This is a genomic window from Tsuneonella litorea, from assembly GCF_025154015.1.
In the GTDB taxonomy this organism is placed as follows: Bacteria; Pseudomonadota; Alphaproteobacteria; order Sphingomonadales; family Sphingomonadaceae; genus Tsuneonella; species Tsuneonella litorea.
This window is the reverse complement of the sequence record NZ_JAOAMV010000001.1, coordinates 341,615-396,982: the sequence shown is the minus strand read 5'-3', so window position 1 is coordinate 396,982 and position 55,368 is coordinate 341,615. Positions and strand designations below refer to the sequence as shown.

Genomic DNA, 55,368 nt, shown 5'->3' with positions numbered 1-55,368 from the left:
CATCCTCGGCGGGTTCAAGGGCACCCGCCGCGTCGCGTTCGGCCTGACCGAGCCCGGCCACGGCTCCGACGCCACCTGGATGGAAACCCGCGCGGTGCCCGAGGCGCGCGGCGGTGTCCCCGGCTGGCGGATCGACGGCGAGAAGATGTGGATCACCGGCATGCACGTCGCCACCCATTGCGCGACGTTCGCCCGCACGGGCGGGGCCGACGGCGAGGCGCGCGGGATCACCTGCTTCCTCGTCCCCAACCCCACGCCCGGCCTGAAGATCGAGGAGTGGATGTGGACCTTCAACATGCCGACCGATCACCCGCGGCTGAGCCTGACGAACGTCTGGGTGCCCGACGCGGCGATCCTTGGCGAGGAAGGGCGCGGCCTCGCGCTGGCGCAGAGCTTCGTGCACCAGAACCGCATCCGCCAGGCGGCATCGAGCCTCGGCGCGGCGCAGTACTGCGTCGAGGAGAGCGTCAGGTACGCGCGCGAGCGCAAGCCCTTCGGCGAGGAGCTGGCGAAGAACCAGGCGATCCAGTTTCCGCTCGTCGAACTCGCCACCCAGTGCGAAATGCTGCGGCTGCTGATCTACAAGACCGCGTGGGAGATGGACAATATGCCGCACGAGGAGATCGAGCGGACGATCTCCGACCGGATCAGTATGTGTAACTACTGGGCGAACCGGCTGGTCTGCGAGGCGGCCGACCGCGCGATGCAGGTCCACGGCGGCATCGGCTATTCGCGGCACAAGCCGTTCGAGCACATCTACCGGCACCACCGCCGGTACCGGATCACCGAAGGGGCCGAGGAGATCCAGATGCGCAAGGTGGCGGCCTACCTGTTCGGCTATCTTGGCCCCAGGAAGAGCAAGTTCGGGTGAACACCTGATCACGCGGGAGTTGCACGATGGGCATCGTCGAAATTCTTGGTATCGCAGGCAGCGTCAGCCTGCTGGCGGGATGGCGGCTCTACCTGGCGATCTTCGCCACGGGACTGGCGATGCGGCTCGAGGCATTGCCGGTGCCCGAACATCTCGCCGCGCTCGACGCGCTGGCGAACCCGTGGGTCATGGGCGTGGCGGCGATCGCCGCGCTGGCCGAGTTCTTCGCCGACAAGGTCGCCTGGCTCGATAGTGCATGGGACGCGGTCCACACGTTCGTGCGGCCGGTCGGCGGGGCGTTGCTCGCGCTTGCCATCGTCGATCCGGGCGATCCGGCGTTCCAGGCGCTCGCGTTCATGCTCGGCGGCGGCGCGGCACTCGCGGCGCACGCCGGCAAGGCCGGTTCGCGCGCTGTGGTGAACGCGAGCCCCGAGCCGTTCAGCAACATTGCCGTCTCGTCGGTCGAGGACGTTGCCACCGCCGGCCTCCTGTGGGCCGCTTACGAATACCCGTACGCGGCCGTCGGGATCGCGGCCGTGCTGATCGCGCTCACCGCTTGGTTGCTGGTCATCGCGCGCCGGGCGCTCCGCAAGCTCTTCGCGCGCGGACGCCCTGCGCCGCCCGCCTAGGCCGCCGCCCGCAGCCTGCGCGCGCCGTGGCGCTCGATGAACGCCTCCACCTGCGGGGCGATCCGGTCGCGCCAGCGGCTGCCGTTGAAGATGCCGTAGTGGCCGGCGCCCTCCGCGAGGAGGTATTCCTTCTTCGACTTCGCGAGTCCGGTCGCAAGGTCGAGCGCGGCCCTGGTCTGGCCGATCCCCGAGATGTCGTCGCGTTCGCCCTCGACCGCGAGGATCGCGGTGTCGCGGATCGCGCCGAGGTCGACCCGCGCGCCGCGGTGGACGAAGGTGCCGTTGGGCAGCGAGTGTTTCTGGAACACCTCCTCGACAGTCTGCAGGTAGAATTCGGCGGTCATGTCGCAGACGCTGCGGTATTCGTCGTAGAACGCCTTGGTCGCGTCCGCGCTCGCCTCGTCGCCAACGGTGAGGTGTTTGAACATCTCGTAGTGGCTCATCATGTGGTTGCCGAGGTTCATGCTCATGAACCCGGCGAGCTGGAGGAACCCCGGATAGACCCGCCGGCCCGACCCGGCATACTGCATCGGCACGGTGGCGATCACGTTGTGCCGGAACCACTCGATCGGCCGCTCCATCGCCATGTCGTTGACCGTCGTCGGCGAGCGGCGGGTGTCGATCGGGCCGCCCATCATGGTCAGCGTGGCGGGGCGCGCGGGATGCCTGGCGGCGTTCATCACCGCGGTCGCGGCGAGCGCGGGGACCGATGGCTGGCACACCGCGATCATGTGCGTGCCCTCGCCGATGAAGGCGAGGAAATCGACCAGGTAGTCGATGTAGTCGTCAAGGTCGAAGCGGCCCGCGCGGGCCGGAACCATCTTCGCGTCGGCCCAGTCGGTGATGTAGACCTCGCACGTCTCGACCATCCGTTCGACCGTGCCGCGCAGCAGGGTCGCGTAATGGCCGCTCATCGGGGCGACGAGCAGGACCCTGGGCGCGCCTTCGGCCAATCCCTCGCGGGTGAACCGCCTGAGGTCGCCGAACGGCCGGCTTCGCACGATGGCCTCGGTCACCGCTTGCGTGGTTCCGCCGACTTCGACGCTGTCGATGTTGAAGGCCGGCTTGCCGCGCGGCTGGGTCGCGTGGGCGAACACCTCGAGCGCGCTCGCGGCATAGGGGCCAAGACCCATGTAGCCCATCGGCATCGCCGGGTTGGACATCAGTTCGGCACCGATCGAGGCCCAGGCGCTGACTCCGCCGAGCCATGCGCGCTGCAATTCGTATGCGTGGTAAAGCAAACCCGGTCGTCCCCTGCTGGAAAAACGCCTCTGGCGGGCGGTTAGGCCGGGCAACCTGCCCGTATTCGTTTCGTTGTGCAACGCACAACCCGTCGATTCGGTCCGAACGGCGCCAACCTCTGTGGATTTCCCCTTCCCGCTTGCCTATGTCCGCCGCGATGGATGCGAGCACCCCCGCCGAAACGCCCGTTGCCGACAGCGGGATCGAGGTCCCGGCCGAACGCGCCCCGAAGGCGCGCAGCATTCGCCCGCTGCTGATGATCTGGCGCCAGGCGCTGCACTATCCAACCCAGGTCGCGCTGGCCCTGGTCGCGCTGGCGATAACCGCCGCGGCGACGCTTGCGATCCCGGCCTATTTCAAGGTCCTGATTGACCGCGGCTTTTCGCAGGGCGGCGACATTGCCGGGATCGAGCACGCGGTGCGGCTGCTGTTCGGCGTCGTGGTGATCCTCGGCCTGGGGACCGCGATGCGGTTTTACTTCGTCAGCTGGCTCGGCGAACGCGTCGTCGCCGACATTCGCGAAAAGGTGCAGGCGAACCTCCTTCGGCTCGCCCCGGGCTTCTATGAAGAGAACAGCCCGAAGGAAATCTCCAGCCGGATGACCAGCGACACAACGCTGATCGAGCAGGTCGTCGGCACCACCGTCTCAGTGGCGCTGCGCAACGTGCTGATGGCGATCGGCGGCACGATCTACCTGTTCACCCTGGTTCCGACGCTGACCATGTGGATGGTCCTGATCATCCCCGCGGTGGTGATCCCGATCACCGTCTTCGGCCGGCGGCTGCGCAACGTTTCCCGGTCGAGCCAGGACCGCGTCGCCGACATTGGCGCGATGGTGACCGAGGTGCTGGGCGCGATGAAGATCGTCCAGGCGTTCAACCAGGAAGGCCGCGAGCGGGCGCGCTTCGACGCCGCGGTCGAAGCAACGTTCGCCACGGCCCGCCGGCGGATCGTGATCCGCGCGGCGATGACCGCGCTGGTTATCATGATCGTCTTCGGAGCGATCGTGCTGCTGCTCTGGCGCGGCGCGGTGGGGGTGGCGAGCGGAGAGATCTCGGGCGGCACGATCGCCGCGGTGGTCCTGACCGCGGGCCTCGTTGCGGGCGCATTCGGCGCGCTCACCGAGGTTTACGGCGACCTCCTGCGCGGCGCGGGCGCAGCCAGCCGGCTGGCCGAACTGCTGCACGAGGAGCCCGCCATCGCGGCTCCCGCGCGGCCGGAGGCGCTTCCGGTGCCGCCGCGCGGTTCGCTGAGCTTCCGCAACGTCAGCTTCCGTTATCCCACGCGCCTCGAAAGCCCGGCGCTGCGCGATTTCACGCTCGAGGTTCAGCCGGGCGAGACAGTCGCGATCGTCGGCCCCTCGGGGGCCGGCAAGTCGACCATCTTCCAGCTGGCCGAGCGGTTCTACGATCCGCAGGCGGGCACCATCCGCATCGACGGGGTGCCGCTCACCAGCGCCGATCCTGCCGAGATCCGCCAGCGGATCGCGTTCGTGCCGCAGGAAGGCGTGCTGTTCAGCGCCGATGCGCGCGACAACCTGCGCTACGGCAACTGGGACGCGACCGACGACGAGATCTGGGAGGCGGCCCGCGCGGCCAACGCCGAACGCTTCCTGCGCGAGTTGCCCGACGGTCTCGACACGTTTCTTGGCGAAAACGGCACCCAGCTGTCGGGCGGCCAGCGGCAACGCGTCGCGATTGCCCGCGCACTGCTGCGCGACGCGCCCATCCTTCTCCTCGACGAGGCGACCAGCGCGCTCGACGCGGAAAGCGAGCGCCTGGTCCAGGACGCGCTCGACCGGCTGATGAAGGACCGCACGACGCTCGTCATCGCGCACCGGCTCGCCACCGTGCGCGCGGCGGACCGGATCGTGGTGATGGACGAAGGCCGCATCGTCGAGCAGGGGAGCCACGGCGTGCTGGCGGCGGGCGGCGGGCTCTATGCCCGCCTCGCCGCGCTCCAATTCGGCGCGCACGAAGCGGCCTGAGGCGCGATCCTGTCCGGCCGCCAGTGCGGGCGTTCATCGCAGCCTAAGCCGCTGTAATCCATCAAGGCAACACCCGTGTCGACCAACGACATGGACTAGCGAGCCGCAAATCGCTTGGCGTGCGCCAGCGCGCGGAGCGACCCCGCGTCCGTGAGACTTTCCGAGGGACCTTCATGATCGACAGAATTCTCGCCGCCGGCGCCAGCGCTCTGGCGCTCGCCATCGCCGCCCCTGCCGCCGCGCAGGATGCCTCCGGCCCTGCCGCTGAGGCGGCGACGCCGACCATGAGCTTCGGCGAATGGGGCTTCGATCCCGCCGGCCTCGATGCCTCGATCGATCCCGGCGACGACTTCTTCGGCTACGCCAACCGCAAGTGGCTCGAGGCGAACCCCCTGCCACCCGAGTTCAGCCGTTTCGGCGCCTTCAACCTGCTTGCCGAAAAGTCGACCCGCGACGTCAAGGCGCTCGTCGACGAACTGGTCGCTCGCGACCCCGCGACGCTGACCTCTGACGAGCGCCGGATCGTCGACGTCTACCAGTCGTTCCTCGACGCTGCCGCGATCGACGCGGCGGGCCTCGCGCCCGCGCGGCCCTATCTCGACGCGATCGGCGGGGCCGATACCCTGGCGGGCCTCGCGACGCTGTGGGGCGGGGTAGGCTACCCGTCGCCGCTCGGCGGCTATGTCTCGGTCGATGCGAAGGAGCCGACCCGCTATTCGGTCTACGTCGGCTCGGGCGGCCTGGGCCTGCCCGACCGCGACTATTACCTCGACGACAGCGACAAGGGCCGGGCGATCCAGGCCAAGTATCGCGATTATCTCGCGTTCCTGCTCGGCCAGGCTGGCTACGCCGATGCTGCCGGAATGGCGCAGAAGGTCTACGCGTTCGAGGATCAGATCGCACGCAAGGTGTCGTGGGATCGCGCCACCCGGCGCAACCGCGACCTGACGTACAATGCCATGACGCCCGAACAGCTGTCCGCGATCGATCCCGCGTTCCCGACCGCCGCGCTTCTCGCCTCGGCCGGCCTTGCCGGGACCGATCGCTACATCGTCGGCGACCTTCCCCCCAGCGCGGAGCGGGCCGCCAGCCTGGGCCTCGGCACGACGACGCTGACCAAGATTGGCGGCGGCACGCCGGCGATGATGGCGCTTCTGCGGGCGACCCCGGTGGAGGTTCTCCAGGCGTGGACCGCCAAGGGCTTCCTAAGTGCGAACGCGGCGGTGCTTCCCGGCGCGATCGACCAGGCGCAGTTCGATTTCTACGGCAAGACGCTCAACGGCACGCCGCAGCAGCGCCCCCGCTGGAAGCGCGCGATCGCCGAGGACGAGAACCTGCTCGGCGAACTCGTCGGCGCGTCCTACGTCGAACGCTACTTCCCGCCCGCGAACAAGGCGGCGATGGTCGACCTCGTCGAAAACCTGCGCAAGTCGCTGGGTGCCAGCATCCGGGAGAACACCTGGATGGGGCCGGACACCAAGAAGGAAGCCCTCGCCAAGCTCGCCGCGTTCGACCCGAAGATCGGCTATCGCGACAATCTCGAGACTTATGAGGGCCTCGACATCGTTCCCGGAGCGGCGCTCGCCAACCGCATGGCGGCCGCGAAATGGGAATACGCCGACATGCTGTCCAAGCTCGGCGGGCCGATCGACCGTACCGAGTGGGGCATGCTGCCCCAGACGGTGAACGCCTATTACAACTCGACGAAGAACGAGATCGTGTTTCCCGCCGGCATCCTCCAGCAGCCGTTCTTCGGCCTCACCGCCGACCCGGCGGTGAATTACGGCGGGATCGGCGCGGTGATCGGTCACGAGATGGGCCACGGGTTCGACGACCAGGGCTCGAAGAGCGACGGGACCGGGATGCTGCGCAACTGGTGGAGCGATGCCGACCGCGCTGCCTTCGAGAAGCTGGCCGGCGCGCTGGTCGAGCAGTACAACGCGTTCTGCCCGCTCGACGACGGGGAAACCTGCGTCAACGGCAAGCTGACGCTGGGCGAGAACATCGGCGACCTCGGCGGCCTGTCGATCGCCTACCGCGCCTATCACATGTCGCTCGGCGGCAAGCCGGCGCCGGTGATCGACGGACTGACCGGCGACCAGCGGTTCTTCCTCGCCTGGGCGCAGGTGTGGCGCTCGCAGCAGCGCGACGACGCCGCGCGGCAGCGCCTGCGCACCGATCCGCACAGCCCCGAGCAGTACCGGGTCAACGGGATCGTTCGCAATTTCGACGAATGGTACAAGGCATTCGGGGTTACCCCCGACGATGCGCTGTACCTTGCGCCGGAGAAGCGGATACGCATCTGGTAGGCATTTTTCGGATGATGGGGCGGGCCGTGTCGCTTGACTTGGCCCGCCCTTTCTTCATGGCGCGCACATGGGTCTGACGCTTACCGCCATTCTCCTCGGCATCGTCGAGGGTCTTACCGAGTTCATCCCGGTCTCCTCGACCGGGCACCTGATCCTTGCCTCCGAGCTGTTCGGCTACGACGCCGCGGAATGGGAAACCTTCAACGTCGTCATCCAGCTCGGCGCAATCCTCGCCGTCGTCGTCCAGTACTGGCCGACCTTCTGGGACGAGGGGATGAAGCTGCTCCGGCTCGAGGCCGAGGGTATCCGCTTCCTGCGCAACATCCTGCTCGGCTTCCTGCCCTCGGCCGCGCTGGGCTTCGCGCTGCGCGGGTACATCTACGACATGCTGGAAAGTCCGACGGTCGTCGCCTGGGCGCTGATCGCCGGCGGAATCGGCATCCTCGCGATAGAGAAGGCGGTCGAGCCCGGCCCGGAGCGCAAGGTCGCCGATCTGCCGGTGCGCCAGGCGCTCGGAGTGGGCTTCGCGCAATGCCTCGCGCTCGTCCCCGGCGTCAGCCGTTCGGGCGCGACGATCATGGGCGCGCTGGCTCTCGGCGTCGGTCGCAAGACCGCGGCCGAGTTCTCGTTCTTCCTCGCGATCCCCACGATGCTCGGCGCGACCGTGCTCAGCCTGGCCGACAAGGGCGACCAGCTGGCCGGAGGTGCCGGGGTCGGCTGGACCGAAGTCGCGATCGGCTTCGCGGTCAGCTTCGTCGTCGCGCTGATCGTCATCCGGGCTTTCGTTGCCTACGTCTCGCGCCACGGCTTCGCGCCCTTCGCGTGGTACCGGATCGCGCTCGGCGGCGCGGCGCTCGCCTGGCTTGCGCTCCGCTAGTCCTTCGCGCCCTCGTTTCGTCGCATTCTGCGGAACCATCGTCGGTTTCGATGCTTCTTGGCAGGTGAAGACATTTGATTAGCGAGTTAAGTGGTGGGTTTTATTGTACTTTTGGCAGTCGGCGGCGTGCTGGCGTGGCTGGCGTCGATCCTCACGCGGGGTGACGATGCGCGTTCGATCGCGCTGAACCTGGTCGCGGGAGAGTTCGGTGCGCTGGTGTTTGGCGCCCTGGTGACCCGCGAGTCGCTGGTGCTGGGCATTTCGGCCAGCGCCCTGTTGGCCGGCATTGTCGGCGCGATCGCGATGCTCGTGCTGCTGGCCGTCACCCGACTGCGGATCGCTCGCTGACCCTGCCACAATTTTGACTTTTTTACCGGGGCCCCCCTTGATATGCAGGGGGCCCATCCAAAAAGGGGAAGACTGTAATGAAGAAGCTCATTGCCATTTCGTCGGCGCTCGCCCTCGGCCTTACCGTCGCTGCCTGTGACGGCCCGAAGGAAAACGCCATGGAAGACGCCGGCGAGCAGAACGCCGAAGCTGTCAACGAGCAGGCTGAGGCCATGGAAGACGCCGGCACGATGACCGACGAGCAGGCCGACGCGGTGACCGACGCCGCCGAAGACAAGGCCGATGCGATGGAAGAGGCCGGCGAAGCCGCTGACAACGCCACCGGCAACTGAGCTCGGTCAGTTCAGGCAGAAAGACGGTCCCGGAGCGATCCGGGGCCGTTTTTTTTGGCCCGTTTGCGGTGCTAGACGGGCTTCGCCCCGCTGCCGCGACCGCCGCGCAGGAGGTATTCCTGCGTGCCGCGATGGACCACGTTGTCGAGATCGATCACCGCGCTGTTGGCAAAGGTGAACCCCGGCGGCAGCGAGCGGTACAGACGGTCGAAATCGCGCTCGACCGTCTGGCGGAAAAGATCCTCGAAACTCTCGATCACGAAATAGGTCGGTTGCAGGTCGTCGATCACGTAGTCGGTCCGCATCACCCGATCGACGTTGAGCATGATCCGGTTGGGGCTCTCCGCCTCGGTCGCGTAGACCACCTCGGTCGGGCCGGACAGGATGCCCGCGCCGTAGGCCTTGAGGCCGCCGGCCTCCTCGATCAGCCCGAACTCGACCGTGTACCAGTAGAGTGCGCCCAGCGCCTTGAGGCGATTGTAGCGCATCGCCTTCCACCCGGCGCGGCCGTATTCCTGCATGTAGTCGGCGTAGACCGGGTCGGTCAGCATCGGCACGTGCCCGAACACGTCGTGGAAGACGTCGGGCTCCTGGATGTAGTCGAAGGTTTCGCGCGTGCGGATGAAGTTGCCCGCGGGGAAGCGGCGGTTGGCAAGGTGCCAGAAGAACACGTGATCGGGGATCAGCATCGGCACCGGCACGACCGACCACCCGGTCAGCGCGGAGAGATCCTCGCTGAGCTTGCCGAATTCGGGCACGCCGCCGCGATTGAGGTTCAGCTTCTGCAGGCCCGCCATGAACGCGCTCGCCGCGCGGCCCGGCAGGACGTCCATCTGGCGGGCGAACAGGTCGTTCCAGATCGCGTCTTCTTCGCTCGAGTACTGCGCCTGGGCCGGTTCGAGCCAGTCCTCGCCTACGTGCGCCGGCCGCTTGAGCGGCGCGGTGAACACGTCCGCCGGAAGATCCGGCAGCGCGGAGAAGTCTTCTTCAGGTTTCGCGAGCGTGGCCATTGTTTCAACCGTAACGAATAGCACCGCAGCCCGGTGCCCGCAAATGCCGGTCAGGCGGCGCGTTCGAAGATCGCGGCGATGCCCTGGCCCCCGCCGATACACATCGTTTCCAGCCCATAGCGCGCCTCGCGCCGGGCCATTTCGTGCGCCATGTCGGCAAGGATGCGCCCCCCGGTCGCACCGATCGGGTGGCCGAGGCTGATGCCAGAGCCGTTGACGTTGAGGATGTCCAGTCGGGAATCGTCCTCGGACCAGCCCCAGCCCTTGAGCACCGCGAGGACCTGCGGTGCGAACGCCTCGTTGAGCTCGACGAGATCGACCTCGTCCCAGCCCATGCCGGTGCGCGCGAACAGCCGCTCGACCGCCGGCACGGGTCCGATGCCCATCCGGCTCGGGTCGCAGCCCGCCGCCGCGTAGCCGGTGAACCACAGCATCGGTTCGAGCCCCAGTTCGTCGAGCTTGTCCTCTGCGACGACAAGGCATGCGGCGGCCGCATCGTTCTGCTGGCTGGCGTTGCCCGCGGTCACCACGCCGCCTTCGAGCGCGCGCAGCTTGCCGAGCGATTCCATGCTCGCGTCGGCGCGGAAGCCCTCGTCCCTCGCGAACAGGACCGGGTCGCCCTTCCGCTGCGGCACCTCGACGGGCACCAGTTGCGCGTCGAACCTGCCAGCCTCCCACGCGGCAGCGGCGTTGCGGTGGCTGCGCACAGCAAAGGCGTCGGCCTCCTCGCGCGTGATGCCGTAGTCGCTGGCGAGATTTTCCGCCGTTTCGATCATGCCGGTGATGACCCCGAACCGCTCGATCGGCTGGCTCATCAACCGGCCTCGGGTAAGCCGGTCCCACAGCTCGACGTTGCCCGCCTTGACCCCGCCGCGCAGCGCCGTGGTGTAGTGCTCGACGTTCGACATCGATTCGCAGCCGCCCGCGACGACCACGTCGGCATGCCCGCTCTCGACCATCATCGCCGCATTGACGACCGCCTGCAGGCCCGAACCGCAGCGCCGGTCGAGCTGGTAACCGGGTACCTCGAGCGGGAGGCCGGCGGCGAGCCAGGCCCAGTGCCCGATCGCGGGGGCCTCGGCGTTACCGTAGCCCTGGCTGAAGACAACGTCGTCGACGCGGTCGGGATCGATCCCGCTGCGCGCGACCAGCGCCTTGAGGATGACCGCGCCGAGCTGGCCCGCTTCGAGCGGGGCGAGCGTGCCGAGGAACTTGCCCACCGGCGTGCGCAGCGGGCTGACGATGGCGGCCCTGCGGCCGGTCTTGCGAATGGTCATGGGCGTTTCCTCAATCCGTTGCTGTCGCTCGTGTCGACCACGCCGCGGTCGACCAGGTCGCCGATCACGCCCGACGACAGGCCAAGCCGCTCGGCGAGCACTTCCTCGCTGTGCTCGCCGAGAAAAGCAGCAGGCCGCGGGTCGCCCGCCTGTTCGCCGCCGAGGTGCGCCATCGAGCGCGGCGCGGGGTAGGCGAACCCGCTGGGGTTGGCGGGCGAGGGGCCGAACAGCGGGTTGTCGGCGACGAGCGCGGGATCGGTCACCGCCTCGTGCATCGTGCGGTAGCGTTCGAAGGTCGCACCCGCCGCGCCCAGCGCCTGGGCGAGGTCTGCATAATCGCGCTGCCCGGCGGCGCCCTGCACGATGGCGAACAGCGCATCGCGGTGGACGAAGCGGTTGTGATCGGAGTGGGCAAACTGCACGCCGGTTTCGGCCTCGAGCACGGCGATCGGCGCGGCGATGTCGAGCGCGTCGACCATCGCCCGCCACTGCTTCGCGGTCAGCACCGCGACCATGAACCGCTTGCCGTCGCGGCTCGTGAAATCACGCCCCAGCGCGCCCCAGATCGCGTTGCCGAGGCGCGGCCGGTCGGTGCCGCGATAGAGCATCTCAGCCAGGGCACCCGAATTGGCGACGGTGCCGATCATCACGTCGCCGAGCGGCAGGCGCACCTCGCTCCCCTCGCCCGTGCGGGCGCGGTGGTGGACCGCCGCCAGCAGCGCGAAGGCTCCGTAGGCGCCGGTGATGAAGTCCCACGCGGGCAGCACCTGGTTGACGGGCGGCGCGGTCGCGGGGTCCCAGTCTTCCGGCCCGGTCATCAGCGGGTATCCGCTGGCCGCGTTGACGGTGAAGTCCATCGCCTGCCGGCCATCGTGCCAGCCCATCACGCGCACCGAGATCATGTCGGGCCGCCCCTCGCTCACCGCGGCGTGGCTGAGGAAGCTCTGCTCGGGCAGGTTGGTGACGAGCTGGCCGGTGGTCCTTGCCAGAGCGACGCACAGCTCGCGCCCCTCGGCCGACCGCAGGTCGAGCGCGACCGATTTCTTCGCGCGGTTCAGGTTCTCCCACGCGAGGCTGCGGCCCTCGGCGGTCTGCATGTAGCGATCGTAGTCGAGCCCGCCACCGATTTGGTCGACGCGGACCACCTCGGCGCCCATCTGCGCGCAATAGAGCCCGATCGTCGGCGATGCGACGAAGCTCGATACCTCGATGACCGAAAGATCGGCGAGGAGGCCGTACATCTACGCCTGCGCCGCGAAATCGCGCAGCATATGCTTGGCGATCTGCAGCTGGAGGATCTGCGTGGTTCCTTCGTAGATGCGGTAGATGCGCGCATCGCGGAAGAATCGCTCGGCGTCGTATTCTGCGAGGTAGCCGGCGCCGCCGTAGATCTGCACCACCCGGTCGACCACGCGCCCGCACATTTCCGAGGCGAAGACCTTGAACGCAGCGGCCTTGCGCAGGATGTTCTCGCCCGCGTCGGCGCGCGCGGTCACGTCGGCCATCATGCATTCGGCGGCGTAGATCTCGGTCTCGCTCTCGGCGAGCATCTGCTGGATCAGCTGGAAGTTGGCGATCGGCTCGCCGAACGCCTTGCGCTCGGTCGCGTAGCGCAGCGCGCTGTCGAGCGCGCGGCGGGCGTATCCGGTCGACGCCGCACCGACCGAAATGCGCCCGTTGTCGAGGCTTTTCATCGCGAACACGAAGCCCTTGCCGGTCTCTCCCCCGAGCAGCGCATCGCCCGGCACGTGCACGTCGTCGAGGATCACATCGGCGATATGGCTGCCGGCCTGGCCCATCTTGTGGTCGGGTGACCCGACGGTGACGCCGGGCGTGTCCATCGGCACGATGAAGGCGGACACGTGCGCGTTCTTGGGCAGGTTCTCCTTCTCGGTGCGGGCCATGATCAGGCCGACCGAGGCGTGCGGCGCGTTGGTGATGTAGCGCTTGGTCCCGTTGAGGATCCAGCCGTTGCCGCCCGGATCGGGCTTCGCGGTCGTCGCCATCGCGGCGCTGTCGCTGCCGCTGCCGGGCTCGGTCAGGCCGAAGCAGGCGATCTCGCCGGCGGCGATGCGCGGCCACCACTCGGCCTTCTGCGCGTCGGTGCCCCCGTTCTTGATCGCGGAGTTGAACATCCCGACGTTGATCGAGAAGATCGAGCGGAAGGCCGGCGCGGCATAGGCCATCGTCTTGACCACGCGCGCATACTGCGATGTGCTGAGCCCGGCACCGCCGTAGTCCTCGGGCACGGTCAGGCCGAACAGGCCCATGTCGCGCATCTCGTTGACGATCGGCTCGGGGATACGGTCGGCTTCGATCACCTCCCGCTCGGCCGGGATCAGCCGTTCGCGCACGTAGCGCTCGAGCTGGTCGATGAACTGTTCGAACAGTTCAGGGTCCATACCGGTCATTTAATTCTCTCCCGCCGACTCCGATTCTTCTGTTGCCGATGCGGCCGCGCTCGGCAAGGCCCCGGAAGGGATCGCGCTCGCCGGCAGGCGTCGCTCCTCCAGCATCGCCGCAGCCTCGTCCAGCGCCGCGGCTTCGTCCACGGTCACCCCGCCGGGGCCCGGATCGGTCGCCGCGGATCCGCAGGCGGCCAGCGCCAGCATGGCGGCGACGGGCGGAAGGCTCCTCGCGAACAACATGGTCACGCCATACTCGCCTTCTGAAAAAGGAAAAGCGGGCGAATCGCGTCGACCGCGATCCGCCCGCCTTCCATGGCGCAAGGGGCCGAGCGCCTTACTGCGCGTCGGTGGCCGCCTCGGCAGCCGCGGCGGCGGCCTGCGCGCGCGCGGCGACTTCGGCGGCATTGGCGCCGGCCTGCTCGGCGGTCGCCTGCGCGGCGTCGGTCGGTTCGGCGGCGGCGTCCTCCGAAGCGTTGGCGCTCGGGTCGGCGACGGGTTCTTCGGTCACGCCGGCCATCGCCTCGTCTGCCGGCATCTCGACCGTGTCGGCCTCGGCCGCGGTCGAGGCGTCGTCGGTGCTGCCGCAAGCGGCGAGGCCGAGCGTGAGCGGCAGGGCGATCAGGGCAATCTTCTTCATCGGTGGTCTCCTCGAATGGGTTCGGACCGCTCCTACGCGCGCCACATTCGCGCCGCAATCGCCGCTGTCCACAAGCGGTGCATTTCCTTCCGCCCACTGCCTGTGCCAAGGCGCCCGCGATGGCCACGGTCGCACCTCCTTCTCCCGGTCCGGCGCTCGCCGAGGCCCGCGGCAAGCTGCGCGAAGTGTTCGGCTTCGACGATTTCCGCGGCGTGCAGCCGCAGGTGATCGAGCGGGTGCTGGACGGCCGCTCCACGCTCGCGGTCATGCCGACGGGGGCGGGCAAGTCGCTGACCTACCAGCTTCCGGCGACGATGCTGAAGGGGACCTGCGTGGTCGTCAGCCCGCTGATCGCGCTGATGCACGACCAGCTGCGCGCGGCGCGCGCCAACGGCATCGCCGCTGCCACGCTGACGAGCGCCGACGCTGACTGGCGCGAGACGATGGACGCGTTCCGCGCGGGCCAGCTCGACCTGCTCTATGTCGCGCCCGAGCGGGCAAGCCAGCCGGCGTTCCGCGACCTGCTGTCGTCGGCGCCCATCGCGCTGTTCGCGATCGACGAGGCGCACTGCGTGAGCGAATGGGGCCACGATTTCCGCCCTGACTATCGCCAGCTTCGCCCGCTGATGGACGCGTTTGCGGGCGTGCCGCGGCTGGCGCTGACCGCGACTGCCGACGCGCACACCCGTGCCGACATCCTGACCCAGCTCGACATTCCCGAGAGCGGATTGATCGTCGCCGGGTTCGATCGGTCGAACATCCGTTATGCGATCCGCCACCGGGACAACCCGGTGCGTCAGATCGCCGACCTGATGCGGACCGAGCCGGGGCCGGGGATCGTCTACGCCCCGACCCGGGCGAAGGTCGAACAGCTGGCCGACAAGCTCGCCGCGGCTACCGGGCGCCCGGTCCGCCCTTACCACGCGGGGCTCGATCCCGCCGTGCGTGCGGGCAACCAGGCCGCGTTCGTCGAAAGCGAGGACATGGTGATCGTCGCCACGATCGCGTTCGGCATGGGGATCGACAAGCCCGACGTGCGCTTCGTCGCCCATGCCGGTCTGCCCAAGTCGATCGAGGCCTATTACCAGGAGACCGGCCGCGCGGGCCGCGACGGCGACGCCGCGCAGGCGGTCATGCTGTGGGGCGCCGACGACTTCGCCCGCGCCCGGCAGCGGATCGGCGAGGTGCCCGAAGACCGTCGCACCTCCGAGCGCACCCGGCTCGACGCGCTGGCGGGCCTCGTCGAGACCGCCGGCTGCCGCCGCGCGGTGCTGCTGCGCCACTTCGGCGAGGATCCGCCGGAACGCTGCGGCAACTGCGACAACTGCCTCGAGGCGCCCGGCGTCCTCGATGTCACCGAACTGGCGCAGAAGCTGCTCAGCGCCGCCTACCGCACTGGCCAGAGCTTTGGCTTCGGTCACCTCCAGAAAGTGCTGACCGGCGCCGGGGACGACCGCGTGATCCAGCGCGGCCACGACCGGCTGAGCGTGTTCGGGATCGTCGGCAACGACGAGGCACGGCTGCTCCAGCCGATCGCGCGGGCGCTGCAGGCGCGCGGGAGCCTCGTCGCGACCGAACACGGCGGCCTTCAGCTCGGCGGCGACGCCAAGGCGATTCTCAAGGGCGAGCGCGCGGTGGAGATCGTCGTGCCGCCGGCGCGCGCACGCTCGCGGCGGCGGGGAACCGGCGGGGAGGCCAATCCGGTGGGCGATCCCTTGTTCGAGGCGCTGCGCGAGGAGAGACGCACGATCGCGCGCGAGGCGGGGGTACCGCCATACGTGGTGTTCCACGATGCCACCTTGCGCGAGATGGCGGCGCTGAAGCCGCGGTCGCTGTCGCAGCTCGGCGCAATCGCGGGCGTGGGTGCCCGCAAGCTCGAATCCTATGGCGAGGCGTTCCTGGCGGTCATCCGGCGGCATTGACCCGCGCAAGCGCATGGCGGCCGCGGGCGGTATCCGGCGGCCGCTGCGCGTGCCGCTAGCTGGCCGCGTAGGGGAGCGAGGAGTGGTGCAGGACGATGCGCAGCTTGCCCTTGCCGTCGCGCACATACCCCCAGGTCTTGTCGACCTTGGTCAGGTTGCCCTTGTCATCCCACATCGAGACATTGCCCATCGACATCGCGCTGTTGCCGGTGATCAGGATGCCGGCGTTCTCGCTCTCGCAGCTGCGCCAGTGCTTGAGCGCGAAGCCGCCGTCGTTGGGATAGGTCGCGTCATCGCCCACGAAGTAGGAAAGCGCGCCGTCGCGCGTGGGGCGGAACGTCTGGGGGGCAGCCGCCAGCGTCGGTTTGAACAGGACCGGTCCCATTCCGTAGGCATAGGTGCTGTCGATGACCTGCCCGGCGAGAGCCTTGTCTGCGGGAAGGACCTTGGTGTCGGCCTCGGTCGAGATTGCGACCAGCGCGTTGCACCAGGCCTGCTGGGCTGCTTCGACTTCCGCGACGGTGATCGGCGCGTAGGTGGCGGCCTGTGCGGCCGGGTGGCCGCCTTCGTGGTGCTTGGCCTGGACCGGCGCCGCGGCGAGGGCGAGGCCGGCGGCAATCGGGGCCAGCAGGTACGTGGTCTTCATGAGCAGTCTCCTTTTCGTGCGTTGGTGGTGGTGAACGGTCGATCAGGGCTGGACCGGGTTGTGCGGCAGGTGCGGAGCGCTGTCCTCGCCGTGGCGGGTCTTCCACAGCGAGTAGAGCACGCCGCTCGCGATCAGCGCGGCGGTCACGGCCAGGCTCAGCACCGGGGGGAACTTGTCTCCGCCGAGAACGAAATCGGACACGAAGATCTTCGCGCCGATGAACACCAGCACGGCGGCGAGCGCGTACTTGAGGTAGTAGAAGCGGTGCACCATCGCCGCGAGCGCGAAGTAGAGCGCGCGCAGGCCTAGGATCGCCATGATGTTGCTGGTGTAGACCACGAACGTATCGGTCGTGATCGCGAAGATCGCCGGCACGCTGTCGACCGCGAAGACGAGGTCGGCGAGGTTGATGACGACCAGGGCCAGGAATAGCGGGGTCGCCGCGGTAACCAGCCTGCCGGTCTTCTCGTCGGCGACCTTGACGAAGAAGTGCTGCCCGTGAAGCGCGCGGGTCACCCGCATGTGGGTCGAGATCCAGCGGACCGCCGGGTTGCGCGCGATATCGGGTTCGTGGTCGCCGGCGAAGAACATCTTGATGCCGGTGAAAACGAGGAAAGCGGCGAAGACGTAGAGCACCCAGTACGCTTCTGCGACGAGCGCGGCGCCGCCCGCGATCATCAGGCCGCGCAGCACGATCACCGCGATGATACCCCACAGGAGCGCGCGGTACTGGTATTTCGCAGGAATCGCGAAATAGCCGAAGATCAGGCTGATCACGAAGACGTTGTCGATCGACAGCGCCTTCTCGATGAAGAAGCCCGTGTAATACTTCATGCCGAGATCGGCGCCGCGCTCGAGCCAGATCCACGCACCGAAGGCGAGCGCGATGCCGATGTAGAACACGCTGAGCTTCAGGCTTTCGCCGATGCCCATCTCGCGGTCCTCCTTGTGGAGGACGCCGAGGTCGAACGCGGTCAGCGCGACGACGAGGCCGAGAAAGGCCAGCCAGAACCACGCCGGCGTGCCGAGCCAGTCATAGAAGAGGAAATCCATCGGGCCTTGCTCCGCCTGAAGGGGCGAATGCCGGGCGCGCCACCGGAGCGCGCCCGGCGACCGGGTCAACGCGCGGGCGCGCGGCGCCGCATCGCGCGCGCGAGGCGCTCCTTTACGGCGAGCTTCAGGTTCTTCAGGCGAATGATCTCGAACGGATCGGGCAGCCCGCGCTTCTGCGCCGCGGCGATCATCTGGTCGAGTTTCTGGTGGCGTTCCATCAGCAGGTACAGCCGGTCGGACATACGTCGTCTCCCTATCGAACGAATTGCAGTTCGATCGGAGTTGCCGACACCGGTGGGCGTTGGGGAAGGGGGTGAGCCCAGGCCCGGCATCGGCAACATCCGATGCGGTCCGACATCACGCGACGCAAAAGCCAGAAGGCCGCTGCGCCGCGCCAGAGGGGCCCGGTCCCGCGAAAGCGAAATGGGGGCAATGCAGCCACTTTCAAGAACCGGTTTGCAAAATTCCGGAATCGATATAAATATGATATCACTTTCATATCGAAGGAGTGATTCGTCATGTCGGTGGAACTGAAGGGGATGACCAGAAGTCGCGAGGTGCCGGCATCGGCGTTCAACGGCTTCGTGATGCTGTTCGTCCTGCTTGCCGTGATTGCGCTGGGCGCGTGGTGGGTGGCGGGCGGCTTCCCGCCCGCGGGTGCCGACAAGGCGACCAAGCTCGCGTTCCTCGGCAGTCTGGTCGGTGCGATCATCGCCACGCTGTTCGTCGCGGTGGGGTTCTACATGATCCAGCCCAACCAGGCGGCGGTGCTCACGCTGTTCGGCGCCTACAAGGGCACCGACCGTACCGAGGGGTTGCGCTGGGTCTGGCCGTGGATCGCCAAGAAGAAGATCTCCGCCCGCGCGCACAACGTCCATTCGGACCGGGTCAAGATCAACGACCTCAAGGGCAACCCGATCGACATTGCCTGCAACGTCGTGTGGCGCGTCGCCGACACCGCGCAGGCGAGCTTCGACGTCGACGATTTCAAGGAGTTCGTGAATATTCAGATCGAGGCCGGCCTGCGCACGGTAGGCGCACGGCATCCCTACGACGACCTCGAGGAAGAGGAGACGACCCTGCGCGGCAGCCCCGACGTGGTCAATTCCGAGCTCCAGACCGAGCTCAACGAGCGGCTGCACGTCGCCGGCATCGTGGTCGACGAGGCGGGCCTAACCCACCTCGCCTATGCCCCGGAGATCGCCGGCGCGATGCTGCGCCGCCAGCAGGCCGAAGCGGTGATCGCCGCCCGCGCGAAGCTGGTGATGGGCGCGGTCAGCATGGTCGAAATGGCGCTGGCCAAGCTGTCCGAGGACGAGATCGTCGAACTCGACGACGAGCGCCGGGCGACGATGGTGTCGAACCTCATGGTCGTGCTGTGCGGCGAGCGCGAGGCGCAGCCGGTGGTCAACGCCGGAACGCTCTACCAGTAGCCGGCCATGGCCGACACGCCGCCCAGAAAGGCCTTCGCCCTTCGCCTCGACCCGGCGGTCTTCGCCGCGGTCGAGCGGCTGGCTGCGGCCGAACTGCGCAGCGCAAATGCCGAGATCGAGGTCCTGCTGCGCGAGGCGCTCAAGGCGCGCGGGATCGCCGCGGAACGGACACGGCCCGCCCGCCGCGGCCGCCCGCCAATGGAGAACTGATCGATGCTGCACGGGTTCTTCGAGGAGGGCGACTGGTTCGCTGCCAAGCGTTTCGGATACGGCGCGGGGCTCCCCATCGCCTGGCAGGGCTGGGTGGTCCTGCTCGTCTATCTCGGCATCGTGGCGGGCGCCGGACTGCTTGCCGGGGCAGACCCCGACGTCGGTCCGTTGGTGGCCGGTCTCGTCATCGCGGTCGCAACCACGGCCCTGATCCTGATCGCACGCCGCCGCACGCGGGGCGGCTGGCGCTGGCGCTGGGGCGAGCAGCCGGACAGGAATCCTTAGGAGCGCGTTAACCAGGATTCGCTATCGCGGGCCCCATGGACAGTCTCGCCCGCCCCGCCGCCGACCGGCGCACGCTCGCTCGGCCGTCCATGGCGCTCGTTCTCGCGCTCGCCGCGGTGGCGGTCTTGGCGATACCTGCCGCCGCGGTCCTCGCACAGGACAGCCCGGGCGCGCCGTTCACGGTGGTAGAGACGGGGCGCGGATATTCCACGCTGCAGCAGGCGGTGAACGCGGTGGGGAGCGGTCACGGCACGATCGCCGTGGCGCCGGGCACCTATCGCCAGTGCGCGGTACAGGAGGCCGGCGCGGTGACCTATCTCGCCTCGCAGCCGGGCAAGGCGGTCTTCGAGAACAAGACGTGCGAGGGCAAGGCCGCGCTTGTTCTGCGCGGGCGCGCGGCCCGCGTGGCCGGGCTGACGTTTCGCGGCATGGCGGTGCCGGACAAGAACGGCGCGGGCATCCGGCTCGAGCGGGGCGACCTCACCGTTGCCCAGAGCTGGTTTCTCGACAGCCAGCAGGGCATCCTGACCGCCAGCGATCCGGCGGGGACGATCGTGATCGACAAGAGCACCTTTTCCGGCCTCGGCACGTGCGAGAACGAGGCGGGCTGCGCGCATTCGATCTACGTCGGCGACTACGGCCGCCTGCGGATAACCCGCAGCCGCTTCGAACGCGGCACAGGGGGTCATTACGTCAAAACCCGCGCCGCCCGCGTAGAGATCGCGAGCTCGAGCTTCGACGATTCGCAGGGGCGCGGCACGAACTACATGATCGACCTGCCCGACGGAGCGACCGGACAGATCACCAACAACTGGTTCGTGCAAGGCGCGGACAAGGAAAATCATTCGACCTTCATCGCGGTCGCGGCCGAAAACCAGAGGCATTCGGCCGATGGCCTCGCGGTGGCGGGCAACGACGCCCGCCTGGCGCCGGGTGTGCGGCGATCGACTGCGTTCGTCGCTGACTGGTCGGATGACCGGCTGACGGTCGGGCCCAACGCGCTCGGCGTCGGCATCAAGCCCTTCGAGAAGCGCTGAAGGGGAACCCCTGCCCGATCCTGCCGGTTGTTCCTGAAAGGAGCACGGCATGGCAGGCGGTTGGACGCGCGACGGCGCGGTTCAGGACCAGATCGACGACACGGTCAGCGACGCGGTCGCCGCGGCCCGCGCCCGCACGCCGAAGGGAGCGAGTGCGGAATACTGCGACGATTGCGGCGAGCCGATCCCGCCGCGTCGGCGCGAGGCGCTGCCGGGCGTGCGGACCTGCGTCGGCTGCCAGGCGGAACGGGACGGCGCCGTGCGTCACTCCGCGATCAACCGCCGCGGGAGCAAGGATAGCCAGCTGCGTTGACGAACCGTTCGCTTGCCGCCAACCGGGCCGCATGAGTTCGGCCTTCATCCGATTGCAGCACCTTGCGCCGCAGCACGCCCTGTCGAAACTCGCGGGCCGGTTCGCCGACTCCACGACGCCCTGGATCCGCGACCCGCTGATCCGCCGGTTCATCGCCGCCTATGACGTCGACATGAGCGAGGCGGCCGAGCCGGTCGAGGCCTACCCGACCTTCAACACGTTCTTCACCCGTGCCCTCAAACCCGGCGCGCGACCGCTCGCAGATACGGAGCGCTTCGTCCTCAGCCCGGCCGACGGGGCGGTGAGCCAGATCGGCGAAATCGCCGACGGCCGGATCGTCCAGGCCAAGGGCCGCGACTATTCCGTCGCGGAATTGCTGGCGGTTGACGCCGGCGACGCCCACCGGTTCGACGGGGGGCGGTTCGTGACGATCTACCTGTCCCCGAAGGACTACCACCGGGTCCACATGCCCGCCGCCGGGACCTTGCGGCAGACGCGCTACGTGCCGGGCGACCTGTTCTCGGTGAACGGGGTGACCGCCGAGGGGGTCGAGCGGCTGTTCGCCCGCAACGAACGGCTCGCGTGCCTGTTCGATGGAGAACTCGGCCGGTTCGCCAGCGTGATGGTCGGGGCGATGATCGTCGCCGGAATCGAAACCGTCTGGAGCGGACGGGTGAAGCCGCACGGAAGGGTGATCGAGAGCCGCGATTTCACCGGACCGCGCTTCGCGGCGGGCGACGAGATGGGCCGGTTCTACCTCGGCTCGACCGTGGTGCTGCTGTTCGAGCCGGGGAATGTCGAGTGGATCGAGGGGATCGGTGCGGGAAGCACCGTGCGCATGGGACAGGCCCTTGGCCGCCGACTGTAGAGATCAGCCGAACGCGCGCGCGTAGCGCACCACGCCGCCGGTCCCGCTGCCCGCCAGAACCAGCCGTTGCAGGAACTCGCCCCCCGGACGCGGATAGACCAGCCGGATGTCGCGCTCGAAACCGAACCGCGCGTAATATGCGGGATCGCCGACCAGCACCACGCCGCGCGCGGCCCGTAGCCGCAGTTCAGCGATGCCCGTCCCGATCAGGCGCGATCCGATGCCGAGCCGTTGAAGGTCGGGACGGACGGAGACCGGGCCGAGGCCGAACCAGCCATCCTCGCCGCCCTCGATGACGACCGGCGAGAACGCGACGTGTCCCGCCACCGTGCCGTCCGTCTCCGCGACGAGCGACAGCGAAAGGTCGCCGGCGGCGCGCAGCGCGTCGATGATGCCGGATTCGCTGCCGTCGCTGTAGGGGACCCCCGCGAACGCATCCGCGGTGACCGCGCGAATCGCGGCCGCGTCACCCGGCCGCTCCGCGCGGATCGATATGGTCACCGGAGGAGGTGCCCTGCCCGGTCGCGCTTGGTGGCGAGGTAGCGCGCGTTGTGCGGGTTGTCGGGCAGCTGGTGCGGCACCCGCTCGACCACGCGCACGCCGGCATCTTCCAGTGCGACGACCTTCGCAAGATTGTTCGTCATCAGCCGGACGCTGCGCGCGCCGAGCAGGTCGAGCATTCGCGCCGCCACCGGAAAGTCGCGCGCCTCGTCGGGCAGACCGAGGCGGCGGTTCGCGTCGATCGTGTCGAACCCTTCGTCCTGCAGCCGGTAGGCGCGCAGCTTGTTGACGAGGCCGATCCCACGCCCTTCCTGCCGCAGGTAGAGCACGACGCCCCAGCCGCCCGATCGCGCTTTCTGCGAGGCCGCGTGGAGCGCCGCGTCGAGTTGGGGTCCGCAGTCGCACTTGAGGCTGCCGAGCACGTCGCCGGTGAGGCATTCAGAATGCAGCCGCACGAGCGGCGGCGTGTCCGACCGCGGATCGCCGAACACCAGCGCGACGTGTTCGCGCAGGTCGTCGGGCGTGCGGAAGGCGACGATCTCGCACGCCTCGCCCGCCGCGACCGGCAGGTGCGCCCGCGCGGCGATGACGAGGCGCGCAGGATCGGTGAACGCGGCCAGATCGGCGGGAGCGAACGGCTGTGCCTCGCCCGCGTTGGCGGGATCGACGAGAAACGCGGGCAGGATTCCCGCGATCCGCGCAAGCTCCAGGGCGGCGGCGGCCCCCTCGGCCCAATCGAGGGATTCGGCGCGAAACGGACCCTTGAGCGGGTTCGCGAGATCGAGCGCGGGATCGGCGAGCGCACGCGCGGCGGCGAGGTCAAACTTCCCGGCGCCGCGCACCAGGACCGGTGCTTCCGGGACTGCGGCCTCGCGCTGGTTGGCAAGCTTGAGCGTTTCCGCGCGCGCCGCGCCGATCAGCATCCGTTCCGCGCGCGCTCCGGGTGCGAAGGCGGTCTCTGCGGGCAGGAGCGTGGGTCCGCCGTCAAGCGCGATCGGCCACCCGTGGCGCAGCGCATCCACCGCTTGCGCCGCGCGCCGGGATGGGCTCGCGGTCAGAGGTCGAACTCCGTGACCAGCGGAACGTGGTCGCTCGGGCTGTCCCACCGGCGCGTTTCCTCGACGAACCGGTGGCCCGTCGCCTGTCTCGCCAGGTCGGGACTGGCCCACATGTGGTCGAGCCGCCGGCCCTGGTCCTTCTGCCGCCAGTAGCTGCGGTAGGACCACCACGAGTAGTTGCGCTCGGGCGCCGGGATGAACCTGCGCCCCAGGTCGACCCAGCCGTGGGCGTCCCCCAGCCGCCCAAGCGCCTCGACTTCGACCGGGGTGTGGCTGACGACCTTGAGCAGCGCCTTGTGGTCGTAGACGTCGCATTCGAGCGGCGCGACGTTGAAATCGCCGACCAGCAGCGTCGGCCGGTCGAGTGAATCCGCCCAGCGGGCCATCCGCTCGAGGAAATCGAGCTTCTGGCCGAACTTGGGGTTGGCCTCGCGATCGGGCACGTCGCCCCCGGCCGGGATGTAGACGTTCTCGACGACCAGCCCGGAGCCTTCGATCTCGACCCCGACGTGGCGCGCCTCGCCGTTGTCCTGCCAGTCGTGGCGGCTGATCTCGCGGAACGGCAAGCGGCTGACGGTGGCGACGCCGTGGTAGCCCTTCTGTCCGTGCACCGCCTGGTGGACGTAGCCGAGGTCGGCGAGCGCCTGGGCGGGGAACTGGTGTTCCTGGCACTTGATTTCCTGCAGACACAGCACGTCGGGCGCTTGCTCCGACAGCACGCGCAGGACCTGGTCGATGCGCAGGCGAACCGAATTGATGTTCCAGGTGGCGATCGAAAGCATGACAGGCGGATAGCAGCGCCCCCGCGCGTCGCAACAGCGAACGAAAAAACCCCCGCGCCGGGGGCATTGGCGCGGGGGTTCGTTTTGAGCGTTCGTCACGCTTGCGGGCAGCCTCTTGCGAGGTCGGACAACAGGGGGGAAATCCGCCTCGGGCCGTTCCGCAACACCGGCTCTACGCCCGGGTGGCTTTCACCTCGATGAACGCCGCGATTCGGCTCGTCGCATCGTGCCAACGGCAATCCGCCGAAGCGGGGCCTAGCGGCGACGGGACGAGGGCCTGGGATCCCTGAACTTGAACGCGCTGTCAGCCACCGCGACGCCGTAACGCTGGTTCGACAGGCGCACGGTGGTGCGCCCGTTCTGCGAATCGAGCGCGACCCAGTTGGTCAGCTGCAGCCCGCCGGGGGCCGACGCGTTCTTGACGAAGATCATCGTGATCACCCCGTATTCGGGGTGCTTTTTGTCCTTGACCTCGACCGCGACGACGTTGTCGCTACCCGAAGGGACCAGCTTGCCGTACCGCTTCACGTCGCGGCTGGGATCGAGCAGCGCGCCCAGCGGCGAATTGCCGATCGGCCAGCGCTGGACCTGCTTGACCTCGTAATCGACGAGATAGAGCGACTTTCCGTTCGATACGACGAGCATGTTGGCGCCCTTTTCGTATTCGAAGCGAATCTTGCCGGGCCGCTTGAGCGTCAGCTCGCCCGAAAGCGTCTGGCCCTTGCGGTCCGTCTGGGTGAAGTCGGCCTTCATCGTCGAGATGCCGCGCAATGCGGCAACCGCCTGGTCGAGCTGGCTCGACTGGGCCTCGGCGGGGACGGCGGGAAGCGTTAGCAGCGCCGCGGGCGCGCCAACCGCAAGCGCGCCGGCAATCGCGGCGCGCAGCGAGAATGCGGGAAGTTTCTTCAAGTTTCTCATGCTCCGGCAATTAGGTGCGGAGCGTTGAACCACCACTGAACCCAAGCGGTTCCGGCGGTTCAGGAAGATCACTTGATCTTGGCTTCCTTGAACTCGACGTGCTTCTTGGCAACCGGGTCATACTTGCGGAAGGTGAACTTCTCGGTGTGGTTGCGCGGGTTCTTCTTCGTGACGTAGAAGAAGCCGGTGTCGGCGGTCGAGACCAGCCGGATCTTGACGGTTGCGGGCTTCGCCATGGCGCTTGTCCTGATTCGATTGCGGCCACAGCGGGCCTTAAATACCAAGGGCGGCGCACGCGCACCGCCCGTCGGGCGCGGCCATTGGTGCAAACCGCGGCGAAAGTCAAGCGAAGTGGCGCCGCGTTACCACGCGACCTTGCCGCGGTTGGCCTTGACCTGGCCGCGCGATTTCTTCTCCCGGATGCGCGCTTCCTTGCCCACGCGGTTGAGCCGGGTCTTCGCGCGCTTTGCGGGGGCCTCGAATGCGCCCCGGATCAGCCCCTCGAGCCGTTCGCGCGCATCGGCCCGATTCGCCTCCTGCGTGCGGAACCGCCGCGCGGTGAGCACGATCTCGCCGCCTGCCGTCATCCGTCTGCCCGCCGCCGCCTTCAACCGCGCGAACACCTGCGGCTGGAGTCGCAGCGCGTAAACATCGAGCCGCAGCTGCACCGCGGTCGCGACCTTGTTGACGTTCTGCCCGCCGGGGCCGGAGGCGGCGATGAAGCTTTCCTCGGCCGCTCCAAGGGCGCGCGCCACCGCCTCGTCGGCGTCACTCATGCGCGAAGCCGAGCTGCGCGAAGTCGGGCGGCAATGGCGCGTGGGCGCGGATTGCCGGCTTGCCCTCGCGCGGGACCTCGAGGTCGATCGCGTGGAGCATCGTGCGCGGGCCGGTGTGCTTGCTGCCGTAGACCGGATCGCCCGCCAGCGCCGCGCCGAGCCCGCTGGCGGCGTGGACCCGGATCTGATGGGTCCGGCCGGTCTCGGGGCGAAACTCCACCAGCGTCAGCCCCTCGTGGGCGGTGAGCTTGCGCCAGTGCGTGACCGCAGGCTTGCCCTTGCGGGCAGGGATCATCCGCCAGCCCTTCTCGGCCGAGCTGATCTTGCTGAGCGACAGTTCGATCGACCCCTCGTCGCTGGCGAAGTCGCCCGCGACGATGCCGAGGTAGCGCTTGGCGACCGCTCGCTCCTCGAACGCGCGGTTGAACCGGGCGAGCGCCTTGGGATTGCGCGCGAGCAGCAGGCAGCCGCTGGTGTCGGTGTCGAGCCGATGCACCGCGACGGGATCGCGCTGGAAGCCGAGCCGCAACTGCGGCAGGTGATCCTCCAGCGAGCGGCCGCCCGCGCGGGGGCGCTCGATGGGCAGGCCGGCGGGCTTGTCGATCACCAGCGCCTCGCCGTCCTCGAAGAGAATCGGGATCACGGCAGCAGCCTCGCCGGCATCAGTCCGCGCACCGCATTGCCCAGCAGGAACCCCTCCGCAAGATCGTCGAGCGTCAGGTCCGATTCGCGCGCGCGGCCGCTTTCGATCAGCGACCGGCGAAGAACGCCCGGCAACAGCCCGAGCGCGGTGGGCGGGGTCAACAGCACGCCGTCACGCGCGACGAACACGTTGGCGGCCATGGCTTCGGTCACGCGGCCGTCGTCGCGCACGAACAGCGCATCGTCGGCACCCGCCTCACGGGCCGCATCGCGCCCCGCGTCGTAGAACCAGCGATCGTTCGTCTTGTGGGCAAGGCGGTGGTCGCCGGGATCGACCGGGAGCGGCAGCGCGATGCAGGTCGTCTCGGCCGGCGTTTCGCCCAGCGCCTGCGCCTCGAGCGCGGTGGCGCCGCTGCGCGCGAGGAGGAGGCGGATCTTGGCGGGAACCTCGAGCTCGAAGCACAGCGCCTGGATCGCGTTGCGCGCCGCGTGCCGGTCGAACGCGAAGCCCAGTGCCGCGGCGCTCGCCTTCATCCGTTCGAGATGGATTTCGAGCAGGTTGATCCCCGTCTCCGGATCGAACCGCATCGCTTCGATCAGGTCGAACCCGGCAGCGGAGCGGGCCGCGAAACCTGCCTTCAGAAGGCACTCGCGCCGCTCGGGCGCGCTTTGGCTGTCGGCGACGATCGCCGAGCCGACGCCGAGAACCGCGGTGCCGTGGCCGTTCTCGGTCTCGGTCAGGCGCAGGGTGCGGATCGCCACGTTGAACGCCGCGTCTCCGCCCGGACCGATCCGCCCGATCGCCCCGCAATAGGGACCGCGCGCGTCACGCTCAACCGCGTCGATCAGTTCCATCGCGCGGATCTTCGGCGCGCCGGTGATCGATCCGCACGGAAACAGCGCCCGAACGAGGTCCATCGCCCCCATGCCTTCGGCCAACCGCGCGCGGACGGTGGTGACCATCTGGTGGACCGTCGGATAGCTCTCGACCGCGAACGGCGCCTCGACCCGCACGCTTCCGGCCTCTGCGACGCGGCTGAGGTCGTTGCGCATCAGGTCGACGATCATCAGGTTTTCGGCCCGATCCTTGTCCGAATGCGCGAGTTCGTCGGCCAGCGCGCGATCCGCCCCGGGGTCGGCGGCGCGGGGACGGGTTCCCTTCATTGGCTTGGCCTTCGCCTCGCCGTCTCGCAGGCTGAAGAACAGCTCGGGCGAGAGGCTGAGGAGCCAGTGCTGCCCGTCGAACACGATCCCGCCGTACCCGCTCGCGGCGTCGCCCCTCAGCGCGGCGTAGAGCGCCAGCGGATCGCCGCGGAAGCTGCCCGCGAGCGGGAAGGTGAGGTTCGCCTGGTAGATGTCGCCCGCCCGGATCGCTTCGCGCAGCTGCTCGAATGCCTCGGTGTACCCTCCCGGAGAGAGCTGGGGATCGAGCGGGCCGAGGCTTGGCGTGCCTTCGCCGTGCTCGGCCAGCCAGCCGGGAACCTCGGCCGCGGGAACGATCCGCGCTTCGTCGAACAGGCCGAGCCATACCAGCGGGCCGCCCGCGCCGGTGCGGGGGCCGGCCAGCGCGGAAAGGCGGGGTTCGAGCGCGAGCCCGGCCTCGTAGGCGATGTAGCCCGCGAGCGTGCCCCCGGCACGCCGTGCCGCGTCGGCCCTGTCCAGCACGGCGGCGACCTCGGCAGGCCGGTGTGCGACGAACCTCTCGCTCGGGTTCTCGAACAGGTTCGCGTCCGCGGCGCCGGCGGCGCGCGCGTCGTCGAGCAATACGAAAGGGGTGCGCCCGGGCATCGGCTAAGCCTTAGCGCCTCGCGCTTTCGTGTCGAGGGCGCTTGACCGCGCGCGGAGCTGTTGCGAGACGGAAAGGGCACAGGGGGAGGAGCCAGCGAGTGGGCCAGATCTTCATCGGCCTCGCCGATAACGGCGAGAAACAGTACCTCGAACTCGGCCGCGCCAACCGCCACGGCCTGATCGCGGGGGCCACCGGCACCGGCAAGACGGTGACGCTGCAGGGCCTTGCCGAGAGCTTCTCCGCGAACGGGGTCCCGGTGTTCCTCGCCGACGTGAAGGGCGACCTTTCGGGAATCTCGATGCCCGGTTCGCCCGCCTTCAAGCACGCCGCAAAGCTCGAGGAGCGGGCGAAACAGCTCGGGATGGACGACTATGCCTATTCGGACAATCCGGCGGTGTTCTGGGACCTCTATGGCGAACAGGGCCACCCGATCCGCACGACGATCTCCGAAATGGGGCCGCTGCTGCTCGGTCGCCTGCTCGACCTCAACGAGACCCAGCAGGGCGTGCTCGACGTGGTCTTCCGGTTCGCCGACGACGAGGGACTGCTGCTGCTCGACCTCAAGGACTTCCAGGCGATGCTGGCCCACGCGGCCGAGAACGCGAGTGACCTGTCCGCGAAGTACGGCAACATCTCGAAGGCCAGCGTCGGGGTGATCCAGCGCCAGGTGCTCAGCCTCGACAGCCAGGGCGGGGCGCAGTTCTTCGGCGAGCCGGCGCTCGAGATCGCCGATTTTCTGCGCGTCGACGAAAAGGGGCGCGGGATGATCAACGTGCTCGCCGCCGACAAGCTGATGCGCAGCCCCAAGCTCTACGCAACGTTCCTTCTCTGGCTGCTTGCCGAACTGTTCGAGGTGCTGCCCGAAGTCGGCGACGCGGAAAAACCCAAGCTCGTCTTCTTCTTCGACGAGGCGCACCTCTTGTTCGACGACGTGCCATCCGCGCTCGAGGACAAGATCGAGCAGGTCGTCCGGCTCATCCGGTCGAAGGGCGTGGGCGTCTATTTCGTCACCCAGAACCCGATCGACGTGCCCGAGGAAGTCGCGGGCCAGCTCGGCAACCGGGTCCAGCACGCATTGAGGGCGTTCACCCCGCGCGACCAGAAGGCGATCAAGGCGGCGGCGGACACTTTTCGCATCAATCCGAAACTCGACGTGGCGCAGGCCATCACCGAGCTCAAGACCGGCGAGGCGCTGGTCTCGACCCTGCTCGAGGACGGGGCGCCCTCGGTGGTCCAGCGCACGCTGATCAAGCCGCCGCGCAGCCGGTTGGGACCGATCGACGCCAAGGAGCGCGCGATCATCCAGTCGGTCAGCCCGTTCGACGGCAAGTACGACGAGACGGTCGACCGCGAGAGTGCCGCCGAAGTGCTCGCCCAGAAGGCCGCCGATGCCGCCGCGACCGCCGAGGAGGTCGAGGCGACGAGCCGCGCCGAAGTCGGCAAGCGCGAGCGGCTGCACACCGGCATCTGGGGCACGATGATGTCGAAGGCGGGCAAGCGCGCCGCGGGGGCCGCACTCGGTTCGGGCGCCTCGATCGCGGCCGGGGCGATCCTGGGTAAGAAATCGCGCGCCAACCCGATGAAGACCGCCGCGAGTTCCGCCGCCGGCTCGATCGCCACCGACCTTGCCGGTCCCTACGTCGGGCGGTTCGTGCGCAACCTCATCGGCGGCCTGATGCGCTGATGGCCGATTTCTTCGATTCGCTCGGTCCCGACCACGTCGCGATGATCGAAGCCCAACCGGTCTTCTTCGTTGCCACCGCAGGGAACGAGGGGCGGATCAACCTCAGCCCGAAGGGTCTCGACGGGACGCTCAAGGTGCTGTCCCCGAACCGTATCGCCTATCTCGACCTCGGCGGTTCGGGCAACGAGACCCATGCCCACCTGGCGGCGGACGGGCGGATCACGCTGATGGTGTGCAACTTTCGCCAGCCGGCGCTGATCCTGCGGGTCTACGGCCGCGGCCGGGCGGTGCTTCCGCAGGACGCCGGATGGGCGGTACTCGCCGGGCATTTCACGCTTCTGCCGGGCACCCGGCAGATTTTCGACATCGCGGTCGAGAGCGTCCAGACGAGCTGCGGCTGGGGCGTGCCTCTGATGGAGCACGACAGGGACCGGGAGACGCTGGTCAAGTACCACGCCCAGGCCGACCCGGCGGCATGGGTGGCGAAGGCGGCCGGCCGCACGTCGAGCATCGACGGGCTGCCGACCCGGGCGACCGACCGCTACATAGCCGGCGAACCCGCGCCCGAGGGGCGGTGATCGCCGCTCGTCGGTCGGCGATGGCCGCCGGTCGATGCGGGCGCTTGCCATTCGGCTGCGCGCACCGGTAGCGGATCGCTTCCGACAATACCCCATCCCATCGAAAGAACCTGCATGCGTCTCGCGTTCACTGTCGCTCTCCTTGCCAGCACGGTCTTTGCTGCCGTTCCGGCGTTGGGGCAGGAGCAACCTGCTGAAAGCCAGGCCGTCGCGCTCGCCGACGTGCCGCGCGGGCTGCTGAGCGATGCCGCGATCCCGACGGCCTATCGCATCGACACCTCCTTCGACCCCGCGCGCGACGGTTTTTCGGGCCGGACCGAAATCGACGTCGAACTCGCGGCGCCATCGCGCTTCATCGACCTGCATGGCCGCAACCTCGACATGCTTTCGGTCGTCGCCCGCCCGGCGGGCGGCGGCGCGGACCGATGGACCGGCACCTGGCACCAGATCGACGATTCGGGGGTCGCGCGGATCGGCTTTCCCGAAGACCTGCCGGCAGGTCGCCTGACCCTCGAATTTGCCTACACCGGGCGCTACCAGAACAACGCGTCGGGTCTGTTTCACGTCAAGGTCGGCGACGAATGGTACGGCTGGAGCCAGTTCCAGTCGACCGACGCGCGGGCGGCGTTCCCCTCGTTCGACCAGCCGTCCTTCAAGGTACCGTTTACGGTCACCATCCGGACCCCTGCCGGCCAGGTCGCGGTCAGCAATGCGCCCGAGGTGTCGAGCACCCTAGAGGACGGCTGGCAGGTCCACCGGTTCGCCCCGACGCTGCCGCTTCCGACCTATCTCGTCGCGATGATGGCGGGGCCGTTCGTCACCGCCGAGAGCGTGGTCCCGCCGACGCCCGAGCGGGCGCAGCCCCTCCCGCTGCGAATCGTCACCACCCGGCCGAACGCTGGCACGATGCACTTCGCGCTGGAGAACTCGAAACCAATCGTGGCGCTCCTGGAGAACTATTTCGGCCAGGCCTTCCCGTACCCCAAGCTCGACCAGATCACCTCTCCGGTGATGCCCGGCGCGATGGAAAACGCGGGCGCCGACCTCTACGCCGACGGCATCCTGATCCTCGATGAAGATGCCGCCGTGTCGCGCAAGAAGTTGTTCGGCATGGTCGTCGCGCACGAACTCGCGCACCAGTGGTTCGGCGATCTGGTCACCCCGCGCTGGTGGGACGACATCTGGCTCAACGAGAGTTTCGCCAACTGGATGGGGTACGAGATCGGGGGGCGGTGGCGGCCCGACCTCAAGATCGGCGAAGGCGCCCTGGCCGAAGGGTTTGAAGCGATGTCGACCGACGAGCTGGCTGCGGGCCGGCCGATCCACCAGCCCATCGCGACCAACGACCAGGTCGATTCCGCCTTCGACACGATCACCTACGGCAAGGGCGGTCACGTTGTCGCGATGGTGGCCGGGTTCGTCGGGCCCGATGCGTTTCGACAGGGCGTGCGGGCCTACATGGGGGCGCACCGATACGGGACCGCGACGAGCGAGGATTTCTTCGCCGCGATGGCCTCCGCTGCGAAAGACGACCGCCTGACCCAAGCGATGCAGAGCTTTACCGACCAGCAGGGCGTTCCGCTGATCACGGTCAGCGGCGGGGACGGCAGCTATTCGATCCGCCAGAGCCGCTATGCGCCGCTGGGCGCTGAACCGACCGACACCCGGTGGGGCGTTCCGGTGTGCATGCGCCGGTCGGAGGAACGCGCGTGCACCCTGCTGGCCGACGCTGCGGGCGCCTTCGCGCTAGCCGGCAGTGGTCCGCTCATGCCCAATGCCGGCGGCACCGGCTACTACCGCTTCGAATTGCCCGGCGCGGAGTGGGATGCGCTCATCGCACAGGCCGACACGCTCGAAGCGGCGGAGGCCCTGGCGCTCGAGGACAGCCTCGACGCAAGCTTTCGCGCCGGCCGGGCAAGCCCGTCGAAGCTGATCGCCCTGGCGGAAAGGCTGGCGGCCAATCCCGATTCCTACGCCGCCGGCGCGGCCACCGATTCGCTCGCCCGGCTGTACCGCGCGGGGTTCCTCGATGACGCCGCCGAGGCGGCCTACCTGAAATGGGCAGCCGGCCTCGTGCGCAAGGACTACGAGGCGCTCGGCTTCGATCCGAAGGCAGGCGCCTATGCTGGCGCCGACCCCGAAGAGACGCAGCGGCGCCAGCGTGCGGTCGCCGGCGTGGCGATGGCGCGTGATCCCGCGCTTGAGAAGACGCTCGTTGCCGCTGTCGGCGCCTATCTCGGCGGAGAGACCGCGGCGCTCGACCCGGCGTTCTTCGGGACCGCGATGAAGGCCTATCTTGCCAAGACGGGCATCGCGGGCGCGCGGACGCTCGCGAGCGCTGCCCTGGCCTCGGAAGACCCGGTTTTCCGCCCGGCGGCGCTGTCCGCGATCGGCCGGTCGGGCGATCCCGAGGTCGCGCGCTGGATACTCGCCGGGATTGAAGATGGCCGCTTGCGCGTAAGCGAGCAATTGTCGCTGCGGCTCGCCGTCGTCCTGACGGGCAAGACGCGGGACCTCGGTTATGACTGGATGCGCGGCAATCTGGCGGCGCTGATCGACGGGAAGTCCGGCATCTTCAACCTGCGCGGCATCCCGATGGTGCTGCGCGACTACTGTTCCGTCTCTAAGGCCAACGAGATCGCGGAACTCTTTCGCGGGAACCTTGCCGGCACGCCTGCCGCGCTCGAACTCGAACGGACCATCGAGCAGGTGCGAAACTGCGGCACCCTGAAGGCGGCGCGCGCGCAAGAGGTGAACGCCGCGCTTCGCGCGCTGCAATAGCCGCCATGGCCGGCAAGCCGCCACTGCGCCGGGCACTTTTGCCGGACTGCGTGCGTTGGACCGGCACGTGCAGCTGACTTTTGCCAGTTACAACATCCACAAGGGGGTGGGGACCGACGGGAGGCGCGATCCCGATCGCGTGCTGACGGTCCTGCGCGAGATCGATGCCGACGTGATCGCGCTGCAGGAGTGCGACCTGCGCTTCGGCACGCGGGACAGCGTGATCGAGCGTGCAGCGCTCGACGACACCCCCTGGCGCCCCCTGCCGGTCGCCCGCCGCGCCACCAGCCTAGGCTGGCACGGCAACGCGATCCTGGTGCGCCGTACCTTCGAGCCGATCGAATCCCATGCGGTCGCACTGCCGATGCTCGAGCCGCGCGGGGCGGTGCGCGGCGATTTCGCCGTTTCCGGGCTGCGGATCCGGGCGGTGGGGATGCATCTCGACCTGTCGGGCCTCAGGCGGCGGGACCAGGTTCGGGCGATCCTCGACCACATCGACGGGTGCGCGGACGGGTGCCCCACGGTGCTCATGGGCGATTTCAACCAGTGGGGGGTCGCCACCGGCGCCATGCGCGAATTCGCGGATCGCTGGCAATCGCTCGCGCCGGGCCGGAGCTTTCCCAGTCGCCAGCCGATCGCCCACCTCGACCGGATCGTCGCCTCGCGCGAGTGGAAGATCGTCGAGCTTGGGGTTCACCACAGCGCACTGGCGACGCAGGCGTCGGACCATCTGCCGGTCTGGGCAACGCTCGAGTTGCCCAATTCCTGACCACGTGCCTATTTTCTGAGCATCTGCGTGTGCAGGGCGCCAAGCGCGTCCGTGCGCCCACCCTCGGCGGACCGTTAATTTTCCCGGCTGGCACGGCTCTTGCTGCACCTGCGAAGCCGGGACGGGCCCGGCCGCAATCGAGGGGGCATCGATGAAATTCATCATCGCCGTAATCAAGCCGTTCAAGCTCGACGAGGTGCGCGAGGCGCTCTCGGGCATCGGCGTCGCCGGCATGACCGTGACCGAGGTCAAGGGCTTCGGGCGCCAGAAGGGCCAGACCGAAATCTACCGCGGCGCGGAATACTCGACCAACATGCTTCCCAAGGTGAAGCTCGAGATCGCCGCCAGCGACGCGATCGCGCCGCAAGTGGTCGAAACGATCCAGCAGGTCGCCCGCACCGAAGCGATCGGTGACGGGAAGATCTTCGTCCTCGACCTCGCTTCCGCGACCCGCATCCGCACCGGCGAGTCCGGCGACACCGCGCTCTGATCCGCGCGCTCCGAAATCATGAGGGGTAATCCGATGATCCGCACACTCTTTACCGGCGCGGTCGCCACGGGGGCGTCGATGCTCGCCGCCACCGCCGCCTTCGCGCAGGACGCCGCGGCGACTGCCGCAGATGCCGCCGTCGAGGCGGCGCCCGCCGCCGCCGAAGCGGCCGCCGCGGTCGCCAATCCGGGCAACAACGCCTGGATGATGACCGCGACGCTCCTAGTCCTGCTGATGATCCTGCCGGGCCTGGCGCTGTTCTACGGCGGCCTGACCCGCAGCAAGAACATGCTTTCGACGATGACCCAGGTCGGCGGGGCGGCCTGCCTCGCGATGCTGATCTGGGTGATCTACGGCTACGGCCTCGCCTTCGGGCCCGAAGGCAACGCCTTCATCAGCTGGGGCAAGTTCTTCCTTGCCGGTGTCGATGCAGACAGCACGGCCGCCACCTTCTCGGACGAGGTCATCAGCGAATACGTCTTCATCTCGTTCCAGATGACCTTCGCCGCGATCACCGCCGCCCTGGTCCTGGGTGCGACCGTCGAGCGGCTGAAGTTCTCCGCCGCGATGCTGTTCACCGCGATCTGGCTGACCATCGTCTATTTCCCGATCGCTCACATGGTCTGGGCGGGCGGCGGCCTGCTGTTCGAGATGGGCGCGCTCGACTTCGCGGGCGGCACCGTGGTGCACATCAACGCCGGCGTTTCGGCGCTCGTCCTCGCGATGTTCCTCGGCAAGCGCCAGGGCTACCCGGCCGAGCCGATGCCGCCGCACAGCCTCACGCTGACGCTCGTGGGCGCGGGCCTGCTCTGGGTGGGCTGGTTCGGCTTCAACGCCGGGTCGGAACTCGAAGCCGACGGCACCGCGGGCCTTGCCATGATCAACACCTTCGTCGCCACCGCGGCGGGTGCGCTGGCGTGGATGCTGATGGAACGCTTCGCCGGTCACAAGGGCTCGGCCCTTGGCTTTGCCTCGGGCATCATCGCCGGCCTCGTCGCGGTTACTCCGGCCGCTGGCAACAGCGGACCGTTCGGAGCGATCGTGCTCGGCATCGTCGCTTCGGTCGTGGCCTACTTCGCGGTTTCCAAGCTGAAGTCGAAGCTCGGTTATGACGACTCGCTCGATGTGTTCGGCATCCACGGGATCGCCGGCATCGTCGGCGCGATCGGCACCGGCATCGTCTACCAGCCCGGCTTCGGCGGGCCGGGCGACGGCTCCACTGCGATGGGTGCGCAGGTGACGACCCAGATCATCGCCGTCGCTGTAGCGATCGGCTGGGCCGCTGCCGGCACCGCGCTGGCCGCGTTCATCGTCAAGCTCGTCACCGGCCTCAGGGTCAGCGCCGAGGTCGAATACGACGGCCTCGACATCGGCGAGCACGGGGAGCGCGCCTACAACTGATCACCAAGCTTGGCGTGGGCCAGGGGGTCTCCTCTCCTTCCCTCTGGCTCCGCCATCCGATGTTCCTCCTGCGAACACCGCCTTTGATGGGTCGGGAGCCAGCCGCTCCCGGCCCCTTTTTCGTTGCAGCTTGAACACACTCCCGATTCGCAGCGCATCCCCGCACCGCATTGCCGTTGCCAAACGCGCGCAATCGATCAAACTTGCGAAAAGTTAGGGGAGAAGAACAATGGCGTATCCGGCTTCCACCTTCACCAAACTGCGGGTCGGCCTGCTCGTGGGAGCGGCATCCGTGGCGACCCTGTCGCCTGCGGCCGCACAGGACCTCGGCGGCCCGGCCGATGCCCCGGCGATCATCGTCACCGGCACCCGCCAGCTCGACCGTTCGGCGGCAGACACGGTCGCGCCGGTCGACGTGGTGTCGGGTTCGGAACTGCAGAACCAGGCGCCGAACGACATCGGGGACGCGATCCGTATCTCGGTGCCGTCCTACAACGTCAGCACCCAGCCGATCTCGGACGCCGCGACACTCGTGCGGCCGGCTAACCTGCGCGGCCTGTCGCCCGACAACACACTCGTCCTCGTCAACGGCAAGCGCATGCACCGCGCTTCGGTCATCGCCTTCCTCGGCGGCGGCATCTCGGACGGTTCGCAAGGCCCCGACATATCGGTGATCCCCTCGATCGCGATCAAGCAGCTCGAAGTGCTGCGTGACGGCGCGTCCTCGCAATACGGTTCCGACGCCATTGCGGGCGTGCTCAACTTCATCCTCAAGGACAATGCCGACGGGATCGAGCTGACCGCCAAGTACGGACAGACCTACAAGGGCGACGGTGAGAACTACCTGTTCGGCGCCAACGTCGGCCTTCCGCTGGGCGATGCCGGGTTCCTCAACCTCAGTGCCGAATACGGGGAATCGAACGCGACTGACCGTTCGGTCCAGCGCGACGACGCCGCCGCGCTGATCGCCGCCGGCAATACCGCGGTCGCCAATCCCGCGCAGATCTGGGGCCAGCCCAATGTAAACGACGACTTCAAGTTCTATGCCAACGCCGGCGTCGACCTGACGGAAGACATCACCCTCTATGCGTTCGGCAACTATGCCAGCCGCAACGTCGACGGGGGATTCTTCTTCCGCAACCCGACCAACCGCGGCGGCGTCTACGCGGGGCCGATGGTCGATCCGGTGACGGGGTTCGCCTCCACCGCGCCCAACGCGGTCCCCTCTATCCTCGTCGGCGACCTGTCGATCAACACCGCGGGCGACTGTCCGGCGGGCATCCCGCTGACCCAGGGCGGCGGGCTCATTCCCAACCCGGTCGTGCTCGCGGCGGTCACCGCCAACCCTAACTGCTTCTCGTTCGTCGAGCTGTTTCCCGGCGGTTTCACGCCCCGCTTCGGCGGCGACGTCGAGGATTACTCGATCGCGACGGGCGTGCGCGGCAAGGTGCTGGGCGCGATCGACTTCGACCTCAGCTACCGGCACGGGCGCAACAAGGCGGACTTCATGATCCGCAACACTGTCAACGCCTCGCTCGGCCCCAACACCCCGACCGAATTCAACCCGGGCGGTTATTCGCAGACCGAGAACGTGTTCAACCTCAACCTCGGGTACGAGATTCCGCTCGGAACCGGCAGCGTCTACGTCGCTGCGGGCGGCGAATACCGCGACGAGGAATTCACGATTTATGCAGGCGACCTGGCTTCGTTCGAGCTGGGGCCGCTTGCCCAACCCACTGCCGCATTCCCGTTCGGTCAGGGGTTCTCGACCAGTTCGAACGGCTTTCCCGGCTTCGCCACCAATTCCGCCGGATCGAGCAAGGAAGACAACAAGGCGGCCTACCTCGACATCGAGGCCGACCTGATGGAGGCGCTCACACTGCAGGCGGCGGTGCGCTACGAAGACACCAAGAGCTTCGGCAACACCACGACGTGGAAGGTCGGCGGGCTCTACAAGCTGAGCGACGCGCTGCGGGTGCGCAGCACCTATTCGACCGGCTTCCACGTGCCGACTGCCGGCCAGGCCAACGTGATCAACGTGACCACGCAGTTTTCCAACGGGATGCTGCAGGACGAAGGCACGTTCCCGCTCTTCAGCGCGCCTGGCCTGATCGCCGCCGACTACATCGCGGCACCGGTGGCCAGCGGCGGGCTGGGCGGTACGCGCCCGACGCTGGGGCCCGAGCGGGCCGACAGCTTCACCGCGGGCGTGGCGGGCGAGATGGGCAGGGTCACCTTCACGATCGACTATTTCAACATCAAGCTGAAGGACCGGATCTCGCGCTCGTCGGCGATCGATTTCCCTGCGGCGCTCTGCTATCTCGCCAATCGTGAAGGCGTGGCGAACAACTGCACTTCCACCTTCACCCCGCCGACCGCGCAGCTGCTGACTCAGCTCGCCAACGCCAACGTGATCGACCGGGCGGACTTCACCGGGTTCGAGGACCTGACCGCGTTCACGTTCTTCAACAACGATTTCGATACGCGCACGCAGGGTGTCGACTTCGTCCTGAACTCGCGGTTCGCTCTCGTATCGGGCGGCACCACCCGCGCGACGCTGGCGATCAACTACACGAAGACCGACGTCACCAACGTGGGCGACACGCTCAACAGCACGCGCGTGCGCCAGCTCGAGGAGGGCCTGCCGCGCTGGAAGGGCTTCCTGAACCTGACGCACGAGCAGGGCCGGTTCCGCGGGCTGCTACGGGTCAACTACTTCGGCAAGTACTTCGAGGCCCATCTCGAGGACGATACGCTGCCGATCTTCGCCAAGGCGAAGATGACCGTCGACGCCGAAATCGGCTACGAGTTCATCGACAACTTCGAACTGGCGGTCGGCGCACAGAACCTGTTCGATACCTATCCGACGCTGAACCCGTGGCGCGGCATCGTGGGCGCGCAATATGGCGAACGCTCTCCGTTCGGTTTCAACGGGGGCAGCTGGTACGTGCGGGCCAGCGCGAAGTTCTGACAAGCGGGCCATTCGCCGGGGGCCATGCCCCCGGCGGGCCTTCTCATCGCAGCAGCCGCCACCCGCCGATAGCGAGGATCGCGACCCAGGCGGCGATGATCGCGACGGCCGCGCCGCGCGACACCGGCCGCTCGGCCAGGCGCGCGGCGGCTTCGCGGTACTCTGCCATGAGCGGCGCCGGTATCAGCTTCAGCGCCAGCCACACCCCTGCGGGGACGATCAGCAGATCGTCGACCAGCCCCAGCACGGGGATGAAATCGGGGATCAGGTCGATCGGGCTGAAGGCGTAGGCGGCGACCGCGCCTGCCAGAAGCTTCGCGGCAATCGGCGTGCGCGGATCGCGCGCGGCGACCCACAAAGTCAGTGCCTCGCGCTTGAGCGCTTGGAGGCGATCGCGGAGACTAGGCAGCGAGCCGCGCCTCAATGAACCCGGCACACCGCTCGCCGATCATGATGCTCGGCGCGTTGGTGTTGCCGCTGACGAGCCGGGGCATGACCGAGGCATCGGCGACCCACAGGCGGTCGACGCCGCGCACCGCGAGCGTGGGATCGACCACGCTGTCGTCGTCGCCGCCCATCCGGCAGGTTCCCACCGGGTGGTAGATGGTGTCGGCCACCTGGCGGATGCGCGCCTCGAGCGCGTCGTCGTCGTCGTAATCGATGGGGTTGCGGTCCCTTGCTCCCAGCGCCCGGAAGCTCGGGGCATCGGCGATCCGCACCATCAATCGCGAACCCTTCATCAGCAATGCCATGTCGCGCGCGTCGGACAGGAAATTGGGGTTGATCGCCGGCGCCGCCGTCGGGTCCGCGCTGTGCAGCCGGACCCAGCCGCGGCTGTACGGTCGCAGCACGCAGGCGTGGAGCGAGAAGCCGTGCTGTTTCAACCGGTCGCGCCCGTGGTTCTGGATGATCGCGCGGATGAAATGGTACTGGATGTCGGGCGCCGGAGCATCGGGTTCGATCTTCACGAACCCGCCGCTTTCGGCGAAGTTCGTGGTCAGCATCCCGGTCCGGTGCCGGCGGTGCTCGACGAAGGCCTTCGCAAGCGCCCAGAGGCCCTTGAGCGAGCCGCCGAACAGGCTCGTGTCGTCGAGCTCGTAGCTGGTCAGGAAATCGCAGTGATCCTGCAGGTCGGCGCCCACCGCCGGCCGGTCGAGTCGCACTTCGATGCCGTGACGGGAAAGCTCAGCGCCTGGGCCGATGCCCGACAGCATCAGGATCTGCGGACTGCCGAACGCCCCCGCGCTCAGCACCACGCCGCCCGACGCGCGGATCGTCTCGGTCCCATCGCCCTTGCGGATGGTCACGCCGGTGGCGCGGCCGTCCTCGATCTCGATTCGCTCGATCACCACGTCGGTGCGCACGGCAAGATTCGGGCTGCCTTCGAGCGGCTCGATGAAAGCGCGCGACGACGACCAGCGTTCGCCGTCCTTCTGGGTGACCTGGTATAGTCCGAAGCCCTCCTGGCGGGGCCCGTTGAAGTCATCGTTGCGGGGCAGCTGGAGTTCGGCGGCGGCATCGACGAAGGCTTGCGCCACGTGGCTCGGGCTGATCTGGTCGCTGACGGGCAAGGGGCCGCTCGCGCCGTGCCAGGCATCGGCGCCGCGTGCATTGTTCTCCTGCCGCTTGAAGACGGGAAGGACGTCGTCCCATGCCCAGCCCGTGCAGCCGAGCGCGGCCCAGTTCTCGTAATCCCACGGGTGGCCGCGAATGTAGACCATCCCGTTGACCGCGCTCGATCCGCCGAGTCCGCGCCCGCGCGGCTGGTAACCGATCCGGCCGCCGAGGCTGTCCATCGGCTCGGTATCGTACTTGAACATGCTCCTGTCCGGCATCATCGCCAGCAGCCCCGGGGTGCGCGTGAAGACATGCCGGTTCGCACCGCCCGCTTCGAGCAGGCAGACCCGCCGCCCTGCTTCGGCCAGCCGCCCGGCCGCCGCGCTGCCCGCGCTGCCGCCGCCGATCACGATGATGTCGAAATTGTCGCTCACGCCCGCCTCTCCTTGGAGGTGGGGGTTAGGCAGCCTCGCGCGGTGCGGCAACCGGGTTTTCGTCCGCAACCGGTTTTTCCGCGACCCGGCGCGTTTCCCAGCGGGCGCGGATCATCTCGCTCGTCTCGCGGGAACCGTCGTGGGTCCAGCCGGGTGCACGGACGAGGTAGGACAGCTTGTGCCGCCAGGGCGCGCGGGCCACGTCCTGCGCGATGCCGATCCATTCGTGGAACACCGCCCACAGGAGGTTGAAGCTGCCGAGCTGCCGGACGATGCCGTAGCGGATCCGTTCCTCGTCGGGGCGCTCTTCCTCGAACGTGCCGAACAGGCGGTCCCAGACGATGAACACGCCTGCGTAGTTGCGATCGAGGTAGCGCGGGTTGGTCGCGTGGTGGACGCGGTGGTGGCTCGGCGTGTTCATCACCGCCTCGAACCAGCGCGGCATCTTGCCGATCGCCTCGGTGTGGATCCAGAACTGATAGATCAGGTTGAAGCCGCCGCAGATGGCGATCATGACCGGGTGGAAGCCCAGCAGGACCAGCGGCAGCTTGAACGCAAAACCGAGCGTGAGGAAACCCGTCCAGGTTTGCCGCAGCGCGGTCGAAAGGTTGTAATGCTGGCTCGAGTGGTGGTTCACGTGGCTCGCCCAGAACCACCGCACGCGGTGCCCGAAGCGGTGGATCCAGTAGTAGGCGAGGTCGTCGAGCACGAAGCACAGCGCCCACGCCCACCACGCCCACGGCACCTCGAACAGGCGGAACTGCCAGGTCCACAGGAACAGCGCGAGGAACGCCCCGCCGGTCAGCAGACCCGCTACCGTGCTGCCGAGGCCGAAGGCGAGGCTGGTCAGCGTGTCCCGCGGCTCGTAGGCCTCGCGCCGCATCCTCCGGGCCCAGATCATCTCGATCAGGACCAGCAGGACGAAACCGGGTACGGCGTAATCGACGGGCGAGAAGCTGGGCATGGCTGACCGGGTTATAGGCGCCGAAGGCTCGCAGCCCAAGCCTGCGCTTGCGGGCCGAGGTCGAGCGTGATTTCTCCGAATCGGCGGTCGCTCGTGCCGACGACGAGGAAGTTGCGGTCGAGCCTGGCGTGCGCGTGCCCGTCTAGCAGCCGGGCCGCGAAATGCGCACCGTGCCGCCGGAGGAGCATGACCCGGCCCTCGCCATCGCGCGCCAGTGCGGCGAGGCCGGCGCGGTCGATCGCGATCTCCACCGGCTCGAATCCGTACAATGCCTCTTGTGCCAGTTCGCGCAGATGCGCCTCGTCGCGGATGCGGGCGTCGCCGCCCAGCCCGAGCCTGAGCGCAATCCACGCAAGCGCGAGAATCGCGATCAGCGATGCGCCCATCTGGATCAGCTTGCCGGTCATCGCCGCGGCGTTGCCACAGCCTTTGCGCCCGCGCTAGGCTGCGCGCAAAGAGGGAGCCTTCACCATATGCCGATCCGTTTCGCCGCGCTGCCAGGCGCAGCCCTGTTGCTTGCCGCCCCCGCTCTTGCCGTGGCGCCCGATCCCGTCGCGCTCGTCGCCGCGCGCGAGGCAGATACCACGCGCGTCGCACGACAGATCTGGGAGTGGGCCGAGGTCGGTTACAAGGAAGACCGGTCGAGCGCGCTGCTTGCGTCGGAGCTTTCCCGGGCCGGCTTCAAGGTGACGAAGGGCGTCGCCGGCATTCCCACCGCGTTCACCGCCGAATGGGGGACGGGCGGCCCGCTGATCGCGGTCCTCGGCGAATACGACGCCCTGCCCGGAATCAGCCAGGCCGCGGTCCCCGCCCGCGACCCGATCGCCGGCAAGCCCGCGGCGCACGCGTGCGGCCACAACCTGTTCGGTGCCGCCTCGATGACCGCGGCAATCGCGGTCAAGGAATGGCTCGAGAAGACCGGCACGCCGGGCCGGGTCCGGTTCTACGGCACTCCCGCCGAGGAAGGCGGCTCGGGCAAGGTCTACCTCGTGCGCGACGGGCTGTTCGACGACGTCGATTTCACGATCAACTGGCATCCGGGGGACGAGAACAGCGCCGCCGCCGAAACCAGCCTTGCCAACCGGTCGGCCAAGTTCCGCTTTCATGGGCGATCGGCCCATGCCGCGGGCGCTCCCGACCAGGGGCGCAGCGCGCTCGACGGGGTCGAGGCGATGAACATGATGGTCAACCTGATGCGCGAGCATACCACGATGGACTCGCGCATCCACTACGTCATCACCGAAGGGGGCAAGGCGCCGAACGTCATCCCCGACTTTGCCGAGGTCTTCTATTACGTGCGCCATTCCCGCACCGACGAGGTCGAGGCCATGTGGAGCCGGGTCGAGGCGGCGGCGAAGGGCGCCGCGATGGGAACGGGCACAAAGGTCGAATGGGAGGTGATCCACGGCAACAACCCGCTGCTCGTCAACGAGACCTTGCAGGCCATGATGGATGCCAAGCTGCGCGCGCTGGGCGGGATCGCATACAGTGCCGAGGAACGCGCGTTCGCAGAACGGATCGCGCCGACGCTGGCAAAGGCAAGGCCGATCGAATCGGCGCAGATGGTCGCGCCCTACGCCAGGACGCTCGGCTACGGCTCGACCGACGTCGGCGACGTCTCGTGGGCCACGCCGACGGTCGGCTTCAACACCGCGACCTGGGTGCCGGGCACGCCCTCGCACTCGTGGCAGTCGGCGGCGGCAAGCGGGATGTCGATCGGGTTCAAGGGCGCGCAACTGGCGGCAAAGGCGATGGCGCTGGCAGCGGTCGAACTCTACACCGACCCGGCGCTGCGGGCAGCGGCGAAGGCGGAGTTCGATGCTGCGCGCGGGCGCAACTACACCTACCGCTCGCTGCTCGGCGACCGCAAGCCGCCGCTCGATTACCGCGACTGAGCGGCGAGCGCGTCCATCGCGGGCCGTACCGGGGCGACGTCATACCCGGCGCGTGCAGCCGCGTCGGCAAGCGCGGCGGGATCGTCGCCCAGGCTCGCACGGGCAAGGGCCCAGAGCAGCGTCGAGCGCGTGCCCGAGCGGCAATACCCGAGTACCGGGCCGTCCGCCTTCTCGAGCGCCGCCGCGAGCGCCGCGACCTGGGGGTGGCTGAACCCGGCATGGGTGATCGGGATCGCGAGGTAGTCGATCCCGGCGTCGCGCGCGGCCGCCTCGATCGCGGGGCCGGGCACCTGATCGTCGCTCTCGCCCTCGGGGCGGTTGTTGACGATCAGCGCGACGCCGATCTCCTTCGCCGCGGCGACGTCGGCCGTGCCGATCTGGGGGCTTGCGTACATCGAATCGGACAACTGGCGGAAATCGCTCATGACTGTGCCTTTCTGGCGCGGCGGCGGCGCTGGACGATATTGAGCATCTCGACGCCCACCGAAAAGCCCATCGCGGCGTAGATGTATCCCTTGGGCACGTGGAAACCGAACCCGTCGGCGATCAGGACGAGCCCGATCATCACGAGGAACGCCAGCGCGAGCATGACCAGCGTGGGGTTCTTCTCGATGAACCGCGCGAGCGGGTCGGCGGCGACCATCATCACGCCCACGGTGATCACGACCGCGGCGACCATGATCGGAATCTCGTCTGTCATGCCCACCGCGGTGAGGATCGAATCGACCGAGAAGACGAGATCGATCGCAATGATCTGTGCGATCACCGCTCCGAAGGTGGCCTTGGCGGCCGCGCCGATGCCGGGGGTCTTGTCGAGCAGTTCTCCCGAATCGTCCTCGGGCTCCATCGAGTGATGGATCTCCTTGGTCGCCTTCCAGAGCAGGAACAGGCCGCCGGCGAGGAGGATCAGGTCGCGCCCGGAGAAGGCTGTCTCGAAGCTCGGTTCGCCATAGGCGTTCGGGGCGCCGGCCATGCCGAGATCGAACAGCGGCTGGGTAAGCGTCACCAGCCAGCCGATCAGCATCAGCAGCCCGATCCGCATGATCAGCGCGAGCGACAAGCCGATCCGCCGCGCCCGCGACTGCTGTTCGGGCGGAAGCTTGTTCGACAGAATTGCGATGAAAACGAGGTTGTCGACCCCAAGCACGACTTCGAGCGCAATCAGCGTCAGGAGCGCAAGCCAGGCGGCCGGGTCGGTGAGCAATGCGACGATATCCATGGCGTCAGCCATGCCGGGCCGATGACGGGCTGACAAGCATTCCGCACGCCTGAAGGGAGGCCGGGTGCCAGGGTCCGGTTAAATCGTTCGCAACAGGGCAGGACTTGCGCTATGAACCGCTACTGACTCACGGGGGAGGGGGCCGAATCCGGCCTTCCCGACCTGTCCCGGCGCGTTCCGTCCGCGCGTACGGGAAGGTTATGAAGGGCGGCGAGAATACGAAGGTACGTTTCAGGTTATGGGTTACGATAGAGGGAAACGTCGGGGCCGGGACAAGCGCGACGGGTTCGGTGAAGACGGCTTCGATCCCTTCGGCGGAGGCGGCGATTTCGGCGGCGACCGTGGCGGTTTCGGCGGCGGTGATCGTGGCGGCTTCGGCGGCGACCGGGGCGGTTTTGGCGGCGGTGACCGCGGCGGCTTCGGCGGCGGCGGCGGCGGTTTTCGCGGCGGCGGCGGTGGCGGCTTTGGCGGCCCGCGCGGTGGCGGCGGCGGCGGCGGCGGTTTCAACCGGATGCCCCCGCAGGTCGTCGGTGCCGGCAAGGGCACGGTCAAGTTCTTCAACGGCCAGAAAGGCTTCGGCTTCATCGCGCAGGACGGCGGCGGCGAGGATGTGTTCGTGCACATCAGCGCGGTCGAGCGCGCCGGCCTCGAAGGCCTCGGCGAAGGCCAGGAACTCGAATTCAACCTGGTCGATCGCGGCGGGAAGATCTCCGCACAGGACCTGCAGATCGTGGGCGATGTCGTTCCCGTGCAGAGCCGCGGCCCGCGCGAGGATCGCGGCGCTGGCAGCGGTTTCGGCGGCGCGGATCGCGGTCCGCCGCGGCGCGAGCTGACCGGCGAGAAGGCGACCGGGACGGTCAAGTTCTTCAATTCGATGAAGGGCTTCGGCTTCCTCGTCCGCGACGACGGCCAGCCCGACGCGTTCGTGCACATCAGCGCGGTCGAACGCTCGGGCCTTTCCGGCCTGAACGAGGGCGAGAAGTACGAATTCGACCTCGAGGTCGATCGACGAGGCAAGTACTCGGCGGTCAACCTGGTGCCCGTCCAGGGCTGACACGTCGGCGGCGGACCGGTGTTTGACCGGGCCGCCGCCTCACCTTAGACGGTGCGAATGGCGGTTCCCTTCCGGGGCCGCCATTTGTCGTTCCGATCACGGATTACCCGAATTACAGATTTCGCAAGGATCAAGCCCATGTCGATCACCCCGCTCATGCCCGTCTACCCCCGGTGCGGCGTGCGTCCCGTGCGCGGCGAGCACTGCCACCTGATCGACGAGGACGGGACCCGTTATCTCGATTTCGCGAGCGGCATCGCGGTCAACCTGCTCGGCCACAGCCACGAAGGGCTGATCGGCGCGATCCAGCGGCAGGCGGCCACGCTGATGCACGTGTCGAACCTCTACGGCAGTCCGCAAGGAGAGCGTCTCGCGCAGCGGCTGGTCGACCTTACCTTCGCTGACACGGTGTTCTTCACCAACTCCGGCGCCGAGGCCGTCGAATGCGCGATAAAGGCCGCGCGCGCCTACCACAGCCATGTCGGCAACGATGACAAGTTTGAGCTGATCACGTTCAAGAACGCGTTCCACGGCCGGACGATGGCGACCATTAGCGCCTCGAACCAGGAGAAGATGCACAAGGGTTTCCTGCCCCTGCTTGCCGGGTTCAAGTACGCCGAGTTCGACGACCTCGAAAGCGCGAAGGCGCAGATGGGGCCGCACACCGCCGGTTTCCTCGTCGAGCCGATCCAGGGGGAAGGTGGCATCCGGCCGGCATCGCAGGAGTTCATGCAGGGGCTGCGGCAGCTCGCCGACGAACATGACCTCATGCTCGTCCTCGACGAAGTCCAGTGCGGCGTGGCGCGGACCGGCAAGATGTACGCCTACGAACATTACGGCATCGAGCCTGACATCATGGCGACCGCCAAGGGCATCGGCGGCGGTTTCCCGCTGGGCGCCTGCCTCGCGACCGAGAAGGCCGCGCGGGGGATGGTCGTCGGCACGCACGGGTCGACCTATGGCGGCAATCCGCTCGCCATGGCGGCGGGCGAGGCGGTGATCGATGCGGTGGCCAACGACGAATTCCTCGCCGAGGTGACCGAAAAGGGCGAGCGCCTGCGCAGTCGGATCGAGCAGTTCATCGGCAACTATCCCGAGCTCTTCGATTGCGTGCGCGGCAAGGGTCTGATGCTCGGCATCAAGATGAAGGTCGAAAGCCGCCCCTTCTTCGTCCACCTGCGCGACAATCACCAGTTGCTGACGGTGGCCGCCGGCGACAACACGCTGCGCGTCCTGCCGCCGCTCGTCGCCGGCGAGGCCGAGTTCGACGAGTTCATCGACAAGCTGTCTGCGGGAGCGGCGGACTACGATCCGTCGGCCGCCGGATGAACCGCCTCCGGCACTTCCTCGACCTGTCGGATGCGGGTCGCGACGTGCTGACGGCGATGCTCGCCGACGCGCACGCGCGCAAGGCCGCGCGGCGCGACTGGCCGAAGGGGCGGCCCGATGCCGACGCCCCGCTCGCGGGCCACGTGCTGGCGATGATCTTCGAAAAGAACTCGACCCGGACGCGGGTCAGCTTCGACATGGCCATGCGCCAGCTCGGTGGCAGCGCACTCATCCTCGATTCCGGCTCGACCCAGCTCGGCCGCGGCGAATCGCTCGCCGACACCGCCCGCGTGCTCAGCCGGATGGTCGATGCGATCATGATCCGCACCGACGATCACGCCAAGATCGAGGAACTGGCGAAGCACGCCACCGTCCCGGTGATCAACGGCCTCACCGACCGGTCGCACCCGTGCCAGATCGTCGCCGACCTGCTGACGATCGAGGAGCAGGGCAAGTCGCTTGCCGGGCTCGAGCTCGCCTGGCTCGGCGATGGCAACAACGTGCTGCACTCGATCCTCGAAGCGGCCGCGTTGCTGGGCTTCAACGTTCGCGTCGGGGTGCCGCAGGGCTACGAGCCGGAGAGCGCGTTCGTCGAGATGGCGCGCGAGGCCGGGTCGACCATCACGCTCACGCGCGATGCGGCGCAGGCTGCCGCCGGCGCGGACGTGATCGTGACCGATACGTGGGTGTCGATGGGACAGGACCACGCGCACAACAAGCTCGCGGCGATGGCGCCCTTCCAGGTCGACTCCCGGCTCATGGCGCAGGCCAAGCCGGACGCGTGCTTTCTCCACTGCCTTCCCGCGCACATCGGCGAGGAAGTGACCGAAGAGGTGTTCGAAAGCGACAGGTCGGTCGTGTTCGACGAGGCGGAGAACCGCATTCACGCGCAGAAATCGGTGCTGCTGTGGAGCCTGGGCAGGCTTTGACCTAGCGCGCGCCGCGTGCGACCCCATATCGGCCGCGATGACCGATACCGCAGAAACGTACGCCGGCCGCGTGCTCGGCTTTTCCATTCCGGGACGCCACGCGCGCGGCCGCGCCGTGCGCATCGATGACGTCCTTGACGAGATTCTCTCGGCCCACGCCTATCCGGCGGCGATCACGCACCTGCTGGCAGAGGCGCTCGTGCTCACCGCTTTGATGGGGGGGCTGATCAAGGACGGAGACGCCGAAACAGGCGGCGGCCAGTTGACGATGCAGGCCCAGACCGAAGGCGGCGTCGTGCGGCTACTGGTGTGCGACTGGCGGGGCGGCGAACTGCGCGGCTACGTCGATTTCGACCGCGAGCGGCTTGCGGCGCTCGGCGCCAATCCTTCACTCTACGCGCTGTTCGGCAAGGGCTATCTGGCGATGACCTTCGACCTGCCGGCGGGCGGCGGGCGATATCAGGGGATTGTCCCGCTCGAAGGGGAATCGCTGGCTCAGGCGTGCGAGACATATTTCAACCAGTCGGAGCAGGTCCCGACGCTGATCCGTGTCGCGGTGCGCTCTGCCGGTGACGGCGCGGTTGCAGCCGGAATGCTCGTCCAGCATCTGGCCGATGGCGAGGAAGGGCGCGAGCGGCTCCACGTGCGGATGGATCACCCCGAATGGGAGCACGTGGCGATCCTAGCAGAGAGCATTCGCCACGACGAGCTGCTCGATCCGGGTCTTTCGCTCGAGGCGATCGTCTGGCGGCTGTTTCACGAGGAGGACGAAATCCGGGTCCAGCCCGGTTCGTTCGTTTCGCGAGGGTGTCGGTGCTCGGCGGAGCATTACGCGAAAGTGCTGGAGCGCTTCCCCGAAGAGGAGCGTGCGGAAATGCGCAACGAGGAAGGCGTCATCGTGGTCGATTGCGCGTTCTGCTCGCGCGCGTTTCCGATCAGGAGTTGACGGCTCGTAGTCGCCGGAGAACACTTTATCGGCCGCGCCCGCATGTGCTACATCCACCGATGGATACCAACGCGCGGGCGCATGGCGGAGCTTGATTTCGATGCGATTGCCGACTGCAGTCGGAGCACGATCCATGGTGATCGCGGCGGGTTTCTATGCGACCGGCCTGCTCAGTCCTGCCAGCGCCCAGGCGCCCTCGCTGGCGATGCTCAGCGCGCTTGATGAGGGGCAGTGGGAAGTCCGCTTTCGCGATGGCAGCGACAGCAAGCGCATTTGCGTGCGCTCGGGCTTCGAGTTGATCCAGGTCCAGCACGGCCAAGCTGCCTGCAGCCGTTTCGTGGTCGAAGACGATGCGACCGTGGTGACGGTCCAGTACACCTGTCGAGGGAACGGCTATGGCCGCACGACCGTGCGCCGGGAAGGCGCGGGGCTGGTACAGATCGACAGCCGGGGAATAGCGGCCGGCCTGCCGTTCGAGTTTTCGGCGGAGGCCCGGCGGGTCGGGACCTGCGAATAGACGGGATTGCCCGCGCCGCTGCGAGCGCCTAGCGCGGCGGAATGTCTGCCGAGCGCAACATTGCCGTGGTCCTGCTGTCGGGCGGGCTGGATTCCATGGTGACGGCAGGGATCGCACGCGAACGCGGGTTCGTGCTCCACGCCCTGTCGATCGACTATGGACAGCGGCACGCGATCGAACTCGACCGCGCGCGCGAAATAGCCGAGCGGCTCGGCGTCGCACGGCACGTCGTGCTTCCGCTCGATCTGCGGCGCTTCGGAGGATCGGCGCTGACCGACGACATAGCCGTGCCCAAGGACGGGGTGGGCGACGATATCCCGGTCACGTACGTCCCGGCCCGCAACCTGGTCTTTCTGGCCCTGACCGCTGCATTCGCCGAGAGCGCGGGCGCGCGGGACATCTTCATCGGTGTGAATGCGCTCGACTATTCGGGCTACCCGGACTGCCGACCGGAATTCATCGCCAGCTTCGCCGAAACGGCTCGCCTCGGGACCAAGGCCGGCGCCGATGGTAGGCCATTCACCATTCACGCCCCGCTTCAACACATGACCAAGGCCGACATCGCCCGCGAGGCGGATCGGCTTTCCCTTGATCCGGGTTGGAGCTGGTCCTGTTATGACCCCACGCCCGAAGGCGCAGCCTGCGGATCGTGCGACAGCTGCCGCTTGCGCCAAAAGGGCTTCGCGGAAGCGGGATTGGAAGATACGGTATCTTACGCCGGCGGTTGACCGGGCGATTCAGGGAGAGGCTTGTTGAGCGAAAATGACAGGGTCGCCGCCGGTGCACCGGACAATGCGCCCGTGCCCGCGTACAGCTGGTACGCCCTGAGCGTTCTGGTTCTGGTGTATGTGCTCAATTTCATCGATCGCCAGATTCTCTCGATCCTTGCCAACGACATAAAGGCCGACCTCGGCGTCGACGACGCCTACCTCGGGTTCCTCTACGGCACCGCGTTCGCGATCTTCTACGCCCTGTTCGGCATTCCGCTCGGCAAGCTCGCCGACAGCTGGAAACGCATTCGGCTGATGAGCTTCGGCCTTGCGTTGTGGTCACTGATGACGGCGCTGTCCGGCTTCGCGCGCAACGGGACTACGTTGACCGCTGCACGGATCGGTGTCGGGGTGGGCGAGGCGAGCGCCAGCCCGTCCGCCTATTCCCTGATTTCGGACTGGTTCCCGGCGCGGCTGCGCGCGACCGCGCTCGCCATCTATTCGTCCGGGCTCTATTTCGGTGGAGGGATCTCGCTGCTGCTGGGCGGGCTGATCAAGGACAACTGGAACGAGGCCTTTCCGGGCGGGGGGCCGCTGGGCCTGGTCGGTTGGCAGGCGGCGTTCGTCAGCGTCGGCATTCCCGGGCTCTTGCTGGCCGCCTGGGTGCTGACCTTGCGCGAACCCGTGCGCGGCGCGATCGACGGCATCCCGACTCCCGAGGATCCCGCGCCGTTCAGCGGCTTTTTCGACGAACTGGTCCAGATCATCCCGCCGTTCACGCTGATCGGTGCCTGGCGGCGTGGCCCAAAGGCACTGGCGATCAACCTCGTGGGTGCCGCGTTCTTTGCCGGCCTGGCGGTCGTCATGACACGGTTCGTCTACGCCGGCGTGGGCACGTTCGTGCCATCGGTATCGGACCAGTGGCTGTTCCTTGGCATCGGCTATTACGCAGTGTTCAGTTGGGCCAGCGCGCTCCGCTCGCGTGATAATCCGACCTTTCGCCTGACCTGGGGTTCGGCCGCATTCCTGACGACGATCATCGGTTACGGAGTCGTCTCCTTCGTTTCCTATTCGGCCTCGTTCTTCGCTGCGCCTTACGGTGAAGTACGGTTTGGAATCGCGGCGGCCGAGATCGGTTTCCTTCTTGGCGCGCCCGCCGCGGTCGCGGGCTTTCTGGGCGTCATCCTTGGTGGCCGGGCCGCCGACTGGCTGTTCGTGCGCACTCCTTCGGGGCGGCTCTATGTCGTGCTGTTCGGCCTGCTGGCGCCGGTTCCGGTCATCTGGATAACCTTTACCACCAGCGACATCACGATCTTCTACATCTTTGCAGCGCTGGGCCAATTCCTGGCGGCGAGCGCGCTGGGCGCGGCAGCGGCGACGAGCCAATCGCTCGTGCTCCCGCGGATGCGCGGGGTGGCGACGGCCACGTTTTTCCTCGCGACGACGCTGATCGGCCTTGCCCTCGGCCCCTTCCTCGCGGGCTGGGTTTCGGCGACGAACGGGGGCGACATCTCGCTGGGCGTACGCTCGACGATGTGGGCGGTGCCGATCGGCTTCTTGTGCCTGATCGCGGCGATCCGGTTGGTGCCGGTGGCCGCCGCGACGATGCTTGCCCGTGCCGGCGACATTGAGAAACCGATAGCTACGCGGGCTTGAGCACGCCGCAGGCGATCCTGCTGCCTGCGTTGCCACTCGGATCGGTTCGATAGTCATCCGCGTCTGCGTGCACCACGACCGCCGTTCCATCGGCGTCGAACAGCCAGCGGGATATGTCTGCGCGCGTACCCGGGAGGTCAGCGGTCAGCGAGCCGGTGCCTCCGGAATTGATTTCGATGTTGGGCAGATCCCCGACGTGGCGGCCGCCTTCGCTTAGCGAGCCGTGATGCTTGCCGAGGGGATTGAGGTGGCCCCCGGCGGAGGTGAAATCGGGGCGCGCGCAGTTCCCGGTCGTGTGCAGGTGAAAGCCATGAGGTCCGGGAGCGATCCCCGAAACCGCCGCGACGAGGGTGACGGTATCGCCGTTGGTCACGACCTGCACTGTCCCGGCGGGCACGCCATTCGACAGCGAAAGGGTTGCGCTTGCCAGCCGTTCGGACGGTAGGTCGGCCACCGTGCTGCAGGCCGTCAGGGCAGCCAATCCTAAGGGGACTGCAAGTTTCGCGGTTATCGACATCGTCTTCTTCCTGCCATTGTCGTCCAGACCTCAACGAAAAAGGGGCCGGATTTCTCCGGCCCCTGATCCATTTTCTCGACTTTCGCCGAAGATTACATGCCCGAGCCCGGACCGTAGGTGATTTCCACCCGGCGGTTCTGGAGTTCGCGAACACCGTCCGCGGTCGGGACGCGCGGCTGCGATTCGCCGAATGCTTCGGTCGAGATCCGGGTGTCCGGAACGCCACGAGCCGTCATGTAGGCCTTCACCGCATCCGCGCGGCGCTGCGAAAGGCCGACATTGTACGATGCCGAACCCGAACGGTCCGCGTGGCCGGCCAGCATGACCGCAGCGCTTCCGCAGTTCGAGTAGGCCGAAACCGCGTTGTTGAGAATGGTCGCAGCTTCCGGAGTGATGTCCGACTTGTCCCATTCGAAGAACACGATGTACGGGCCCTTGTTGCACACCGGTGCAGCAACCGGCGGGGGCGGCGGCGGCGGCGGCGGCGGCGGCGGAGCCGGGCGAGCCGGGCAGGTCGCGTCCATGGGCAGCTGGGTGCCGTCCCAGCAGGTCTGCATCGGGGCGGGTGCGCCGCCGAAGTTGAACCCGATGGTGCCGAGCAGCGAGTGCGACTGCCACTTGCCTTCGACCGAGCGGCCGCGGCTGTCCACGAGATCGAGGCCCGAGGTGTTGAAGAAGCGATACTTCAGGCCGACGTCGATCGTGTCGGTCAGCGGAGCACGCACACCGGCGAGAACCTGCCAGGCGAAGCCGCTGTCCGAATCGTCGAGGAAGCCCGGGCCGGTGGTGTCGATGGTCGCGCCATCGAACTTGGTGCGGGCGACACCCGCGCCGCCGCCGACGAAGCCCTGCATCCCGTCGTCCGGGCCGAAATCGACGAGGCCGTTGAGCATGAAGCTCAGGACGCTCGCGTCACCGTCGGCCGCATAGGTGCCGACAGGAGCTGGGGCCCCGCCAACGGTCGGCAGCACACGCGTGGAACTGCCAATCGAGTTGAGGTCAGCACCGCGGTAACCGGCTTCCGCTTCGAGGCGGAAGGGGCCGAAGTCGTATCCGACGATGCCGCCGAAGTCGTAGCCAGTGTGGCTGTCCACCGTGACAACGTTGGAGGCGCCCGCGACATCGAAGTCGATGTCCTGGACGATCATCGGTCCGCCATCGAGTTCGACGTACCAAGCGCCGTCCCGCGCGAGTGCAGGCGAAGCGATGGCAGTCGATGCCAGCGCCATGCCAATGACGAGTTTCCGCATTATGTAATTCCCCTTTTTAGCGAATTTGAGCCATTTTAGCGAATTTGAGCCATCGAGCGGTTCAATTTCTATCTTTTCCCCACTTGGGTGGCAAGCGGGCTTTCACACCAGACTGTTGCAGATCGGCATCGCTTTTGATGCGCGAACGGAATTAAGTGTGGCGATCCTGCCCTCCTTGTGCCCGCTTAACGCCCTTGTTCGCAGCGGGTTCCCGTCAATTCCGGGGAAGAATTCCGCAGCGGGTGAGGGCCCCTATCAATTCGCCGATCGCCGCTCTCGCCTCCGTATCGATCGTCTGTCCGCCGGCGGGCGCGGCGATGGCGCTCTCGCGCTGCCAGGCTCCATTGAATAGCAGAAATTGTCCCGTCGCCCTGTCATAGATCCGCGTGCCGTCTCGCGCTGCCACGAAGACCCATTCGCCGGACTGCCTGATCGCAAGGTTGCCTTCCTGGCCGGCGAACGCGCCGGTGGCGCCCGCCGCGACAAGCCAGCATTCGCCCTCCGGGGGATCGATGGGCGGCGCGCCCGCTTCGCCTTCGACAGCCGGGTGCACCAGGGCGTCGCAGCGCGACAGGGCGGCGTTGACGAAAAATTCCTTCTGGGCCTGGCCTGCGAGCGATGTGATGCTGGGGTCCGCGCAGCGACTCCGGTTCGGCGGCCGAGTAGAGAAAGGCCTGCGCCCCGTTGCCCCAACTGAGCCGTTTCAGCGACGGTTCGAACACCGGCAGGTTTTCCGGCGGGCAGACCGCGAGCAGCCCGCTCTCGCCCTCGACCATCACGCTGCGCGCTTCGCCGAGCGAGGCGCCGACGAGCGCGATCCGGCAATCCGGGTGGCGGCGGGCGTATTCGCGGACCCATTCGGCGCCCGCGCGCGTCTTGCCGAAGCCGCGACCCGCGCTGATCAGCCAGGTCTGCCAGTCGCCCGGCGGGGGCAGCTGGTCGGGCCGCGCCCACAGCTTCCAGAAATAGCGCAGTTCGCGCTGCTCGATCTCGCTCAGTTTGCGGAGTTCCGCGGGCCGGTCCTCCTGCGGACAGTCGAGCAGTGCGCGCAGAAGGTCGGTGCGCGCCGTCATTCGTCGTCCGCCGGGGCGCCAGCCTGGTACGCGCTGTCTTCCTCGGCCATCGCCCGTGCGGCCTCCTGGCGCTCCTTCATCTTCTCGAGCTTTTCGGTGATCGAGGCGATGATCGCGTCCTCGTCCTCGCTCGCGCGCAGCGCCTTTTGCCGGCCGACCGCCTCGCGGTGGGCGGTCAGCAGGCGAAATGCGATCGCATTGTCGAACTTGCGCCGGGCCTGGGCCTTGCCGCCTTCGAGCTGGCCGATCCGCAGGCGGTGGAGCAGGTCCATCTCGAGGTTGTCGTATCCTTCCGCCAGCGCCTCCTGCCAGCGGCGGTAGAAGTCGGGTTCCGCGCGCCGCGAGCGGTAGACGGTGCTGACGTCGACCCCGGCCTTCTGCGCGGCGAGGGTGACGTTCGAACTGTGAGCGAGCGCGGCGAGGAAATCGGCCTGCCACCGAGCCCTGGGCGGCGCCTTCTTCTTCGCCCCCGCCGCCTGCTTCC

General features: G+C 68.0%; 57 protein-coding genes and 1 pseudogene (2 of these 58 only partly in view). 29 read left to right on the top strand and 29 right to left on the bottom strand.

Translation table 11 applies throughout. The annotated features are described in order from the left end of the window. Nucleotides 1–871: the 3' portion of an acyl-CoA dehydrogenase family protein gene (locus N0B51_RS01815; protein ID WP_259960475.1), read on the top strand. It extends 416 nt beyond the left edge of the window; only the last 871 of its 1,287 coding nucleotides appear in the window; its start codon lies off the left edge, out of view; the stop codon is at nt 869–871. A gap of 26 nt (nt 872–897) precedes the next feature. Further along, complete coding sequence (locus N0B51_RS01810; RefSeq protein ID WP_259960474.1) at nt 898–1,500, top strand: DUF4126 domain-containing protein; 603 nt, start codon at nt 898–900, stop codon at nt 1,498–1,500. On the opposite strand, the gene N0B51_RS01805 is transcribed toward N0B51_RS01810, so the two are convergent. Continuing rightward, nucleotides 1,497–2,741, bottom strand: a complete 1,245-nt coding sequence (locus N0B51_RS01805) for a polyhydroxyalkanoate depolymerase (protein WP_259960473.1) — start codon at nt 2,739–2,741, stop codon at nt 1,497–1,499. The two genes, N0B51_RS01810 and N0B51_RS01805, sit on opposite strands and share 4 nt — an antisense overlap. A 158-nt stretch (nt 2,742–2,899) precedes the next feature. On the opposite strand from N0B51_RS01805, the gene N0B51_RS01800 reads away from it, so the two are divergent. The 5 genes from N0B51_RS01800 to N0B51_RS01780 all read left to right on the top strand — a co-directional run bounded on the left by N0B51_RS01800 (nt 2,900) and on the right by N0B51_RS01780 (nt 8,595). Then, nucleotides 2,900–4,729 carry an ABC transporter transmembrane domain-containing protein gene (locus N0B51_RS01800; protein ID WP_259960472.1) on the top strand — a complete coding sequence of 610 codons (1,830 nt, stop codon included), beginning with the start codon at nt 2,900–2,902 and terminating at the stop codon, nt 4,727–4,729. Nucleotides 4,730–4,902: 173 nt separating this feature from the next. After that, a complete protein-coding gene (locus N0B51_RS01795; RefSeq protein ID WP_259960471.1) occupies nt 4,903–7,038 on the top strand; it encodes a M13 family metallopeptidase in 2,136 nt (711 codons plus the stop codon). A 67-nt stretch (nt 7,039–7,105) separates the two neighbouring features. Further along, nucleotides 7,106–7,915 carry an undecaprenyl-diphosphate phosphatase gene (locus N0B51_RS01790; RefSeq protein WP_259960470.1) on the top strand — a complete coding sequence of 270 codons (810 nt, stop codon included), beginning with the start codon at nt 7,106–7,108 and terminating at the stop codon, nt 7,913–7,915. A gap of 93 nt (nt 7,916–8,008) precedes the next feature. Then, nucleotides 8,009–8,263, top strand: a complete 255-nt coding sequence (locus N0B51_RS01785) for a GlsB/YeaQ/YmgE family stress response membrane protein (protein WP_259960469.1) — start codon at nt 8,009–8,011, stop codon at nt 8,261–8,263. 77 nt (nt 8,264–8,340) lie between these two features. Next, on the top strand, nt 8,341–8,595 hold the full coding sequence (locus N0B51_RS01780) for a hypothetical protein (protein WP_259960468.1): 255 nt from the start codon (nt 8,341–8,343) through the stop codon (nt 8,593–8,595). A 71-nt stretch (nt 8,596–8,666) separates the two neighbouring features. Here the strand turns inward: N0B51_RS01780 and phhA are convergent, their stop codons facing one another. From phhA to N0B51_RS01750, 6 genes are all read right to left on the bottom strand, one after another. Next, on the bottom strand, nt 8,667–9,605 hold the full coding sequence (gene phhA, locus N0B51_RS01775; RefSeq protein WP_259960467.1) for a phenylalanine 4-monooxygenase: 939 nt from the start codon (nt 9,603–9,605) through the stop codon (nt 8,667–8,669). Between the two features lie 50 nt (nt 9,606–9,655). Then, the gene (locus N0B51_RS01770) at nt 9,656–10,882 is read right to left on the bottom strand and encodes an acetyl-CoA C-acetyltransferase (RefSeq protein ID WP_259960466.1); all 1,227 of its coding nucleotides are present in this window, start codon (nt 10,880–10,882) and stop codon (nt 9,656–9,658) included. Further along, entirely contained in the window at nt 10,879–12,123 is a 1,245-nt protein-coding gene (locus N0B51_RS01765; RefSeq protein WP_259960465.1) for a CoA transferase, read from the bottom strand. The genes N0B51_RS01770 and N0B51_RS01765 overlap by 4 nt, the downstream gene beginning before the upstream one ends. Further along, entirely contained in the window at nt 12,124–13,284 is a 1,161-nt protein-coding gene (locus N0B51_RS01760) for an acyl-CoA dehydrogenase family protein (RefSeq protein WP_375545923.1), read from the bottom strand. Between the two features lie 9 nt (nt 13,285–13,293). Then, nucleotides 13,294–13,530: a hypothetical protein gene (locus tag N0B51_RS01755; RefSeq protein WP_259960793.1), complete on the bottom strand. Its 237-nt coding sequence runs from the start codon at nt 13,528–13,530 to the stop codon at nt 13,294–13,296. 94 nt (nt 13,531–13,624) lie between these two features. Further along, nucleotides 13,625–13,927, bottom strand: coding sequence for a hypothetical protein (locus tag N0B51_RS01750; RefSeq protein WP_259960463.1), 303 nt, complete (start codon nt 13,925–13,927; stop codon nt 13,625–13,627). 119 nt (nt 13,928–14,046) lie between these two features. On the opposite strand from N0B51_RS01750, the gene recQ reads away from it, so the two are divergent. Further along, nucleotides 14,047–15,849, top strand: a complete 1,803-nt coding sequence (recQ, locus tag N0B51_RS01745) for a DNA helicase RecQ (RefSeq protein WP_259960462.1) — start codon at nt 14,047–14,049, stop codon at nt 15,847–15,849. A 55-nt stretch (nt 15,850–15,904) separates the two neighbouring features. Here the strand turns inward: recQ and N0B51_RS01740 are convergent, their stop codons facing one another. The 3 genes from N0B51_RS01740 to N0B51_RS01730 form a co-directional block, all read right to left on the bottom strand. Beyond that, nucleotides 15,905–16,495, bottom strand: coding sequence for a metal-independent carbonic anhydrase family protein (locus tag N0B51_RS01740; RefSeq protein WP_259960461.1), 591 nt, complete (start codon nt 16,493–16,495; stop codon nt 15,905–15,907). A gap of 42 nt (nt 16,496–16,537) precedes the next feature. Further along, nucleotides 16,538–17,548, bottom strand: a complete 1,011-nt coding sequence (locus N0B51_RS01735) for a TerC family protein (RefSeq protein ID WP_259960460.1) — start codon at nt 17,546–17,548, stop codon at nt 16,538–16,540. Nucleotides 17,549–17,613: 65 nt separating this feature from the next. Further along, on the bottom strand, nt 17,614–17,790 hold the full coding sequence (locus N0B51_RS01730; protein ID WP_259960459.1) for an HP1242/YdcH family protein: 177 nt from the start codon (nt 17,788–17,790) through the stop codon (nt 17,614–17,616). Nucleotides 17,791–18,066: 276 nt separating this feature from the next. On the opposite strand from N0B51_RS01730, the gene N0B51_RS01725 reads away from it, so the two are divergent. The 6 genes from N0B51_RS01725 to asd are packed head-to-tail and all read left to right on the top strand — an operon-like array spanning nt 18,067 to nt 21,694. Further along, nucleotides 18,067–18,981: an SPFH domain-containing protein gene (locus N0B51_RS01725; protein WP_259960458.1), complete on the top strand. Its 915-nt coding sequence runs from the start codon at nt 18,067–18,069 to the stop codon at nt 18,979–18,981. 6 nt (nt 18,982–18,987) lie between these two features. Continuing rightward, entirely contained in the window at nt 18,988–19,191 is a 204-nt protein-coding gene (locus N0B51_RS01720) for a type II toxin-antitoxin system antitoxin (protein ID WP_259960457.1), read from the top strand. A gap of 3 nt (nt 19,192–19,194) precedes the next feature. Next, on the top strand, nt 19,195–19,476 hold the full coding sequence (locus tag N0B51_RS01715; RefSeq protein ID WP_259960456.1) for a hypothetical protein: 282 nt from the start codon (nt 19,195–19,197) through the stop codon (nt 19,474–19,476). A 35-nt stretch (nt 19,477–19,511) separates the two neighbouring features. Then, complete coding sequence (locus N0B51_RS01710) at nt 19,512–20,513, top strand: right-handed parallel beta-helix repeat-containing protein (protein WP_259960455.1); 1,002 nt, start codon at nt 19,512–19,514, stop codon at nt 20,511–20,513. A 49-nt stretch (nt 20,514–20,562) separates the two neighbouring features. Beyond that, entirely contained in the window at nt 20,563–20,826 is a 264-nt protein-coding gene (locus tag N0B51_RS01705) for a DksA/TraR family C4-type zinc finger protein (RefSeq protein WP_259960454.1), read from the top strand. 31 nt (nt 20,827–20,857) lie between these two features. Next, nucleotides 20,858–21,694 (top strand): archaetidylserine decarboxylase, encoded by an 837-nt coding sequence (gene asd / locus N0B51_RS01700; RefSeq protein ID WP_259960453.1) that lies wholly within the window; start codon nt 20,858–20,860, stop codon nt 21,692–21,694. A gap of 3 nt (nt 21,695–21,697) precedes the next feature. Here the strand turns inward: asd and N0B51_RS01695 are convergent, their stop codons facing one another. The 8 genes from N0B51_RS01695 to pabB form a co-directional block, all read right to left on the bottom strand. Then, nucleotides 21,698–22,195 carry a GNAT family N-acetyltransferase gene (locus N0B51_RS01695; RefSeq protein ID WP_259960452.1) on the bottom strand — a complete coding sequence of 166 codons (498 nt, stop codon included), beginning with the start codon at nt 22,193–22,195 and terminating at the stop codon, nt 21,698–21,700. Next, nucleotides 22,192–23,217 (bottom strand): GTP cyclohydrolase II, encoded by a 1,026-nt coding sequence (ribA, locus tag N0B51_RS01690; protein ID WP_259960451.1) that lies wholly within the window; start codon nt 23,215–23,217, stop codon nt 22,192–22,194. Before ribA ends, N0B51_RS01695 begins: the two co-directional genes overlap by 4 nt. 32 nt (nt 23,218–23,249) lie before the next feature. Next, a complete protein-coding gene (locus tag N0B51_RS01685) occupies nt 23,250–24,035 on the bottom strand; it encodes an exodeoxyribonuclease III (RefSeq protein WP_259960450.1) in 786 nt (261 codons plus the stop codon). A 255-nt stretch (nt 24,036–24,290) separates the two neighbouring features. Next, nucleotides 24,291–24,953 carry a LolA family protein gene (locus N0B51_RS01680; protein WP_259960449.1) on the bottom strand — a complete coding sequence of 221 codons (663 nt, stop codon included), beginning with the start codon at nt 24,951–24,953 and terminating at the stop codon, nt 24,291–24,293. Nucleotides 24,954–25,021: 68 nt separating this feature from the next. Next, nucleotides 25,022–25,189 carry a 50S ribosomal protein L33 gene (rpmG, locus tag N0B51_RS01675; protein ID WP_057882031.1) on the bottom strand — a complete coding sequence of 56 codons (168 nt, stop codon included), beginning with the start codon at nt 25,187–25,189 and terminating at the stop codon, nt 25,022–25,024. A 126-nt stretch (nt 25,190–25,315) separates the two neighbouring features. After that, the gene (arfB, locus tag N0B51_RS01670; protein WP_259960448.1) at nt 25,316–25,729 is read right to left on the bottom strand and encodes an alternative ribosome rescue aminoacyl-tRNA hydrolase ArfB; all 414 of its coding nucleotides are present in this window, start codon (nt 25,727–25,729) and stop codon (nt 25,316–25,318) included. Beyond that, the gene (locus N0B51_RS01665) at nt 25,722–26,372 is read right to left on the bottom strand and encodes an RluA family pseudouridine synthase (RefSeq protein WP_259960447.1); all 651 of its coding nucleotides are present in this window, start codon (nt 26,370–26,372) and stop codon (nt 25,722–25,724) included. The genes arfB and N0B51_RS01665 overlap by 8 nt, the downstream gene beginning before the upstream one ends. Further along, nucleotides 26,369–28,159 (bottom strand): aminodeoxychorismate synthase component I, encoded by a 1,791-nt coding sequence (gene pabB, locus N0B51_RS01660; protein WP_259960446.1) that lies wholly within the window; start codon nt 28,157–28,159, stop codon nt 26,369–26,371. Before pabB ends, N0B51_RS01665 begins: the two co-directional genes overlap by 4 nt. 98 nt (nt 28,160–28,257) lie before the next feature. Here pabB and N0B51_RS01655 point away from each other — a divergent pair, with 98 nt between their 5' ends. The 7 genes from N0B51_RS01655 to N0B51_RS01625 all read left to right on the top strand — a co-directional run bounded on the left by N0B51_RS01655 (nt 28,258) and on the right by N0B51_RS01625 (nt 38,834). Beyond that, nucleotides 28,258–29,844 (top strand): helicase HerA-like domain-containing protein, encoded by a 1,587-nt coding sequence (locus tag N0B51_RS01655; protein ID WP_259960445.1) that lies wholly within the window; start codon nt 28,258–28,260, stop codon nt 29,842–29,844. Next, nucleotides 29,844–30,422, top strand: a complete 579-nt coding sequence (locus N0B51_RS01650) for a pyridoxamine 5'-phosphate oxidase family protein (RefSeq protein ID WP_259960444.1) — start codon at nt 29,844–29,846, stop codon at nt 30,420–30,422. Before N0B51_RS01655 ends, N0B51_RS01650 begins: the two co-directional genes overlap by 1 nt. Before the next feature lie 114 nt (nt 30,423–30,536). Then, nucleotides 30,537–33,203, top strand: coding sequence for a M1 family metallopeptidase (locus tag N0B51_RS01645; protein WP_259960443.1), 2,667 nt, complete (start codon nt 30,537–30,539; stop codon nt 33,201–33,203). A 67-nt stretch (nt 33,204–33,270) separates the two neighbouring features. Beyond that, on the top strand, nt 33,271–33,972 hold the full coding sequence (locus N0B51_RS01640; protein ID WP_259960442.1) for an endonuclease/exonuclease/phosphatase family protein: 702 nt from the start codon (nt 33,271–33,273) through the stop codon (nt 33,970–33,972). Nucleotides 33,973–34,123: 151 nt separating this feature from the next. Continuing rightward, nucleotides 34,124–34,462, top strand: a complete 339-nt coding sequence (locus N0B51_RS01635) for a P-II family nitrogen regulator (RefSeq protein WP_259960441.1) — start codon at nt 34,124–34,126, stop codon at nt 34,460–34,462. A 33-nt stretch (nt 34,463–34,495) separates the two neighbouring features. After that, nucleotides 34,496–35,863, top strand: coding sequence for an ammonium transporter (locus tag N0B51_RS01630; protein ID WP_259960440.1), 1,368 nt, complete (start codon nt 34,496–34,498; stop codon nt 35,861–35,863). A 229-nt stretch (nt 35,864–36,092) separates the two neighbouring features. Next, complete coding sequence (locus N0B51_RS01625; RefSeq protein WP_259960439.1) at nt 36,093–38,834, top strand: TonB-dependent receptor plug domain-containing protein; 2,742 nt, start codon at nt 36,093–36,095, stop codon at nt 38,832–38,834. A 43-nt stretch (nt 38,835–38,877) separates the two neighbouring features. Here N0B51_RS01625 and N0B51_RS01620 read toward each other — a convergent pair whose 3' ends face one another. Genes N0B51_RS01620 through N0B51_RS01605 form a run of 4 tightly spaced genes read right to left on the bottom strand, consistent with a single transcriptional unit; the run spans nt 38,878 to nt 42,196 of the window. After that, a complete protein-coding gene (locus N0B51_RS01620; protein WP_259960438.1) occupies nt 38,878–39,192 on the bottom strand; it encodes a YkvA family protein in 315 nt (104 codons plus the stop codon). Between the two features lie 43 nt (nt 39,193–39,235). Continuing rightward, nucleotides 39,236–40,825 (bottom strand): GMC family oxidoreductase, encoded by a 1,590-nt coding sequence (locus tag N0B51_RS01615; RefSeq protein WP_259960437.1) that lies wholly within the window; start codon nt 40,823–40,825, stop codon nt 39,236–39,238. Nucleotides 40,826–40,850: 25 nt separating this feature from the next. Continuing rightward, on the bottom strand, nt 40,851–41,789 hold the full coding sequence (locus N0B51_RS01610) for a sterol desaturase family protein (protein ID WP_259960436.1): 939 nt from the start codon (nt 41,787–41,789) through the stop codon (nt 40,851–40,853). 11 nt (nt 41,790–41,800) lie between these two features. Beyond that, nucleotides 41,801–42,196, bottom strand: a complete 396-nt coding sequence (locus tag N0B51_RS01605) for a hypothetical protein (protein WP_259960435.1) — start codon at nt 42,194–42,196, stop codon at nt 41,801–41,803. A gap of 66 nt (nt 42,197–42,262) precedes the next feature. On the opposite strand from N0B51_RS01605, the gene N0B51_RS01600 reads away from it, so the two are divergent. Continuing rightward, entirely contained in the window at nt 42,263–43,684 is a 1,422-nt protein-coding gene (locus N0B51_RS01600) for an amidohydrolase (protein WP_259960434.1), read from the top strand. On the opposite strand, the gene N0B51_RS01595 is transcribed toward N0B51_RS01600, so the two are convergent. Then, on the bottom strand, nt 43,672–44,109 hold the full coding sequence (locus N0B51_RS01595) for a protein tyrosine phosphatase family protein (RefSeq protein ID WP_259960433.1): 438 nt from the start codon (nt 44,107–44,109) through the stop codon (nt 43,672–43,674). The two genes, N0B51_RS01600 and N0B51_RS01595, sit on opposite strands and share 13 nt — an antisense overlap. After that, entirely contained in the window at nt 44,106–44,903 is a 798-nt protein-coding gene (locus tag N0B51_RS01590) for a TerC family protein (RefSeq protein WP_259960792.1), read from the bottom strand. The genes N0B51_RS01595 and N0B51_RS01590 overlap by 4 nt, the downstream gene beginning before the upstream one ends. 238 nt (nt 44,904–45,141) lie before the next feature. On the opposite strand from N0B51_RS01590, the gene N0B51_RS14845 reads away from it, so the two are divergent. The 7 genes from N0B51_RS14845 to N0B51_RS01545 all read left to right on the top strand — a co-directional run bounded on the left by N0B51_RS14845 (nt 45,142) and on the right by N0B51_RS01545 (nt 52,044). Beyond that, nucleotides 45,142–45,957, top strand: a complete 816-nt coding sequence (locus N0B51_RS14845; protein ID WP_311201816.1) for a cold-shock protein — start codon at nt 45,142–45,144, stop codon at nt 45,955–45,957. Nucleotides 45,958–46,095: 138 nt separating this feature from the next. Continuing rightward, on the top strand, nt 46,096–47,286 hold the full coding sequence (locus N0B51_RS01570; RefSeq protein ID WP_259960432.1) for an aspartate aminotransferase family protein: 1,191 nt from the start codon (nt 46,096–46,098) through the stop codon (nt 47,284–47,286). Beyond that, entirely contained in the window at nt 47,283–48,215 is a 933-nt protein-coding gene (gene argF, locus N0B51_RS01565) for an ornithine carbamoyltransferase (RefSeq protein ID WP_259960431.1), read from the top strand. Before N0B51_RS01570 ends, argF begins: the two co-directional genes overlap by 4 nt. 37 nt (nt 48,216–48,252) lie before the next feature. Then, nucleotides 48,253–49,161 (top strand): Hsp33 family molecular chaperone HslO, encoded by a 909-nt coding sequence (gene hslO, locus N0B51_RS01560; RefSeq protein WP_259960430.1) that lies wholly within the window; start codon nt 48,253–48,255, stop codon nt 49,159–49,161. Nucleotides 49,162–49,294: 133 nt separating this feature from the next. Further along, nucleotides 49,295–49,678 carry a hypothetical protein gene (locus N0B51_RS01555; protein WP_259960429.1) on the top strand — a complete coding sequence of 128 codons (384 nt, stop codon included), beginning with the start codon at nt 49,295–49,297 and terminating at the stop codon, nt 49,676–49,678. A gap of 41 nt (nt 49,679–49,719) precedes the next feature. Then, nucleotides 49,720–50,406: a 7-cyano-7-deazaguanine synthase QueC gene (gene queC, locus N0B51_RS01550; protein WP_259960428.1), complete on the top strand. Its 687-nt coding sequence runs from the start codon at nt 49,720–49,722 to the stop codon at nt 50,404–50,406. Nucleotides 50,407–50,430: 24 nt separating this feature from the next. Next, nucleotides 50,431–52,044 carry an MFS transporter gene (locus N0B51_RS01545; protein WP_259960427.1) on the top strand — a complete coding sequence of 538 codons (1,614 nt, stop codon included), beginning with the start codon at nt 50,431–50,433 and terminating at the stop codon, nt 52,042–52,044. On the opposite strand, the gene N0B51_RS01540 is transcribed toward N0B51_RS01545, so the two are convergent. From N0B51_RS01540 to N0B51_RS01520, 5 genes and pseudogenes are all read right to left on the bottom strand, one after another. Continuing rightward, nucleotides 52,031–52,525, bottom strand: a complete 495-nt coding sequence (locus tag N0B51_RS01540; RefSeq protein ID WP_259960426.1) for a superoxide dismutase family protein — start codon at nt 52,523–52,525, stop codon at nt 52,031–52,033. The genes N0B51_RS01545 and N0B51_RS01540 overlap by 14 nt on opposite strands. Nucleotides 52,526–52,653: 128 nt before the next feature. After that, entirely contained in the window at nt 52,654–53,811 is a 1,158-nt protein-coding gene (locus N0B51_RS01535) for an OmpA family protein (RefSeq protein ID WP_259960425.1), read from the bottom strand. A 214-nt stretch (nt 53,812–54,025) separates the two neighbouring features. Continuing rightward, nucleotides 54,026–54,364, bottom strand: a complete 339-nt coding sequence (locus N0B51_RS01530; RefSeq protein ID WP_259960424.1) for a DUF2793 domain-containing protein — start codon at nt 54,362–54,364, stop codon at nt 54,026–54,028. Nucleotides 54,365–54,440: 76 nt separating this feature from the next. Continuing rightward, nucleotides 54,441–54,884: pseudogene (locus N0B51_RS01525) on the bottom strand (terminase large subunit domain-containing protein); the annotation flags it as partial. Beyond that, on the bottom strand, nt 54,881–55,368 hold the 3' portion of the coding sequence (locus N0B51_RS01520) for a hypothetical protein (protein ID WP_259960423.1). The gene runs 13 nt beyond the window's last position; 488 of the gene's 501 nt are visible here — the last part of the coding sequence; its start codon lies off the right edge, out of view — the gene reads right to left on this strand; its stop codon occupies nt 54,881–54,883. The gene N0B51_RS01520 and the pseudogene N0B51_RS01525, both read right to left, overlap by 4 nt.

Coding starts and splice junctions, on each gene's coding strand:
- N0B51_RS01790 (WP_259960470.1), top strand. CDS start 7,106: ATGGGTCTGACGCTTACCGCCATTCTCCTCGGCATCGTCGAGGGTCTT.
- N0B51_RS01590 (WP_259960792.1), bottom strand. CDS start 44,903: ATGGATATCGTCGCATTGCTCACCGACCCGGCCGCCTGGCTTGCGCTC.
- queC (WP_259960428.1), top strand. CDS start 49,720: ATGTCTGCCGAGCGCAACATTGCCGTGGTCCTGCTGTCGGGCGGGCTG.
- pabB (WP_259960446.1), bottom strand. CDS start 28,159: ATGCCCGGGCGCACCCCTTTCGTATTGCTCGACGACGCGCGCGCCGCC.
- N0B51_RS01705 (WP_259960454.1), top strand. CDS start 20,563: ATGGCAGGCGGTTGGACGCGCGACGGCGCGGTTCAGGACCAGATCGAC.
- rpmG (WP_057882031.1), bottom strand. CDS start 25,189: ATGGCGAAGCCCGCAACCGTCAAGATCCGGCTGGTCTCGACCGCCGAC.
- recQ (WP_259960462.1), top strand. CDS start 14,047: ATGGCCACGGTCGCACCTCCTTCTCCCGGTCCGGCGCTCGCCGAGGCC.
- N0B51_RS01555 (WP_259960429.1), top strand. CDS start 49,295: ATGGTGATCGCGGCGGGTTTCTATGCGACCGGCCTGCTCAGTCCTGCC.
- hslO (WP_259960430.1), top strand. CDS start 48,253: ATGACCGATACCGCAGAAACGTACGCCGGCCGCGTGCTCGGCTTTTCC.
- N0B51_RS01730 (WP_259960459.1), bottom strand. CDS start 17,790: ATGTCCGACCGGCTGTACCTGCTGATGGAACGCCACCAGAAACTCGAC.
- N0B51_RS01765 (WP_259960465.1), bottom strand. CDS start 12,123: ATGTACGGCCTCCTCGCCGATCTTTCGGTCATCGAGGTATCGAGCTTC.
- N0B51_RS01645 (WP_259960443.1), top strand. CDS start 30,537: ATGCGTCTCGCGTTCACTGTCGCTCTCCTTGCCAGCACGGTCTTTGCT.
- N0B51_RS01600 (WP_259960434.1), top strand. CDS start 42,263: ATGCCGATCCGTTTCGCCGCGCTGCCAGGCGCAGCCCTGTTGCTTGCC.
- argF (WP_259960431.1), top strand. CDS start 47,283: ATGAACCGCCTCCGGCACTTCCTCGACCTGTCGGATGCGGGTCGCGAC.
- N0B51_RS01780 (WP_259960468.1), top strand. CDS start 8,341: ATGAAGAAGCTCATTGCCATTTCGTCGGCGCTCGCCCTCGGCCTTACC.
- N0B51_RS01680 (WP_259960449.1), bottom strand. CDS start 24,953: ATGAGAAACTTGAAGAAACTTCCCGCATTCTCGCTGCGCGCCGCGATT.
- N0B51_RS01755 (WP_259960793.1), bottom strand. CDS start 13,530: ATGTTGTTCGCGAGGAGCCTTCCGCCCGTCGCCGCCATGCTGGCGCTG.
- N0B51_RS01595 (WP_259960433.1), bottom strand. CDS start 44,109: ATGAGCGATTTCCGCCAGTTGTCCGATTCGATGTACGCAAGCCCCCAG.
- N0B51_RS01635 (WP_259960441.1), top strand. CDS start 34,124: ATGAAATTCATCATCGCCGTAATCAAGCCGTTCAAGCTCGACGAGGTG.
- N0B51_RS01770 (WP_259960466.1), bottom strand. CDS start 10,882: ATGACCATTCGCAAGACCGGCCGCAGGGCCGCCATCGTCAGCCCGCTG.
- N0B51_RS01685 (WP_259960450.1), bottom strand. CDS start 24,035: ATGCTTTCGATCGCCACCTGGAACATCAATTCGGTTCGCCTGCGCATC.
- N0B51_RS01725 (WP_259960458.1), top strand. CDS start 18,067: ATGTCGGTGGAACTGAAGGGGATGACCAGAAGTCGCGAGGTGCCGGCA.
- N0B51_RS01740 (WP_259960461.1), bottom strand. CDS start 16,495: ATGAAGACCACGTACCTGCTGGCCCCGATTGCCGCCGGCCTCGCCCTC.
- N0B51_RS01610 (WP_259960436.1), bottom strand. CDS start 41,789: ATGCCCAGCTTCTCGCCCGTCGATTACGCCGTACCCGGTTTCGTCCTG.
- N0B51_RS01760 (WP_375545923.1), bottom strand. CDS start 13,284: ATGGACCCTGAACTGTTCGAACAGTTCATCGACCAGCTCGAGCGCTAC.
- N0B51_RS01630 (WP_259960440.1), top strand. CDS start 34,496: ATGATCCGCACACTCTTTACCGGCGCGGTCGCCACGGGGGCGTCGATG.
- N0B51_RS01800 (WP_259960472.1), top strand. CDS start 2,900: ATGGATGCGAGCACCCCCGCCGAAACGCCCGTTGCCGACAGCGGGATC.
- N0B51_RS01625 (WP_259960439.1), top strand. CDS start 36,093: ATGGCGTATCCGGCTTCCACCTTCACCAAACTGCGGGTCGGCCTGCTC.
- N0B51_RS01735 (WP_259960460.1), bottom strand. CDS start 17,548: ATGGATTTCCTCTTCTATGACTGGCTCGGCACGCCGGCGTGGTTCTGG.
- N0B51_RS01720 (WP_259960457.1), top strand. CDS start 18,988: ATGGCCGACACGCCGCCCAGAAAGGCCTTCGCCCTTCGCCTCGACCCG.
- N0B51_RS01810 (WP_259960474.1), top strand. CDS start 898: ATGGGCATCGTCGAAATTCTTGGTATCGCAGGCAGCGTCAGCCTGCTG.
- N0B51_RS01710 (WP_259960455.1), top strand. CDS start 19,512: ATGGACAGTCTCGCCCGCCCCGCCGCCGACCGGCGCACGCTCGCTCGG.
- N0B51_RS01535 (WP_259960425.1), bottom strand. CDS start 53,811: ATGCGGAAACTCGTCATTGGCATGGCGCTGGCATCGACTGCCATCGCT.
- N0B51_RS01750 (WP_259960463.1), bottom strand. CDS start 13,927: ATGAAGAAGATTGCCCTGATCGCCCTGCCGCTCACGCTCGGCCTCGCC.
- N0B51_RS01715 (WP_259960456.1), top strand. CDS start 19,195: ATGCTGCACGGGTTCTTCGAGGAGGGCGACTGGTTCGCTGCCAAGCGT.
- N0B51_RS01795 (WP_259960471.1), top strand. CDS start 4,903: ATGATCGACAGAATTCTCGCCGCCGGCGCCAGCGCTCTGGCGCTCGCC.
- N0B51_RS01650 (WP_259960444.1), top strand. CDS start 29,844: ATGGCCGATTTCTTCGATTCGCTCGGTCCCGACCACGTCGCGATGATC.
- asd (WP_259960453.1), top strand. CDS start 20,858: ATGAGTTCGGCCTTCATCCGATTGCAGCACCTTGCGCCGCAGCACGCC.
- arfB (WP_259960448.1), bottom strand. CDS start 25,729: ATGAGTGACGCCGACGAGGCGGTGGCGCGCGCCCTTGGAGCGGCCGAG.
- N0B51_RS14845 (WP_311201816.1), top strand. CDS start 45,142: ATGGGTTACGATAGAGGGAAACGTCGGGGCCGGGACAAGCGCGACGGG.
- phhA (WP_259960467.1), bottom strand. CDS start 9,605: ATGGCCACGCTCGCGAAACCTGAAGAAGACTTCTCCGCGCTGCCGGAT.
- N0B51_RS01570 (WP_259960432.1), top strand. CDS start 46,096: ATGTCGATCACCCCGCTCATGCCCGTCTACCCCCGGTGCGGCGTGCGT.
- N0B51_RS01605 (WP_259960435.1), bottom strand. CDS start 42,196: ATGACCGGCAAGCTGATCCAGATGGGCGCATCGCTGATCGCGATTCTC.